Raw genomic sequence first — 45,464 nt, 5'->3', positions numbered from 1 at the left:
GCTGAGCTCCGATTACGTGCATATCTGAGTGTCACTGCCCTGCCGGAACCCAGTGGGATCAGAGTAACGGCTGTCAGAAAACTTTGGTTTTACGTGTGGGATAAGCACACGCGTTCCAAGGTTCAAGATTAGCCGATTAACGCCCGCTTACCAAATACCCTCGGGCCCGTGTCGTCCACCGGCGTGTTTTCGCGGCCATCCGGGAATGAAACCGGGCGTCATCTGCTTAGACTCAGTGACATGACAATCCTGATTGATGATCCGATGTGGCCGAATCACGGCACCCTCTGGTCGCACCTCGTCAGCGATGAGTCCCTCGACGAGCTGCACACCTTCGCCGCCGAGAATGAGATTCCGCGCCGTGGGTTCGATCTTGACCACTATGACGTGCCGGCCCGCGTGTATCAGAGCCTGATCGCCGCCGGGGCCACGCCGGTCTCCCCCAAGACGCTCACCCGCCGCCTGATCGCTAGCGGCCTGCGCATCACCGAGCGCGAGCGCCGCCTGGCTCGCGCCTAACCCGGTTTCCCGGAGCACGCGCCCGCGCATGCGACAACCAAACCGTCACCAGCCGACAGCTGGGACGCGCAAAACCCGATGGAAGTGTACGTTGGCCAAAACCTCGGGTTTCAGGCAGGGAGCGCCCCATGAAGATCAGCTATTCCGCACTCGAAAACAGCGCCACCGCCGTGCGGAGCGCGGGCAATAACGCCGAGGATGAAGCCCAGCGCCTACTGGGTACACCGCTCGACTCGGGCGCCCCGCAACCCGACGCGATACACATCGCCGTTCACACCGCGCGGCAGCGCACGCTGATGGCCTTCGCCCGGCTCTTTCGCGCCCAGAGCGAGGCCGCCCTCGATACCGCGAACACCTTCCGGCTCCTGGACGCCCAGATCGCCGCGGGACTGCGCCCCTAGGCGCGGGCCGGGGTGGAAGCAATCCGGTGATGGAACGACCGGGAGACCGAGCACTGGCCGGATCGGTAGACGCCGTGCACCAGGCCAGCGGCTGGCCCGCACGTGGAGATGCGCTCGGCCGGATCACCCTCAGAATGCGCGCGGCGATTGATGCGCTCCCGGCCGAGGCCGACGATGCACTCTCCACCGTGCGCCTGCGCGCCTCCCTCAGCGTGCCCGGGTCGATGCTGCACAACATCGCCGTGCTGGATGAGGCCTGGAAAAACGCGCTTCGCAGCTATGCCTCGGCAATGAACGGCATCCAATACTATGCGGCAATCCACCGCTCTACCCAGGACGCCATCATCAGCGGTGAACGCGACGCGCAGCGGGCCCTCTCTCGCGAGGTTTCCGATGCCACCCGGTGGACGCTGGAGAACACCATACGCGAGGCTCCGGCACGGCTCTCCGCCGCCACCAGCTCACTCACCCGACTTGACGATGAACGCCGCGGGCAGGACTCCCGCACCTCGGCCCAGCTCGAGTCACTGATCTGGCAGTACATGGCCACGGGCACGGCCCTCCCTCCGCCGCCCCGGGTGAGCACCGGCGTGACGGTCACGGCCATCATCGACGGTGTTTCTCGCACGGTGAGTGCTACGGACATTGCCGGGCTTCTCGATCCCGGTATCATCGCCGAGGTCTGGGCGAGTCTCGACCCGGAGAGCCGCCAGCGTCTCCTGGGCGACAACCCGCTCCTTCTCGGCAACCTCGAGGGCATCGCCCTGCGCGATCGCAACACCGCGAACCGGATTACCGCGGGCGAGTATCGCAACCAACTGGAGCGAGAGCTGACCTACCTGACGAGCGCGAGCCCCGCCCACCCGGGTCAGTACGACGGCGAGATTGAACGACGCGAGACCGAGATCAGGACCCTCGACGCGATCCTCGGCGATCGCAATGAACGCTATGCCGGAGAGAGGGTGGGCGATGAGTCATTTGGCATCTTCAGGATCTTTGCCGAAGACGGCACACGAGTATCTCAAAACGGGCTTAGGCTCGTCTCATTCAACCCCCTGCTGGACGCGATCATTACCTATCAGGGCGCGTTGGATCCCATCACCGGTGATATCGCCCCCTGGGTGCAAAACGTGGGCACGTTCATCCCGGGCAGCAACAGCAGGCTCGGAGGATTCGAGGGCAACGCGGATCGCAGCCGCAACATGTACAACATCTCCGGCCCGGCCTCCGGCTACTTCACCTATCAGGGCTCGGCACTGCCCGATATCGACAACAGCGACGTCGGTTTTCTTGAGGCGGCCAAGCGCTCCTACGCCGAAGACGGCGCTCCGCGCATGCTGTCGTTCCTCAACGGTGTGCGCCTACCGCCGGGGGCCGCGCTCGTACCGATCGCACACAGCTACGGTGCGGTGGTCCTGGCCCGTGCCGAATCCCTGGGACTCCGCGCCGATCGCATCGTGTATGTCGCCCCCGCGGGGCTTGGCCACGATACCTCGCTTCGCGATGGTCTGGACGCGTTTCCCCACACCGGAGACAAACCACACTTCCTCCTCCAGGCCCGCAATGACCGTGTTGTCGGATTCACCCAGGGAGGGGTTTCAGGGTTCGGGCTGGGCCACGGCTTCAACAACCCGCTCGCCGTTCCCGGGATTACGAGGTTGGAGACGGGGTTTATCGACAAGCGCGACCCTGCCCTGGGATCGGTTGAGCGCGGAGGCGACGAATCGCATTCTGACGTGCTCGGTCCTTACAGCACCTCCCTCGAAAACATAGCAAACGTCGTCAGCGGCAAACCGGTATCCGTGTACCAGCCGGATGACTTCCTCGCTCCGAACTTGCTTACCCAGCCGGGACCATATTCTCCCCCCTCCGTGGCACCAGATACCGGCGTCAAGAAACCCCCGAAATTCATTTCTCCTCTCGATCTTGAGCCTCTGTCGCGAAAGCCACGGTCCCGATGAATCCCACACCGATACTCGTACGGATTTCCGCCGTCATCGGCGCGCTGGCATTGACACTCGTGTTGTCCGGTTGTCTAACCCTGCACCCACCGAAAACCGATCTCCCCGAGCTTCGCCCCGCCCGTGACGCACAGATCGCCGAACACTACGCCCGAGCCGAGGGCATCGGTGACGACATCCTCGCCCAGATCGCCCCCGAAGAAATCTCCAACCCACCCTCCGGCGGAGGCCGCTCGGAAAGCATGGACGCGTTCGATGTCAAAGGGTGGCCTCGGACCCTCACCTGGGAGAAAGACTTCGCACTCTACGCCGACGGACCCCGCACTCCACGCCAGGTCGCTGACGACCTCACCCCCTGGCTACTCGACCAGGGATGGGATCGCAGCACATCTGACTATCAACCCTCAGATCCGGCATACGCAGAAAACATATTTCTCCGAGACCAAGACCTCCTCGCAATCAGATACACCGTCAAACCCCCGCCCTACGGCCAAACAATGGTCCTCATGATCAGACTCCCCCGAGTGAAATGACGACGCCCGAGCCGAGGGCATCGGTGACGACATCCTCGCCCAGATCGCCCCCGAAGAAATCTCCAACCCACCCTCCGGCGGAGGCCGCTCGGAAAGCATGGACGCGTTCGATGTCAAAGGGTGGCCTCGGACCCTCACCTGGGAAAAGGACTTCGCACTCTACGCCGACGGACCCCGCACCCCACGCCAGGTTGCTGACGACCTCACCCCCTGGCTCCTCGAACAGGGATGGAAACCCCGCAAAATCGAAAGACCTCCTGCGGACGAGAACTACCTCAAGTACGTCTTCTTCAAAGACGAGGACACCCTGATCATCAGCTACATCGTTACACCCCCACCGTACGCACAAAACATGATCCTCAAAATCACCCTCCCCCGAGTTAAATGAGCGGCCGCGAACCATCTCCCAGGCCCCGATCCGATAGCGTTGACGCATGGACATCGAGAACGTTATCCCTGCCCATTACCTTCCCCTCACCACCGAGCGCCTCACCCTGCGGTTTTTCACCGCGGAGGATGCCGAGGCGCACCTCGCCTATCAGGGCCGCGCCGAGGTGGCCGAATATCTCTACCGCGCCCCGCTCAGCGCGCCCGAATCTTCGGAGGCCGTGAATCGTGCCGCGGCGGCGCGGCGCTGGGCCGAAAGCGGCGACAGCCTCACCCTTGCCATCCTGCACGACGGCCTCCTGATCGGTGAGGTGCCGCTCACCCTGACCGGTGCCCGCGCGCGTCAGGTCGAAATTGGCTGGGTGTTCTCCCCCGAGGTTCGGGGGCGGGGGTTTGCGGTGGAGGCCGCCCGTGCGGCGCTCGACCTTGCATTCACACGGCTCGGGGCCCACCGTGTCTTCGCCCGACTCGACACCCGAAACCTCGGATCGGTGCGGGTCTGTGAGCGTCTCGGCCTGCGCCGGGAGGCACACCTCATCGACAACGACCAGACCCCGGACGGTGCCTGGGGCAGCGAATACGTGTACGCACTCACCCGGCCCGAATACCCGACCCCGTAGCGGCTCGGGACGATACGGAAGCGGGGCGGCATCCGAATCGGATGCCGCCCCGCCGCCCGTGCATGAGGCTAGGCGCTGGCCTGCTCCACCGCGCTCACGAGGCCCTGGGCCTGCTCGGGCGAGAGAGCACCGAAGGCCACCATCTGCGACATCGGCATCTGCTCGGCCATCTTCCGCAGGTGCGGATCGTTCAGCATGCCGCCCACGGCCGGCGCCTCGGCGAGCACCTGCGCGAAAGCCGCATTCAGGATCGGCGCGCCCACCGGGTGCGCGAACCACTCACCCAGGGTTGAGTTGACGCTCAGCGGAATCGGCGAGGGATCGCCGGCCACCTGGATGTCCAGGTGCGCGCGGATGTCCCGCGAGGAGGCGGCGATCTCGATCACATACGTACCACCCTCGACGCTCCACACATCGGCGATGGTGGAGAAGTACGCGAGCCCGGCCACCGGGAAGCTCAGCTCGACCTCGCGGGTTTCGCCCGCGGGGATCTCAACCGAGGCGAAGGCGCGCAGCTCGTGCACGGGGCGCGAAACCTCGGCACCGGGCAACCCGCTGTAGACCTGCACGACCTCGCGGCCGTCGCGCGCACCGGTGTTGGTGACGTGCACGCTCACGCGCACGGTCTCCCCCTCGACCCGGGCCACCGGGTGGTCGTAGGCAAACGAGGTGTAGGAGAGCCCGAAACCGAACGGGTAGGTCACCGCGGCCTCGCGGGTGTCGTAGTGACGGTAACCCACGTACAGGCCCTCGGCATAGCGCACCGAACCATGCTCACCGGGGAAGCTCGTGAACGCCGGGACATCCTGCAGGCGCTCGGGAATCGACTCGGTCAGGCGGCCCGAGGGGTTCACCACGCCAAACAGTACGTCGGCGATCGCGCCGCCGCCCGCCTGGCCCAGCAGCCAGCCCTCAACCAGCGCGGGCACACGCTCGTTCCAGTCGGATACCCGCACCACGGCACCATTGCTCAGCACCACAATGATCCGCGGGTTGACCGCGAGCAGGCGCTCGAGCAGCGCGGTCTGGGCCGCGGGCAGCTCGATGTCGTCGCGGTCGAAGCCCTCGGATTCGGCGCTCGACGGCAGCCCCATAAAGTACAGGACGGTCTCGGCCGCAGAGGCCACCCGCACGGCCTCATCGGCGAGGGCGGCATCCTCGTCGCCCTCGAGGGTGAAGCCCGCGGCGTAGGGCACATCGGCACCGGCCTGCGCGCGAATCTCGTCGAGCGCGTTGTCGAGACGGGTCGGCACGATCTGCGAGCTTCCGGCACCCTGATAGCGCGGGGTGCGGGCAAACTCACCAATGACCGCGAGTGAACCCGCGCCCGGGGTCAACGGCAGGATGTCTCCCTCATTACGCAGCAGCACGATGCTGCGGCCGGCGATCTCGCGCGCCAAGGCGTGCTGGCCGGGGACGTCGAGCTCGGCGTCTGCCCACAGGCCATCACGGCCGTGCAGGGCGAGGTCGATCAGGCGGCGCGCGGCGGTGTCGACCACGGCGATGTCGAGCGAGCCATCGTTAACCGCGGCGACAACGTCCGCGTCGGTACGGCCATTGGTGCTCGGCATCTCGAGGTCGAGGCCCGCGGCCAGTGCGGGTACGCGGTCGCGCACGGCACCCCAGTCGGACACCACGACGCCCTCAAATCCCCACTCGTCACGCAGCACGGTGTTGAGCAGCCAGTTGTGCTCGGAGGCGTAGACGCCATTGACCCTGTTATACGAGCACATCACCGTCCACGGCTGGGTCTCGGTCACGACGCGGCGGAACGCCGGAAGGTAGAGCTCGCGCAGAGTACGGGTGTCGATCTCGGCGCTCACCCGCAGGCGATCAGTCTCCTGGTTGTTCGCCGCATAGTGCTTGAGCGAGGTGCCCACGCCCTGGGACTGCACGCCGCGCACAAACGCGCTACCGAGCACACCCGCGTGCAGCGGGTCCTCGGAGAGGTATTCGAAGTTTCGGCCACAGCGCGGATCGCGCTTGATGTTGATTCCCGGTCCCAGCAGAACGCTCACACGCTTGGCCTGAGCCTCGCGTCCCAGGGCCTCACCCACGCGCTCGACGAGGATCGGATCCCAGCTGGAGCCGAGCCCAACGGCGGGCGGGAAGCAGGTCGCGGGCTCACCATCGAGCAACCCGAGGTGGTCTCCCCCGGTGGATTGGCGACGCACACCGTGGGGGCCATCGGAGAGGATGATCGAGGGCACGCCGGCATCCTCGATGCCCTCGGTATCCCAGAAGGATGCGCCGCTCAGCAGCGAAGCCTTCTGCTCGAGGGTCAGGGTGGCAAGGATCGATTCGGTCTGCGGGTGGAGTGACATGGTGACCTTTCGGGGTTGAAAACGAGCTAGCGAACGGAACGAACGGGAATGACGGCGATTCCGCCCAGGATAACCAGGAGGATGCCGATGGGGAAGAGCATCACGTAGCCAAAGCTCAGCGCGATGACGCCGGCGAGTGCCGGGGCGAGGGTCTGCGGGAGGGTCGCGGCGATGTTAATGACGCCGAGGTCTTTCGCGAAGTCCGCCTTGCTGGGCAGCACCTCACTGATGAGGGCGGTATCGACCGCCTGGAACATACCGAAGCCCAGACCGGACACCAGCGAGAAGAGCCCCATGCCCACCTCGGTGGGCATCAGCAGCGGAATACAGAGGGCGCAGGCAAGCACGATGCTGGACGACACGATGAAGACCCGACGACGCTTGAGACGGTCCGAGAGCGGGCCGGAGATCAGAGTCGAAATCAACAGCGCGCCCATGCTCAGCATCGCGTACTGCGGGGTCAGCTGGACCGCGCGCTCGGCGGTGACGCCGATGTAGTCCTGCAGAATGTAGATGCTGTAGGTGCTGACCATGAGATAGCCCGCGTTCAGCAGCAGACGGCCGGTGAAGGTCCAGAAGAAGTCGGGGTGCTTGATCGGGTTGACCCAGAAGCCGCGCAGGAACGTGGTGACAACAAATCTCTCGCGCGGGCGGTGGCGGTTGTCCTTATCCGGGTTGATGACCACAAACAGGGTGAGGGCGACCAGGGCGATTCCGGCAAAAACCATGTATCCGGTGGGGATGTTTCGGGCGAACATCGCACCGACCATCTGCCCACCGACCATGCCGAGCATGACGCCCAGGCCGATGATCGCCGAGAAGCTGCCGCGCAGTCCGCTCGGGACGCGGTCCGGCAGGATCGCACTCAGCGGGCCCTGCGCGAAGTTGTAGGCGATCTGTACGGCGATCCAGGCGATCATGATCTGCCAGATCGTCGTGCCGAGCCCCATTCCGATGAGGGCGAGGCCACCCACGAGGCTGCCGCCCACGATCCAGGGGGCGCGCGGCCCAAACCGGCTGCGGGTACGATCCGAAACAACGCCGGCGAGGGGTTGCGCGATCATCGCACAGAGCGCACCCACGGTGAGGACCAGGGAGAGGTTGGCCTCCTTATTATCGGGATCGAGATCCTGAATCTGGAGCGAGAGCAGCAGCGAGGCGGTGGCACCCCACACCATGAACATGGCGATATTGGCCGGTAGCAGCGTGCCCAAGAGCACGCGGAGTGGCGGGGTAAACTCCGTGGGCGCGACATCCCCCTGGGGGACGTCGGTGGAACTCGGCGGTTGGGTCACGATTCTCCTTGAGGTCGGCGTTGACACTCAAAAGCATACAGTGAACGGTTTTGTTGCATACCGGTGCGGCTGATATACGATGGGCGGATGTCCGATCGGTCACCACTCTCCCCCAAGGGACAGCGCCAGCGCGAAAAAATCCTCACCACCGCACTCGAGGTCTTCGCGGACGAGGGCTATCGCGGCACCTCCCTGCGCACGGTCGCCGCGCGCTGCGAGCTGAGCCTCGCCGGGGTCATGCACTACTTCGAATCCCGCGAGGATCTCCTCGTCCAGATCCTGCGCCGACGCGACGAGGTGGATGAGGCCGCCATCTCCCCCGAGCATCCACTGCGCGACTTTCTTGCGGTCCTGGCGCGCAACACCACGCGGCCCGGACTGATCGAACTGTTCGTGACGATGTCGGCCGCGGCCAGCTCGCCCGAGCATCCAGCAGCACCGTATTTCCGCGAGCGCTACGCTCGCATGACGGCCGACTTCGCCGAACACCTGGAAACACTCGGTGATACCCGCCCCGAAGGGGAGCGCATCCGGGATGCTCGCGCACTGATCGCACTGGCGGACGGGCTCCAGCAGCAGTGGGTTACGGATCGCAGCATCAGCATCGCCGATGAGCTGCGGCGCGCGCTCGCCCAGCACCTCAATCCACTCCTGAGCCTCGACTAGTCCGGGGTAAAACAATCGCCGCCCCGTTTCCGGGGCGGCGATTGTTTTATGTGGCGCTATTCGGCGCTGGGCTGCGCATCTCCATCGTGGCGCACCGGGGTGCCGGTGAGTGCCTGGGTGCTGACGCGACGGTTGCGGTTGCGGCCCTTACCCGGCTGCTTCGGCTCAGGCAGCGCGTCGAGGACGGAACCGAGGAGATCCTCGGCCACCTTGACGTCCACCTTGTGGTTCTTACGCACGGCCTCGAGCGGAATGTCGAGCAGCGGCAGCGACTCGTGACCGCGACGACCCGAGCGCGAACGCGCGGGACGAGCAGGGCGCTCGTTCTGATCCGAACGCTCGGCCTGACGTTCCTGCTGGTTTTGACGTTCCTGCTGGTTCTGACGCTCTGATGAGTTCTGGCGCTCGGCGGCGGCCGGCGCACTCACCGAGGCTACCTCGACCTGCACGGACTCGACTGCCGGAGGCAGCAGGAGCGCGGCGGTCTCGGCGGCGGGCGACTCCGAGAGTTCCAGCTGCAGCTGGGCATCACGGCTCTTTCCACCCCGGCGACGCTTCTTGCGACCCTCGGCGGCGGTCGGTGCCGCGGCCTCCGCCTGAGCGGCGGCCTCGTGCTCGTGGGTACCGGCGATGGTGCTCGCGGCGATCTGAGCCAGCATGTTCTTGGCGTCATCGGTGATCGCGTGGGTCGCGGCCTTCGGTGCGTTGTTCACGGCCGGCTGCTGGGTGTTTCCACCGTTCTGCTGACCGGACTGACCGTTCTGGCCACCCTGGCCCTGGCCCGCGCCACCCTTACCGCGGCGACGCTGCTCGGGCTGCGGGGTCTGCTTGTGCTTGACGACCGGGTCGTGGTGCACAATAACGCCACGGCCGGCGCAGGTTTCACAGGGCTCGCTGAAGGATTCCAGCAGGCCGAGACCCAGCTTCTTGCGGGTCATCTGGACGAGACCCAGCGAGGTGACCTCGGCCACCTGGTGCTTGGTGCGGTCGCGGCTCAGGCACTCGATCACGCGGCGCAGCACGAGGTCACGGTTGGATTCCAGGACCATGTCGATGAAGTCGACCACGATGATGCCACCGATGTCGCGCAGACGCAGCTGGCGAACGATCTCTTCTGCGGCCTCCAGGTTGTTCTTGGTGACGGTCTCCTCGAGGTTTCCGCCGGAGCCCACGAACTTACCCGTGTTGACGTCGATCACGGTCATGGCTTCGGTGCGGTCGATCACGAGCGAACCACCCGAGGGCAGCCAGACCTTGCGGTCCAGTGCCTTCTCGATCTGCTCGGTGATGCGGTACTCGTCGAAGACGTCCTTGCTGCCCTCGTAGCGCTCGACGCGGTCAACGAGGTCCGGGGCGACCTGCTGGAGGTAGCTGGTGATGATCTCGCGGGCGTCGTCTCCGGCGATGACCATCGACTGGAAGTCCTCGTTGAAGACGTCACGGACGATCTTGACCAGCAGATCGGGCTCGCTGTGCAGCAGGGCCGGAGCGTTGGCCTTCTTGACCTGCTCGGAGATGTGCGCCCACTGCGAGGTGAGGCGGTTGACGTCGAGGGTCAGCTGCTCCTCGGTGGCACCCTCGGCCGCGGTGCGGACGATCACGCCGGTGTTCTCAGGGAGAACGGCCTTGAGGATCTTCTTCAGACGAGCACGCTCGGTGTCCGGCAGCTTGCGGGAGATACCCGACATGGAGCCGTTGGGCACGTACACGAGGTAGCGACCGGGCAGCGAAACCTGGCTGGTCAGGCGGGCACCCTTGTGGCCCACCGGGTCCTTGGTGACCTGGACGAGGATCTTGTCGCCGGGCTTCAGCGCGAGCTCGATCCGACGGGGCTGGTTACCGGTGGTGCCGGCGGCCTCCCAGTCGACCTCACCGGAGTAGAGGACGGCATTGCGGCCGCGCCCGATGTCGACAAACGCGGCCTCCATGCTGGGCAGCACGTTCTGCACGCGACCGAGGTACACGTTGCCGATCAGCGACGCCTCCTCGTTGCGGGCGACGTAGTGCTCAACCAGGACCTTGTCTTCGAGGACACCGATCTGGATCTTCTGGTTCTTCTCGCGCACGACCATGGTGCGGTCCACAGCCTCGCGGCGGGCGAGGAACTCGGCCTCGGTCACCACGGCGCGGCGACGACCGGCATCGCGGCCATCACGGCGACGCTGCTTCTTGGCTTCGAGACGGGTCGAGCCCTTGATCTTCTGCGGCTCGGTGATGAGCACGGCCTCGCGGGGCTCGCGCGCCGGACGGCCGTTGCCGCCATCGCGCGAGTTCTCACGACCGCCGTCGCGGTAGGAGTCACGGCCGCCGTCACGGTAGGAGTCACGACCACTCTCGCGCGGGGCGGGACGGTCGTCACGGGTGTTCTCGCGATCGCCGCCACGACGACGCGAACGACGACGGGTCGAGGAGTACTCCTCCTCGTCTTCGGTCTCGTGGTGCTCCGGGCGGGTGCTGCGCGGCGGCAGCGGCGGGAGATCCGGGGCGAGGAAGATCAGTGCGGTGGAGGGTGCGGAGACGAACGGCACCGGCAGCGGGCTCACCACAGCGGCGGGCACCTCGGCGGCGGGCACATTCGTGGCGGCTGCATCGGCGGCGGCGGCCGGTGCTGCGGAATCGGTTGCCGTGGTGTCGACGGCGGCCGGCGCTTCGGCGGCCGGCGCTTCGGCGGCGGGTGCTTCGGCGACGGGTGCTTCGGCGACGGCGGTCTCGGACACTGCGGTCTCGGCGGCCACAGTTTCGGCGACGACGGTCTCGCCCGCAACGGGCTTCTCAGCCTCGGGAACCGCACTCTCGGCCTCGGCCTTCGCCGCAGCGGCGGCCTGCTGCTCCGCCTTGGTCGGGCGGCCCCGACGGCGCTGACGCGGTGCGGCGACACTCTCACCCTCGGCCGTGGCCGACTCGACCGCGGGCGTCTCGGCTGCCCGCTCGTCGGTGGCCGATTCCGGCACGCTCTCGTTCGCTACGACCGGCGCGGCAGCGTCGCCCTCGTTGACCGTCGCGTCGCTCGGTGCGGTGGCCGCACCGGCGGAGGCACTGACGCGGCGAGAGCCGCGGGTGCGACGAGGCGCTCGCGCCTCCGTGCCGGGCACTGCCGAAACCGGGGCATCAACTGCCTGGGCATCGGTCGAAGCCTGGGGCTCCTGCGCACCCTCGGTGGTTGCGGATGTATTTTCGGCAGTTACTGCCTCGTTGTTCTTTTTATTCACCATTACTGGTGCACTCCTCATCCGATGAGTAGCCGCGCTACCGTCCGGGAATCTTGGGCGAATCTCTACGCCGAAGCGTTCAACTCACCAAATCCTATGCACTGCAGTGACCGGCCCCGTGGCTCAGATCACTTCGCGGGAGCGTTTCCCAACGCTCACTCGCACATCAGGCGCTATCTGTGCCCAATAAGCCTTCTTCGTCTTGGCCTCGCGCGGCGAAACCTCGACAAAATTCATTATCGCACGGGCGGGTCGCAGAATGCGCAAGGCATGACCTTTTTCCCAATCCGATATGCCATAATTCCAGTCATGACCAGCACCGAAACGACGCGTCCACCACGCCTGTTCGCCTCCTACCTGATCGTGGCGGGCATCCTGGGCTGGATCCCCGCATTCATCCTGACGATGGAGAAGATCGCCAACCTGGAAAACCCCAAGGCTGCGCTGAGCTGCGATTTCAGCCTGGTCGTGCAGTGTGGGGCAAACCTGAGTTCCTGGCAGGGTTCGGTATTTGGCTTTCCCAACCCCATCATCGGACTGGCCGCCTGGATTGCGCCGATTGTCGTGGGGGTTGCCCTGCTGGCCGGGGCGCGCTTCGCCCGCTGGTTCTGGATCCTCTTCAACGTGGGCATGCTCGGCGGAATCGTCTTTGTCATCTGGCTGATTTCGCAGTCGATCTTCGACCTCGGCACCCTCTGCGTGTACTGCATGTGGACGTGGGCGGTCATGATCCCCACGTTCCTCGTGGTGACACTGGTGAACCTCCGTGAGGGTCGTCTGGGCGGCGGAGAGTCCGTGCGACGCGTCGCGACCGGACTGCTCCAGTGGATCATTCCGATCGTCCTGGCCTGCTATATCATCGTGGCGCTGATCGCTCAATTCCGACTGGACGTCATCTCGTACCTCTAACCTCGGGCGTGTCGCCGAGTAGATAAAAAACACCGTGCCCCCAGAGCTGGGGGCACGGTGTTTTTCGTGTACGAACTACCGCGGCTCGTTCGAGTTCGATACTGAATCATGCGCCGTCGCCTCGCTCGTGACCGCATCGATCCCGGCGGTTTGCGCCTCGGAGAGCGCGGGGTGCGTCGCCGGGATCGCGCAGCCGTCAGGCCCGCAGGCCTCTGCCGCAGGGTCGCCAATCAGCGTGAACGGGGCGCTCATGCCCCGCGCTCCGCGCTGACCTGGGTGAGAACCTGCTCGAAGGCCTGGGCCTCCTGCGCTCCCGACACGCCATACTTGCCGTCGATTACGAAGAACGGCACGCCCTGGATGCCGTACCCCTGGGCCTGGGCCTGGTCGGCGCGCACATCGGCGAGGTAGCGGTCGGTCTCGAGGGCGGCGGTCAGCTCGGCGGCGTCGAGGCCGACGGTGGCACCCAGCTCGGCGAGATCGGCGATGTTGCCCACGTGCTTACCATCGGTGAAGTAGGCACGGAACAGCACCTCGGCGAGCTCGCGCTGCTTGCCGTGCGCCTTCGCGAAGTGCAGTGCCTGGTGCGCGAGCACGGTGTTGGTGTGGCGCAGCTTATCGAAGTTGAATTCGAGGCCGGTCTGGGCGGCGATGCCCGTCACGCGGCCAAGCATCTCGGTGATCTGTTCGGCGGGCATGCCCTTGTGATTCACGAGGAAGTCGAGCTCGCTGCCGTCGAAGTCGACGGGGGTATCGGGGGCCAGCTCGAACGAGTGGTACTCCACCTCGACCGGGGTGTCGGAGCCCGCGGCGAATGCGGCGACGCCGGCCTCGAACTTGCGCTTGCCGATGAAGCACCAGGGGCATGCGATATCGGACCAGATGTCTACCTTGATGGGTTCAGTCATACCCAGGGCAACCACGGAGTCCGGAAATTCATTCCCGAAAGAATTCGCACTCCACTGGTCCATTAGTCAACTAATGGACTAGAGTGGTGATGTGTTCACAGGTACCACTCCCCTCTTTCAGCAGCTCGCCACCCGGCTGGCCGACGACATCGTCTCCGGAACCTACCCGGAGGAGTCGGCGGTGCCCTCGGCGACCGACCTGGCCGTGTTTTTTGATCTGAACCCGGCCACCGCATCCAAGGGCGTCAACCTGCTGGTTGAGCAGGGAGCCCTCTATAAGAAGCGCGGAATCGGCATCTTCGTGGCCCCCGGGGCACGCGAGCTCCTGCTCGCACAGCGCCGGGAACGGCTGCGTGCCGACTTCGTTGAACCCCTGGTTCGCGAAGCCCGCCTCCTCGGTCTCGATCCCGTCGAGATTGAGCGCCTCGTCCGCGACACCATCGCAAAGGAACCATCATGACCGATCACATCGTCCTCGAGGGAGTGACGCGTCGCTTCGGCGCCCACACCGCCCTCGACAGCGTCTCGCTCCGTCTGCCCGCAGGCAGCATCTGCGGGCTCCTCGGCCGCAACGGCGCGGGCAAGACCACACTCCTCTCGCTCATTGCCGGGCAGGATCTCCCGTCCGAGGGCACCGTGCGCGTAAACGGCCACTCGCCGTTTGAGCACGCCGCCACGCTCGCCGGGATCAACCTGGTGCGCGATAACCAGCGCTACCCGGATGACTTCGACGTACGCAACGTGCTGTCGATTGCGCCGAGCTTCCTCCCGCACTGGGATGCCGAGCTTGCCGAGCAGCTGGTGGCAGGCTTCCGCGTCCCGCGTGGGCGCTCGATTAAGAAGTTCTCGCGCGGCCAGCTCTCCGCCGTCGCCATTATTCTGGGCGTGGCCTCGCGAGCGCCGCTCACACTGATGGACGAACCGTATCTGGGGCTCGACGTCAACGCACGCCGATACTTTCACGAGGTGCTCGTCCGCGATGTTGCGGAGCACCCGCGCACGGTCATCCTCTCCACGCACCACGTGGAGGAGTCTGAATCCCTGTTTGACCGCGTACTCATCGTCGACGAAGGGAGGGTCCTGCTCGATGCGGGCATTGAGGACATCCCGGACCTCGCCTTCGCGGTGAGCGGTCGCGATGACGTGATTCGTGACCTCACGGCGGATCTCGATGTGCTCCGTCTACAGACCGTCCCCGGGCTGGCCTCGGCAACGGTGCGCGGCCGGGCAGATACCGAGTTCATCGCCCGCGCCGAGGCGGCGGGTGCCCGTATTCTGCCGGTCAGCGTGGCCGACCTCGTGACCGCCTACGGCACTGAACGCACCCCCGAGGAGGCACGCGCATGACCTCCACGCTGCTCACCACGGCTCCGACGATCGCCCCCACGTCCACGCTTGGCACACACTCGAAGGGACTCACCATGAACCCCATCTTCGCGGTCACCCGCCTGCACCTCACCCGTCGAATCATGACCTTCGGGCTGCCGGTCATCTACGTGGGTGTCGTCGCGCTCCTGTCGATCATGATCTCGCTAATATCCTGGCGAGCCGGCAGTCAGCCGGGTTCCGAGGGCTGGATCGCGGGCTCGCAGGCAAACCCCGGCCTGGTGTGGGCCCTCGGCGGGTTCCTCGGCTACATGGGGGTCGCCTCCACCGCGACCACGTTCCGCTTCGCCATCACCCTCGGCTCAACCCGCCGCTCATTCACGCTCGGGACGCTGCTCTGGAACCTGATTGTCGCCACCTACCTCGCCGCGGTACTCACCGCGCTCACCGCAATCGAGCTGCTGACCGATCACTGGTTTATCGGGTTCTACATCTTCGATATTTTCATCCTGGGCTACGGCAACCTTCTCATCACCTTCGTGATCGTGCTGCTGGGTACACTCACCCTCCTCACTGTCGCCGGGGTGTTTGGTGCCGCGTGGATCCGATTCTCCAACCGCGGACCGATCCTGCTGGGCATCGGCATCGGGCTGGTTCTGATCGTGGCCATCCTGATCCTGATTCCCCAGGCCGCCGAGATCGCCGCAGCCTTCCGCCCCTGGTGGCTCGCCGTGGCCGCGGGCGTGATGATCATCCTCGCGAGCCTCGGCTCCTGGCGCATGCTGCGCCGAGCGATCATTCGTTAGGTGTTTACCCGGGCCCGCTCGACAGTCCGGGCGGGCCCCTCATTTGCTCAGGCGCTCAGCACACCCAACAGGGGTGCGTGCAGCGCGGGAGCAGCGACCAGGATGGATGCGGACTCCGGGGTCCACGGCACCCCGGCGAGATCGGTCACGACCGTCCCGGATTCGCGGGCGATCAGCGTTGCTCCCAGGAGGTTCGAGCGGTCATCACCGTGCTCCCAGAACGCATCGAGACGACCGGAGGCAACGTCCGCAATTTGCCAGGACGTCGGCCCGAGATTGCGCACCGCTCCCACCGAACCGAGCGCCCGGGAGAGCGAAGCTCCGGCCAGCGCGACGGCTTCGGGCTGGGCGGCGGCAAAGGGCGGTTGGCTCGTTGCCACCAGCGCGACACCGACATCCTCGGTGGCGGCCGGCGAAACTGGCCGCCCGTTGCGCCACGCGCCCGCGCCGAGCGCCGCGGCGTAGGTCTCACTGAGTACCGGGTTGTGGAGCACCGTCAGCACCGCCTCTCCGTCGCGCACCAGGGTCGCCGTCAGGCACCACTGAGGAAGCCCGCGCATGTACTGCACCGCGCCATCCACGGAGTCGACGAGCCAGGCATCCCCGGCCACCCGGGTCGGCGCGAGTTCGTCCAGCCAGGCGGCGTCGGGATTGAGCGCCGAGAGCGCTGGTCGCAGCATCGCCACAACCTCGTTCTCCATCGCGGAGAACTCCTGACGGAATGCGGACATATCGGGCATCGGTGCGATCGCCGGGCGGGCCAGGAGGTGCCGCCCCACCGCACGCAGGGCGATGTCAAGGGCGGCGAGTGTCTCCAGCGATTCCGAAGTGGTAAGTTCTGAGGTATTCATGCCTCAATGCTCGATCCTCATGAGCTCCGTGGCGTATTGCAGCATTGAAAGTAAGCGATATTGGCAAATATCATGTCCAATATGAGCGAAGTTGAACTTGACGGGACCGACCGGCGCATCATCGCGGCCCTGCAGTGCGACCCCCGCGCCACCGTTGAACACCTCGCTGGTGTGCTCACCCTCGGGACGAGGCCGCTCCGTCGGCGTCTCAATCACCTGCTCGACTCGGGGGCGGTTCGGGTGGTCGCGCGCACTCCGCAGCCCGCCCGGGTCGCGCTCATGCTGCGGATTCGGATACTCAGTGGCCGACTCGAACAGCTCTCCCGCGCACTCGCGAGACGCACCGACATCGCGTATATCGACGCGTCGATCGGCGGCGACGAACTGGCCGCCGTGCTCATCACGGAATCCGACACGGCGGGCAGGCTGATTACCCGGCAACTCCCGGAGACCGGGGCGATCGCCGCCGTCGAAGCCCATCCGATACTGCACGTGTTTTCCGAGGCAAAAGACTGGCGCCTCGACGCACTGAGTGATCACGAGAGGAGCGCGCTCACGCTCCCCCAGCATCCCCGAGTGGAGGGTCAACCGGTGGGTGAGCGTGACGCGGCGATTATCGACGCACTCACCCTGCAGCCACGCGCGAGTGCCACCTGGGTCGCCGACCGCGTTCAGGCCCCCGTTTCGACCGTTCGTCGGCGGCTCACAACGCTGCGAAACACGGGGCAACTCGCCTATGAGGTCAGCGTCGACCCGGCACGGCTCGGCCTCCCGATCGACGTGAACTTTTGGATCCGTCTGCCCCCGCAGCACCTCGACGACGTGGGGCGAGCACTCGCGACACATCCGGCCGTGCACGGAACCCTCGCCCTTGCCGGCACATTCTCGCTCAACGTCGCCGCCTGGTTCGCCGATCTGGGGGCGCTCTACCACTTTATGACCACGGTTCTTGCGGAGTACCCGATCGACCAGATCGAACCGATCATCGTGGGCTCAGCGATTAAGCGTCCCGGACGCCACGCGGTCTGAGGCCATACTCGGCTCTTCGTCCAACAAAAAAACGGCACCCCGCGGGGTGCCGTTTTTGTGTGTCGACTAGTCGAACCAGAGACCCAGCTCACGCTCGGCGGACTCCACGCTGTCCGAACCGTGGACGAGGTTCTGCTGCACGGCCAGACCCCAGTCGCGGCCGAAGTCACCACGGATGGTGCCGGGGGCGGCGAGGGTCGGGTCGGTGGTACCGGCGAGGACGCGGAAACCCTCGATCACGCGGTCTCCGGCCACGCGGATGGCTACAACCGGGCCCTCCAGCATGAACGCGACGAGGGGCTCGTAGAACGGCTTGCCCTGGTGCTCAGCGTAGTGCGCCTCGAGGCGCGAACGCTCCGGCTGCACCATACGCAGGTCAACAACCGAGTAGCCCTTGGCTTCGATCCGGCGGATGATCTCGCCACTGAGCTTCCGAGCGACGCCGTCCGGCTTCACGAGGACGAGGGTTTCTTCAACGGCCATGGGGACCTCCTAGGTCTAAAAAGGGGAGGGCGAAAGCCCACTGACACGATAACAAGCCGCGCCGGGTCACGGGGAACCACGGCGGCGCGGCGAACGATCCGGTGTCTGTTGTGTGCCCTAGCACGCAGGGGTGGGCGAGCTTTCTTCCACGTCACCCTCGTCGGCGTCGCGCAGCGGTGGAGCGGATGCGGGCGGCAGAATGCGTCGCAACGGTGAAATTAGGGCGAGGCCCAGCCCACCCCATGCCGGAGCGATGCCGATGCTCACCCAGAGCGGAATCGGCCCGTTACCGGTCACCCAGAGCGCCAGGAAGAAGCAGGCGACCCCCGCCAGAACGAGGGCGGTGAGGCGCAGCACAAACGCGTGCTCGGTTGGTGTCAGTCCCAAGAAATCCCCCGGTGGTTGAGGCGCCGCAGGGCGCACTCCCAGACTGGCAGACCCCGTGCATCCCGCCCGCACCGGCCACCGAAAACGCCCTCGAACTGGGGTAATCAGAGTGTTTCAGGCGGGTGTTGCGCCGTGCTCTGCGGGCGATACATTCTCACTAGCGGGACACGGGCACCGCACCAAGGGGGCAAAGACATGTCGGAAGCCGCACGGCCGGAGAGTTCCTGGACACACTTTTGGAACCGGGGCGGATGGTGGCGCGCCCTCGTGCTGGCGGCTGGATACATCGTGCTCTACAACGTGCTGTCCCTGGTATTTCTCCCGCTGGCCGGCGGCGTCGAGGAGGGCTCGGCCGCGGCGATTGTGGTGGGCTACATCCTCCCGCTCATCCTGGGCGGGGCGCTCCTCATCGGGTTTGCCTGGTCGGTGGGCTGGCTCGGCTCGCTGTTCCAGACCCAGACCGTGACCGGTCGGGGCTGGATGTGGATCGCGGTCATCGCGGTCCTGATGTTCAACGTCCTGCGCCTCTTCAGCATTGACTACGCGATCACGTGGCCCGGCGTGGTGGCCACGTGGCTACTGGCGGGACTCTTCATCGGTTTTGCCGAGGAGGTCCTCACCCGCGGGCTCGTGATCCGCCTGCTGCGACAGGCCGGGTACCGTGAGCTCACCGTGGCGCTGGTCTCCTCCGCGGTGTTTGCCGCCCTGCACGCGAGCAACCTGCTCGCCGGTCAGTCGCTGTTCGCGACCGTGATTCAGCTGGCCTACACCTTCGCATTTGGCCTCTGCATGTACCTCGCGCTGCGCGTCACCGGCAACCTGATCTGGCCAATCCTGCTGCACGCGTCCACCGACCCCACCATTTTCCTCGCGGCCGAGTTTCCCGCGGATTCACCGCTCACGGCAATCGCCGGCCTCGGCAACTTCGCGGTCATCGCGGCGGCGCTCGTCCTGGTCTGGTTCATTCGAGACCCGAAGCCCGCGGTACCCGGGCTCGCCTCGCGAGCGGCCACGATCTAGCGAAAAGCCCGGCTGAGTGCGCCGCCGATCTGGAAGAGATTCAGCCAGATCACCAGTCGGCGCGGGCCCGAGAGAAGGACGCCCACCAGGCGGCACCACCCCTGCGGGCGCGCCCAGAGCGCGGTGAGCCGCACCCGCGTTCCCCCGGCATCCTCGCGTAGGTCGCACACGATGTCCTGCGTTCCTGCCCGGGCAGCGTCGGGAAATTCGAAGCGCCAGCGCACGCTCTCCCCCGCGCGCGCCTCGATCATCTGCACCGTCCGGCGACGAAACTGTTCCCTGACGCGTATCGATTTCCCATCCGGGCGCGTGGTCGGGGCGAGCGCCCACCAGCGCCGCGAGCTTTCGTTATCTTCGAGTCCCTTATCCTCGGCCAGTCCAGACACGGTGCCGATAGCGGGAAACCACTCGGGAATCCGGAGTGGGTCCACCAGGAGCGCCCACACGTCGGCGGGCACAGCGGGCACAAACACCTCCGATGTTCCGGACACCCACCCCCGGGTTCCCGCAGCTCCGGCCACGTCAAGCTCCATGCGTGCGCGCGCTGAGGAAGCCGCGGGTATTTTCCCCGTATCTCCGGCGAGCGCGAGACGAACCTCGGCGGTCGATGTCCCACAGCGCGCGAGCACATCAGACACGCGCCCACTGGGCTCGACCAACAGGAGTGTCAGAACACGCTCGGTGTATCCCGCGCCCTCCGAATCGGAGCGGGCGCTCGCTGCCGACGAGAGCAGAGCCTCGGCGCGCCGGGTCCAGGCATAACCCGAGGTTTCGTGAAACACGATTCTCCCCGGCTCGGGCATCCGCACGCTCATTCCGAGCGCGGCCAGCTCCGCGGCTTCCTGGTCTCGAATCGCGCGGCGAACCGCGGAGAGTGAAACGCCACACGCTCGCAGAGCACTCCCCGCGGGGCGGTCGCTCAGCGCGAGTGCGAGCAGCAGGTGCTCGATATCGGTGTCGCGTTTCCCCTGGCGGGAGGCCTCCTCCATCGCCGCGAGCGAGAGGGTCTGGGCGGCTCCGGCCGCGCCGATGATCCCGCTCATGGGTTCCGCCTCGGTACGTGGATGGTGGGATCGATGCGCTTCGAGTACTTCTTGTGCACCGCCTGACGGCTCACCCCGAGAGCATCGGCGATGTCCTGCCAGTTCATGCCTGCGCGCAGCGCGGCCTCCACCTGTGCGAGTTCCAGGGTGTCGGCGAGGGTGCGCAGCGTCGTGACGGCACGCAGGCCGGCGCGCGGGTCAGTGGTATCGGCCGCGACGGATGCGAGGGGCTGTGGTTCCATACTGTCAACCTACGTTGCTCCAACTCAGTCCGTCAACCCCGGTTGCTTATTTTGTGGGCGTCGGGCCCGAGGGATCGGGTGACGGAGCATCCGAATGCCCGTTATCGATGTGCACCACCGTGATCCGGACGTCCGAAATCTCGATGCCCTGACCGAACAGCAGCGCGTACACCGCCGCATGTGCGGCCCGAGCGGTATCGGAGGCACTCGCCGATGCTCGAATCCCAATAGCCACGGCGACGACAACCCCCGCGGGCATCCGTTCGAGCACCACCGAGGCGGGCGCATCCTGCCGAATCCCCAGCAGCCTGGCCCCCGCCTCAACCACGCGTGAGGCCGTAGAACTCGCCGGAAAAACCGCGGAAACCCCGGGTACGGCGCGCACCGCGGCCTCGATCTGCGCCTCAATCTCAGCCGCGGACTCGATCCCTCCGACAGGCACGCCTTCGACAGGCACGCCTTCGACACCGGCCAGACCCTCGTGTGACACGCTCATCGCTCCCCCTCGGTTGCTGCGTCTGCATTTGATTCACGCAGCTGAACATCGTGAACGGCAATATCGATGCCGGTTATCACAAGATCGGTGTGAGCGCGCAGGCGCAGACCAATCTCCGCTCGCAGGCGCTCGACCATGGCCGGGATGGGCAGCCCATACGTCACGCCGACCTCCAACCGGATGAGCACCGGCGCACCGGGCTCGGTCACGTCACCGTCGAGGTGACAGCGCCCTACCAGAACACCCGGCACCACCGTTTCGGCCGCACGAATGAGGCCACGAACGGCCCCCTCGGTAATCGCCAGGTCTCCCCCAAGCCCCTCATCGGCAAGCGGAATGCGTCTGCCCGCACGGGCATCCAGCGCGATACCGGCGAGGATTCCCTGCACCCAGGTGTCGTCCGCGGCGAGTTCAGCCGCCTCATCGGAGGCGCGCAGGTCGGGTGTCATGCCGCGCAGGCGCTCGAGGGCGTCCAGTGCCAGGCGACAGCCGGCAGACTCCTCGATCGCCGGGTTGGGTGGCGTGCGATCGGCATCCAGGTAGTCCGCGAGATCCTCGATCGTAAAACCGTCGAGGTCTTCCGGTTCCACACCCAGGGTTTTCAGTTCCATGCTCTCGTCACCGGTCATCGCCACTGCTCCATCCGCACGAGGATGTATTTTCGCGCGCGGGCAAGGAGCCCACGAACGGTGGACAGCGGAAGATCCAGCTCCTCGGCGATCTCCTCGTATCCGTACTCGCCGAGCTCCCGCAGGACCCAGCACTCCCGCTGCGCATCCGGCAATTCTTGCAGTGCCGCACTCAGGGCCGCAACACCCGCACGGGCCTCGACCCGACGCGGCGGTGTCGCAAAGGGAGGCGCGACGGGCTCCAAAAGATCGATATCCGCGTGTGGCCGGGAGCTCCGCAGGCGATCCACCGCCTTACGGCTCGTGATCCGCATCAGCCAGCTCTTCACCCGCTCGGGGTTCTCCAGCTCGGGCAGTTGGCCCCAGGCGGTGATGAAGGTGTCCTGCACGACATCGTCAACCTCGGCGCTGCCGGGCAGGATGCGGCGAGCATAGGCGCGCATCATCGGCGTATACCGCCGCACCAGCACCGCGAAAGCGACGGTGTCACCGTCAGCGGCCCGGCCGGCGACGATGCGATCATCGGCGCTGTCCAAGGCCCCTGCGAAGCGTTCACCACTCATTCCCCGTCCCCCTCAGTCGATGAGTCTGCGGCGGCGAGATCCGCGCACCCGGTGCGCGGCCACAGCCTCCGTGGACCCATCCTCTCCCGCCCGCTCTCCCGAAACAAGAGAATCTTGTACAAATGTTATTTACGACCACGCGAACGGGGGCGAACCTTCCGGTTCGCCCCCACGTCGCTACTTCTTGAAGGCGTCCTTGACGTCCTCAACGGTGTCCTTCACGTCACCCTTGACCTGATCTGCCTTTCCCTCAGCAACCAGCTTGTCGTTGTCGGTTACGTTTCCGATAACCTCCTTGGCCTTGCCCACGACGGTGTCTGCGGCTGCCTTGATGCGGTTTTCTGCGCTCATTGTTCTACTCCCTTGAGGTGTTTGGTAGTGCTGGGGTCGCCGGACGGCGACCGAAGATTAGTTTCCGATGAGTGATTTGCGGGTCTTGTCGACCTGCTTCTGGGCGTTCTTGGCGATTCGGCGCCGCGCCTTTTTGGCGTCCGGGCTCGTCCAGAGTCGCTCAACCTGGTGGCGGAGGTCCTCGTAGTTTTTGCCGCGGTTCTTCGCGGACTGCACGCCCACAAAGTATGCGGCCCCCACGAGAATCGCGATGATGAGAAGATTCTTCGGCATAATGCTTCCTTTCTTGCGTTTTGGTCTTAGCGCACCCGCGTCGCGGAGCGCCACCGATCCAGCCATCCCCGGCCCTGCAGGTGCAGGACAACGGGAATCTCATGTCCCACGAGAGCGTCCCAGCGGGTGAGCGCACCATCGACGGAGTCGAGGACCCGGGGCAGCTGCGCGCCGCGGCGCAGCGTGAGGCTGATGCGAATGGCTGGCGCACGGCGCACCCGATACACGCCGGTGTGTGCGGAGAGCACGTCGGTGCTTTCGCGCAGCACAGCAGCAATCAGGTCATCGGCAAGCCGGGCGTCAATCTCGGTATTCCCGCGCTCGGTTTCACGTCGAGCCGCGGTGCCGGTGCGCCCTCCCCCGCGGGTAGCGAGGAAGATGATGAGCAGGACGAGCAGCACGATGGCCGCGACGAACCCGATCAGCAGACCTCCCGAGACCTCGCCGAGGCCAGGAATCTCGAACAGGAACGAACCTGCCCAGGCACCCACTGAATCACCCCATTCAGCCACGGCATCCGCGGCGGGATCGAGCCAGGGGAATCTTCCACTGGCGAGCAGCAGAAGCATGCCCACCGCGGCGAGGGCGAGGCCGGTCACGAGCAGGAGCGCCCGGTTCACGATGCGGTTTGTCGCGTTCATGACACCACTCCCCGGTCTGCGATCCGAACCCGCACGTTCGACTCGAATCCCACCGCCGCGAGGGTGCCGGTCGCGATGTCCGCCACCACGGCGGAGTCCAGCGGGACGCCACTGGTCGGGGTGACGTGCACGGACGACGCAGATCTGCCGATCAGGACCGACACGTTGCCGCGGTCGAGTCCGCAGCGCTCGGCGATGCGATCGGCCACAACGTCCGCGAGTACGCCGTTGTCGGCGAGTATCGCGAGCCGTGCGGTGGATCGCGAGCGTCGGTCGCGACGGCCGGGCACAATAGCGAGCCAGATCAGCACGATCGCGAGCAGGACCAGAATGATCCCGGCAGCGAGCGAGAGCGTGACGGCGTCGAGCGTCGTGTTTTCCCCGGCGAGGAATCCGGCGATCGAATCCCCCAGTTTGGCGTCAACGAGTGTCCAGATCCCGAGTACCAGGAGGCCCGCGAGTAGGAGGATCAGGATAGCGGCGGTCACCACCGCGGGTGCCGTGCGGGAGTCGTGACTCTCGCGCCGCAGGACGCGGGTGTATACGTCGGTGTTGTCGCTCATAGGACCCTCCTCTCGCGCACCTCTCGAATGCCGGAATATCGGATATCTACGGTGGAGACCGTGCGGCCGGCGAGGGTCTCCAACCCGCGGATCACCGCGTCGCGAAGCGCTTCGCCCCGAATGATCAGGGTTTCCCCGGGATGCGATCCGAGGGCGACCGGCACGGTCACCGCGGCCCTCAGGTTGCCGGCATCGTCGGAGAGGGTGACGGTGATGTCCTGTGCGGAGACTCGCGCGGCATCCCGCACCACTCCGATTGCGAGGTGCTGGAGCGCCCGGCCCGTGACGGTGGTCCGTCCGGTAAGCGAGCGCTCACCGGTTTCGGCACGGACGTCCGCGGTCATGACGATGAGCGCCGTCCGCGGAAGACGTCCGCGAGTGCGCGGACGTCCAGCCGTCCATCCGCGATCCGGCCGATCGCCGCACCGATGAGCATCGCGACGGCGACGAGCACGAAGGCCCAGAAGCCGAGCACGATCCAGGTCAGGGCGAGGACGGCCCCGGCAGCCGCCCCCACGGCCGACTTACTCACTGGACTCGTGCCTCCTGCGCAGCCGCGGGCTCCGCATCCTTGTGGTCATCTTCGGAGGGGATGTGTACGTCGTTGACGGTCACGTTGACCTCGGTAACCTCGAGTCCCACGAGGTCTTCGATTGCGCGATAGATTGCCGCGCGCACATCATCGGCGACCTTCTGAAGCGACACCGGGTATTCGGCAACGATGGTGACGTCGGCGGCGGCCTGCTTCTCGCCCACCTCGACACTGATGCCCTGGGTGAGGTCGGTGGTGTTCAGGGCGTCGCGAATGGCACCCACCACGCGGGCGGCACCGCCACCGAGGGCGTACACCCCGGGCACCTCGCGAGCGGCAATTCCGGCAATCTTGGCGACGACGCCGTCATCGATTGTGGTTTTGCCGCCGAGGGCTGCGGTGCCCGGGACGGTCTGCTCGATCTTGGGCTGAGGAATGCTGTTTCCCGTTACGTTGGCCATGATGAACTCCTTTACAATCCTGTCCGCACCCTGCGGTGCGGGTCGCGTGAAGCGGCGACACAACTAGGACGTATCGGGCGAAGCAAACGTCACAAAACAGTTGGAATCTTTTCCTAAGTCCCCGTTGTCACCCGCGGGAGCTCACGGAGGGATCGAATCGAAACCTCGCCTCGCAGGTGTCAGCGAACGCCTCATCATGGGTCGCAATAACCACGGTGGCCCCGGCAGCGGCCCGCGTGCGCAGAAGGGTAATGATGCGTTCGCGATTCTCCGCATCGAGTGAGGCCGTGGGTTCATCAGCCAAAATGACGCGGGCATCACGGTAGATGGCTCGGGCAATGGCAAGCCGCTGTTTTTCGCCACCGCTGAGACGGGCGGCGGGGTCGCGTTCGCGTCCGGCAAGGCCGACCTGGGCGAGCGCGTTTCTCAGGCGGTCGGGGTCACCCCGCTGTGTTCCTCCCAGCGGGCCCAGCGCCATAACGGTGTTCGCGGCGACGCTGCGGTCTTCGATGGTGCCGTAGTCCTGGAAGACGAACGCCGTGTGCTCCCGCCAAAACGCCCGGCGTTCACGCTCACTCGCACGGGCGGCTTCACGCCCATCGAGCAACAGGGAGCCGTGGGATACCGGAATCAGAAGACCTAGGGCATGCAGCAGCGTGGTCTTCCCGCTCCCACTCGGCCCGGAGATCGCCGTGATCTTTCCCGGCTCGCAGCGGACCGACACCCCCTGGATCAGGGTGTGGTCACCCAGGCGAACCTGGAGGTCTCGTGCATCGATGAGCATGTGTTCTCCTAGATGAGCCTGCGGCGCAGGATGATAAACGTACGCTGGCCCGCGATGAGGTGGGTCAGTGGGGAGAGGGCGAGCGCGGCGGCCCCCACGAGGACAACCAGCCAGGCACCGGGCTGAGCGGTTAGCACCACGAGTGTTCCCACAACGGCGATGACCACGACGCCCTGAACGCTCTCGCGTCGCACACGTGCAGCAACGACTCGAAGTGGTGAGACCCCGGCCACGCGCAGGGGATGATCGATGCGGGCGTTCACCTCGGCGTGGATTCTGGCGCCGATGGACGACGCCAGGAGAAGGCCCAGAATCAGTGCGGCGAGTGAGGCCGCGGTGAGCGCAGCAAAACCCGCGGCGAACTGCGCGTGCATCAGACCATTTTCGGCGATGTAGCGTGCACGTACCTCGCCGGTGAGCCCAAACTCCTGAATCAGCGCCTGAGCCGTGGCGAGGTCGCTCAGGACGATGTTTCCGGTGGTCGCAAGTGAGGCAAGAATGTCGCTCTTAAACGGCGCAAACGAATCGAAGACCGCGATGTGCACGCCGGGTCGTGCCTCGAGGGTGGCGTTACCGAGTCCCACACCCAGGACGTCGGCATCGAGAGGGGGAACGATGAAGATGAGGTTTGCGCTCAGCGTGGCCGCAGTCTGGGCATCCACCGCCCAGATTTCAAGTTCCTGCTGGTACCTCGCGGCCACGGAGGGTGACGGTTGCACACGCTCACCATCCGGGAGCCGGGCGTCAGGGAACCAGGTCGGTGTGGCAAACATGATCGAGGGCGGCGTCTCAGGCGTGATTCCGTACTCGTCAAGGCGCGAGCGGTCCCAGACCGTCGAGAGTGCCGCAACGCCGCGCTCATCGGCGGTGCGGAGGAGGTTCCCGAGACGCGGGCTGAGTTCTTGCCACTGCACCTCGGTGACGCCGGTCACCACGAGTTCCACTCGGTCCCCCAGGCTTTGCCACTGCGAGAGCTGGCGCGCGGACTCACCGGCACGGGCCTGCGTGGCCCACGCCGGCGAGATGGAGATGAGGACCATTGCCAGGAGCACGAGCCGTGCGATGGCCCCCGCACGGCCGAGGGAACGCATGGGCGGTACCCGTGAAACGAGCGATGCTGCCGTGGGGACGGATGCACGCAGGAGCACTGCACCGATCAGTACCGCCACGATCCAGGAGAGAGCGATGCCGATACCGACCACCAGGCCAAACCGCGGAGCAAACACCCATCCACGCGCCACGCCCACGGCCACCATTGTCGCCGCCACGAGCACACCGGACGTGCCGAGAAAAACACCGCTGAAGGTACGAAGATCCGAGAGCGCGCTCCGGCCCGGTTGGATGCCGGCAAACACGCTCAGCGCCCTGCCCCGCGAGCGAACGGTCAGCCACCCAATGAGCGCAACCGTGACGAGGCCCAGCACGGCGAACAACGCCGCGAGGAAGCTCGGTTGGCTCACCAGGAGGCGAGCCATTTCCAACGGAGAGTCCTGCTTCCATTCGATATCAATACCGGAGGATTCTGCCCATGCGGTAAACCCGACGCGATCGGGAGACTGCCCCGTCACGAGGTATTCCCCTGCCGTGGGACTCGCGTCGAGTCGCGCCGAACCATACAGCCGGGCATCGGGAAGCGTGCCAAATCTCGGCACCGGTTCGGTGGAGGAATCGGCCCGCTCCAGCAGAGCATAGACGGCACCGCTGCCCGCCTCGACCTCGGGAAGGGCACGAACGAGCCCCAGCCCAAACCGTGCACTCGCCTCGGCCAGCTCTGCCCGGAGTTGGGCATCGTCGTTCGATCCGGTCGGATACATCACGGTGATACTCGCACGTGCCCCCAGCGCCTCGGGCAGTGCGCGGTCCCGCAGATCCGTCATGAGGGCAGCGAGAACCACGGCCAGGAGACAGACCACCGCCGCAATTCCCGCCACCCCACGCTTACGCACTGATCGGAACTCTCTTGCTAATGGACGCGGTAATAGTACGCGTCATTATTTCCCCAATAGTTAAGAGCAAACTTCTCTGCAACCGATCTATAGTTCGGAGCCGTATCAATGCTTCTCACGACTTCGGTGCGGTTCAGCACAACCGTGCTCCCGTGAACGCGATTCACCGTGTAGTACGACCGAATCGCAGCGTTCCAGAAACCGTACTCCCAGACGCCTCCCACAGCCGGATACTGTCTCGTAACTCCATTGCTCAGCCACAGCGCGCTGGCTTCTCGTTGCGAATCAGCAACCGTGGATTCTACTTCCGTGGTGGCAACCGACGCCACGGCACTCGCGCCGACCGGCACGAGCAACGGTACTAGCAACGCCACGGCTGCAACTGCCGAGATTCCTAAACCTCGAACGTGTTTCATTTTACTTCCTTTCAATTGGCGGCCATCCGTACGATGCCCGTAGTGGCACGCTACGCAGACGAGAGACTGTGAGCCTGAGTTTTCTGAAATCTCCGGACCGCAATGATGCATCCCCCGCAGGATTCCGCGAGTTTCCAACTACATCTCGGAAAAAGTCTTCTAAGTCGCGGACAAAGCGGAGAACCCGGCCAAGACTCGGACACACCGTGGCTGGGCGAAAGGCATCAGAGACGCTCCTGGCGGGGTATACGCCGACGGAGACATCCGCAGCTCCCTGCGCTCCAACAAAAAGTCAGGAATTCGCGCAGATTCGCGGAACAATTTGCCTGACCATGCTTCTGGAGGCCCACCCCGTGGGACATGTTCAACGAAGGGCGAACAAGCATTACGCTGCGCAAACACTTGATTTCGCTCAGCCCGAGGAGCTTTCGAAAGCACCAGCCTCAGCGCACTTATCGATACGCGATATTCGCCGCCAACTTCTGTCCTGAACGTTGCACGCCACGCATCACGGATCGATCGGAGACAATGAAAAACCGCCGCGGTGCCCCTCCCGAAGGAGCGGCACCGCGGCGGCGGAAAGCGAGGCGCGGCGACTATTCGCCGGCGGCCTCCTGCGCCGCGCGGAACGCGGCGTTGCGGTCATCAAGCTGGGTGCCCTTGTAGACACCAAAAATCCAGAGCGCGAGGAACATCGCCGCGACCACCCAGATCTCGCCCACAAGGAAGCCCGCGGCAACCATGCAGAGCTGCACAAACCAGCCGAGGTATTCCCCCAGCGGGGAGCGCAGGGTACCCAGGGCGATCAGCATGATCACGACCACCACGCCACCGGCCACGAGGGCGTACCAGGGTTCGCCCGGTGAGGCCTTCAGGCCAAACACCAGGAGGGCAGCGAGGCCCACGATGATGATCTGGAAGCCGAGAATGATCGAGAGCAGCGACTCCTTGACACCACGCTGACGGCGCACACGCGTTGCCATGCCTATGCCTTCCACTCGCGGTCGGCGGCGATCTCGATCGCCTCGCCGCCCAGCACGATCGACCCGGTCACGACCACCATGCGGCGCGGCGCCTCATCGGCCCACTCGCGGGCGGCGATCAGGGCGTCAACGAGCTCCTCATAGGGGGCCACCAGGGTGTCCGGGAGCTCATGCTGGGCGATGCGAGCGAGGGCGTCCACATCGGTGGAACGCTCGGAGCTCGACCGGGTGATCAGTGCGGTGGTCACGATCGGGGCCAGCTCGCGGAAGATTCCCGCGGCGTCCTTATCCGAGAGGATTCCGGCGACCAGGGCCACCTCATCCACGTCGAAGTAGCGCTCAATGGCCGCGCGCAGCGAACGAGCGCCGTGCGGGTTGTGGGCGGCATCCACCAGGATGGTGGGGTCGGTGCCGATGAGCTGCAGACGGCCCGGGCTGGTGGCGAGGGCCAGGCCCTCGGTCAGCGGGTCCTCACCCAGCGGGCGCTCTCCGTCGCCGAGGAACGCCTCGACGGCGGTGATCGCCACCGACGCGTTCTGCGCCTGGTGGTCGCCGTAGAACGGCAGGTACAGCTCGCTATAGGTCGCCGCACGGCCACGCACGGTGATCTGCTGACCACCCACGGCCACGATGTCCTCGGTCAGTTCGAAGTCGCGGTCCTGCAGCACCACGGTCGCGCCAACCTCGGCCGCGCGGGCCTCGATCTGCGCGAGCGCCTCGGGCTTCTGCTTCGCCGACACCACGATCGCACCGGGCTTGATGATGCCCGCCTTGGTTGCGGCGATCTCGGCGATGTTGCGGCCCAGCTTGCCCACGTGGTCAAGATCCACGGGGGTCAGCACGGCAATCTGCGCGTTGGCGACGTTGGTGGAATCCCACGTACCGCCCATGCCCACCTCGACCACGGCCACGTCGACCGGGGCGTCGGCGAAGCACGCGAAACCGAGGATGGTGACGGCCTCAAAGAAGGTGATCCGGGGCTCGCCCTTGGCCTCCAGCTCGGCGTCCACCAGCTCCAGGAACGGCTCGATGTCATCCCAGTTGTCCGCCACGGTGGCGTGCGCGATCGGCTTGCCGTCGATGCAGATGCGCTCGGTGAAGTGCACCAGGTGCGGGCTCGTGAAGAGTCCGGTGCGCAGGCCGTGGGCCCGCAGCAGCGACTCGATCATGCGCGAGGTGCTGGTCTTGCCGTTGGTGCCGGTGATCTGGATCACGGGCACCTGGTGCTGTGGGTCGCCCAGCAGCTCCAGCACGCGGGCGGTGGCGTCGAGGCGCGGCTCGGGAGCCACCTCGCCGGTGCGCTCCATCAGCTTCGCAAACACGGCCGCGGCGCGGTCGGTGTCAAACTCGCTGTTCAGGATCTCCTCGTCCACATCGGCGTCGGCGTCATCCGCGATGTCCGACGGATCGGAGACGGGAAGACCCAGCGGTCCCGAAAGCGCGGCGAGTTCCGCCGCATCCTCGGCACCGGCGTCGGCCGGGAGTTCGGGTTCGTTGGAGGAGTGAGTCATTGCTGCCGATCCCTTCGATGTGCGATCCGGGCCGTGGGGTGGGCCCGGATCGCACTGCTGAGTGAGAAATTAGGGTGGGGATTAGTTATCTTCGGACGCGTCCGCGTCGGCCTCGGTGAGGCGGGAAACCGCCACGATGAAGCGTCCAGCGTTGGCGAACTTGGCGGCGGCGATCGACTGGGCAAACTCGGGGCTCTCGTCGAGGACGGAACCCACCCAGTCGGTGCCCTCGGCCGCCGCGTGGGCGGAACCCTCGGGCAGTGCCACCAGACCGAACTCGGTCGCGAGGGTCTCCCCCGCGATGTCCACGAGCTCGGTGGCGTCGGTCACGGCCTCGGCATCCGCGGCATCCGCGAACACGAGGTCGAGACGGATCCGGTCGGACACCTCGAACCCGGCGGCCTTCCGGGTGTCCTGCACGGCGCGGATCACGTCGCGTGCCAGACCCTCGGCCTCAAGCTCCGGGGTGGTCACGGTGTTCAGCAGCACAAAACCGCCGCCGGAAAGCAGTGCCAGGGCGTTGTCGGCCGAACCGCCATCGCCCACCTCGAGGGTCAGCTCATACTCGTGCGGCTCGAGGGCGATGCCACCGGCGGTGACCACGTCACCGTCCTGGCTCCAGTCACCGGCGCGGGCCGCCTTGATCACGGTCTGCACCTCCTTGCCCAGGCGCGGACCGGCCGCGCGGGCGTTGACCGCGAGCTTCGAGGTGATGCCGTAGCTCGCGGCGCTGTCCTCGGCGAGCTCCACGAACTCGACCGACTTCACGTTGAGCTCATCGCGCAGGGTCGACTCAAAGGCGGCGAGACCCGCGGTGTCGGCGGCCACAACGGTGAGGGTTGCGAGCGGCAGACGCACGCGCAGACCGGCCTTCTTACGCAGCGCGAGGCTGGTCGAGGCGATCTGACGGATCTGGTCCATCGAGGCCACCAGGGCGTCATCGGCGGGCAGCTCATCGGCGCTCGGGTAGTCGGTCAGGTGCACCGAACGGCCACCGGTCAGACCCTTCCAGATCTGCTCGGTCACGAGCGGCAGGAACGGTGCGGCCACCCGGGTGAGGGTTTCGAGCACGGTGTAGAGGGTGTCAAACGCCTCGCTGCCGTTGCCCTCGGCGTCCACGCCCGCCCAGAAGCGGTCGCGCGAACGACGCACGTACCAGTTGGTGAGCACGTCGGCGAAGTCGCGCAGCGCGGCGGCGGCCAGCGGGGTGTCAAACTTCTCCAGGTGATCGGTGATCTCCTCGACCAGCTGACGGGTCTTCGCGAGGATGTAGCGGTCGAGCACGTCGGTGGAGTCGGTGCGGCGCTTCGCGTCGTAGCCACCCTCGGTCGCGAGGTTTGCGTACATCGAGAAGAAGTACCAGGAGTTCCACAGCGGCAGCAGCACGGCGCGCACGCCCTCGCGGATACCCTCCTCGGTCACCACGAGGTTTCCGCCGCGGATCACCGAGCTGGAGAGCAGGAACCAGCGCATCGCGTCGGAGCCATCGCGGTCAAAGACCTCGCTGACATCCGGGTAGTTGCGCAGCGACTTGCTCATCTTCTGGCCGTCGTTGCCCAGCACGATGCCGTGGCTGATGACGTTCTTATACGCCGGACGATCGAACAGTGCGGTCGAGAGCACGTGCAGCACGTAGAACCAGCCGCGGGTCTGACCGATGTACTCCACGATGAAGTCCGCGGGGTTGTGGCTGTCGAACCACTCCTGGTTCTCAAATGGGTAGTGCACCTGGGCGAAGGGCATCGAACCGGAGTCGAACCAGACATCCAGCACGTCGGTGATGCGGCGCATGGTGGACTGACCGGTGGGGTCGTCTGGGTTGGGGCGGGTCAGCTCATCGATGAAGGGGCGGTGGAGGTCGGTCGGGCGCACGCCGAAGTCGGCCTCGAGCTCATCCAGCGAACCGTAGACGTCGATGCGCGGGTACTCGGGGTTGTCGCTCTTCCACACCGGGATGGGCGAACCCCAGTAGCGGTTGCGGCTGATCGACCAGTCGCGGGCACCGGCCACCCACTTACCGAACTGACCGTCCTTGACGTTCTCCGGCACCCAGTTGATGTCCTGGTTCAGGTCGCCCATGCGGCCCTTGAACTCGGGAACCTTGATGAACCAGCTCGAAACGGCCTTGTAGATCAGCGGGTTGCGGCAGCGCCAGCAGTGCGGGTAGGAGTGCACGTAGCTCGCCTGACGCAGCAGACGACCCTTTTCCTTGAGCAGGGCGGTGAGGGGCTTGTTGGCCTCGAACCACAGCTCACCGGCGACGTCGGTGACCTCGGGGAGGAAGCGTCCGCCCTCATCCACCGAGAGCACAACGGGGATGCCCGCGGCCTGGCAGATGCGCTGGTCGTCCTCACCGTAGGCGGGGGCCTGGTGCACGATTCCGGTTCCATCGGTGGTGCTCACGTAGTCGTCGGCGAGGATCTGCCACGCGTTCGACATGTCGAGGTCTTCGACGTTCTGGTAGTAGCCAAACACCGGGGTGTAGCGCACGCCCACGAGCTCGGCACCGGGGATGGTGCGGGTGATCGCGGCGGTGGCCTCGGCGGCGTCGGCGTAGCCGAGGTCCTTCGCGTAGCTGCCCACGAGGTCGGCGGCCAGGAGGTACTGCGAGCCGGCGTCGCCACCGTCGTGCGCGCCGGCCTCACCGGCGGGCAGAACGGCGTAGGAGATGGCCGGGCCCACCACGAGGGCCACGTTGGTGGGGAGGGTCCAGGGGGTGGTCGTCCAGGCGAGGGCCTTGACGCCCACGAGGTCGAGCTCTGCGGCGCGGTCCCCGGCGAAGGGGAAGGTCACGGTGACGGTCTGGTCCTGACGGTCCTTGTAGACGTCGTCATCCATGCGCAGCTCGTGGTTGGACAGCGGGGTCTGGTCGCGCCAGCAGTAGGGCAGCACGCGGTAGCCCTCATAGGCGAGGCCCTTGGTGTGCAGCTGCTTGAAGGCCCAGATCACGCTCTCCATGAACGTGATGTCGAGGGTCTTGTAGTCGTTTTCGAAGTCCACCCAGCGGGCCTGACGGGTAACGTAGCGCTCCCACTCGCGGGTGTACTTCAGGACGCCCTCACGCGCGGCGTTGTTGAACGCGGCGAGACCCATCTCCTCGATCTGGCTCTTATCGGTGATGCCCAGCTCACGCTCGGCCTCAAGCTCGGCCGGCAGACCGTGGGTGTCCCAACCGAAGCGGCGGTGCACCTGCTTGCCGCGCATGGTCTGGAAGCGCGGGAAGAGGTCCTTGGCGTAGCCGGTCAGGAGGTGACCGTAGTGCGGGAGACCATTGGCGAAGGGCGGGCCGTCGTAGAAGGTCCACTCGGGGGCACCCTCGCGGTTGTCAATCGAGGCCTGGAACGTGCCGTCGGTGCGCCAAAACTCGAGGATCTGCTCCTCGATCTCGGGGAAGCGGGGCGAGGCCTGGACGCCAAAAGCGGCGCCGGGCTGAGGTTCCGGGGTCTTCGGATATGACATGTGGTCTCCTGGCAGTGAGATGTTCTCCTGCGAGGACGACGTGAGCCGCGGTACCACCTCGCTTATCCGCTGATCCCCGGGCAGGGGGCGGATCGCTTCGTTGGGCTGTGACGGGCCGGACCCGTTCGGTTCTACCCGCGGCCGGGGCCGCGCTCTTCCGAAAGCTCCCCGGTGATGGCCGGATCAAAGCTGGTACGCAAAAGTGTACCCGCATTTGCGGGGCGGGGCGAGCCGCGCGGGGCGCGTTCGGCGAACGCACGGTGAAGCCCGGGAGAATAGTCGACAACCACCGTTCACCGCCCCGTTGTCTCCCCCGCAGGAAGGGTCCGCGCATTTTCGCTCACTCCCCCGTTTTCGCCTCGATTCCGCTCGCCGATAACATCGATCGGCTGCTGGGCCGCGGGGCCCCGGTGTTGCTTGAACCCTGGATCCTGCTGGCCATCATCGCGGCGGCCGTCGTGCTCAGCGTGCCGCGGATCACCTGGCGGTGGTTCGGGATGTTCACCACGCTCGTGCACGAGCTCGGGCACGCGTTTTCCGCGGGCGTGCTCGGCCGCCGCGTGCGTGCGATCCGGGTGGGCGCAAACCACGGCGGATCAACGCTCAGTTCGGGCGGCGCGTTCAGCGCGGTGGTCTCCGGGTTTTTCGGCTATCCGGCCCCGGCGATCGTTGGTGCCGCGCTGATCCTCTCCACGACGGCCGGGTACACCCGGGCGGCCCTGGTCGGTGGCGCGGTACTCGTGATCCTGTCGCTGATCTTCCTGCGCGGATGGGGCGCGATCCTCATCGCGCTGGCCTCCGTCGCGGGAAGCGCCGCGCTGTGGCTCTACGCCGACGCCGTGCTGCAAACCTACGCGCTCATCACCGTGGGCCTCGCGCTGCTCGTCGGTTCGATCCGCGGCCTCGGCAACGTCTTTGCCGCCCACGGCCGAAAGCACCGCAACCTTGCGTCCTCGGACGCCTACATCCTCGCGCGGCAGACCCACATTCCGTCGCCGGTCTGGCTGCTCGGCTTCACCGCAGCGATCGCCGCGTGCGTGTGGGCGAGCACCCTAGCACTGATGGGGGCGGTTTCGGCGGGCTAGTGACCCTCGTCGCCGTCCTCGTCGTGGTCGTGATCCGGATCCTCGGGGTCGCCGCAGGCATGACCCACCATGCGGAATCCGTGGAGGGCAGCGCTGGTCTCGGTGAGGCCAAACACGTTGATGCGGGTGATCGTGTACTCGGCTTCGGATCCGAAGGGATACGACCGGAAGATCTGACCCGGCTCGCCGGGGATGGTGCAGCTGCCCTGATCGGTGTCGCCGCCCGCGAAGGTGTCTTCCTTCCAGCCGAGCTGGTCACGCACCCAGGCCGCATCCTGACCGAGGGCGGTCTCCACGCGCAGACGCTTCTCCTCCGGAACCTCGATTTCGAGGCACTTCTGCCCACCGGTTTCGCCACTGTCGGTGCACGCGAGACGGTTGGTTGCCATGCACTCGGTGCCGCCGGCGGGCACCTGGCAGGAGCCCAGCACAAACGTCTCGTCGACGTGGGCGTTATTGAGGGTGGTTACGCGCAGCGTGGCGGTACTACCGATGCCCTGACTCAGGGCAAACAGTGTGCCGCCGGCCACCAGAATGAGCGCGAACAGAATACCGAGCGTGACGATCAGCCCACGCTTACGCCGCCGGGGCGGCTCGATGGGTTCAAAAACGGGTGCGGGCCAGGGCTCGGTCATGAGGGGTCTCCGGGGGTGTCGGTAAAACCGGCAAGAGCGGGGGCCAGGGCGGCGGCGACGTAGGCCTGCAGGGGGTCCCGGCGTACGCCCGCGGTGATCCAGGCGGCGACGCCGGCGGCGATGGCACCCACGGCGACGGAACCGATCGTGCGGGCGATGAACTCCGAAAACTCCGCACGCACAAAGCTCGCGATCGCCTCGGACAGCGCCAGGAGCCGGGCGGGGGCGGAGGCCTCGAGATCGGCACGGGTGCCCATCAGCTCGGCCTGGCTGAAGGCCCACGGAACGCGGGATGCCGGATGCTCGGCGGCCACCGCGAGAATGAGCGCACGGAGGCGTTCCAGCGCGGTTCCCGACGGGGTGCCCACGGAGGCCTCGCCAGAGGTAGCGAGGGCACCAACGAGCGCGGCAATCGAGTGATCCAGATCGATCCAGAGGAGGTCGGCCTTCGCGCCAAAGTAGTTAAAGAAGGTGTTGCGGCTCACACCCGCACGCTGGGTGATCTGCTCGATTGAGGTGGCGGGATAGCCCTGCTCGAGGAACAGCTCTGCCGCCGCATCCTCCAGCATTTGCCGGGAAGAACGGCGTGGACGGCCCACGCGGGCGGCGGGCGAGGCTTCGGTCACCGGGGTCCTCTCAATCGGAATGCCCCCAGCATATCCGGGGCCACGTCGACACCCGTCGACACACGTTTGGAATCGCGCGCGTGTCGGGCTAGGCTGGGTTCTTGCACCCGGTCCAAAAACCTTGAGCCGGCTAGGAAGGTCTTCGTGAACACCCACCGTCGTTTCCCCCGAATCGCCGTGCCCGCGGCACTGCTCCTGGGCTCCGCGCTCGCCCTCAGCGCCTGCGCGGCCACCACCCCGGGCACCTCCACGGCCCCCACCAACGACACCCTTGTATATGCGAGCGGCGATGCTGAACCCACCTGCCTCGACCCGCACGTGGGCGGAAATTACCCGCAGTCGCTCCTCGCCAGCCAGTTCCTCGAGCAGCTCGTCAGCCAGGACAAGAACGGCGACATCAAGCCCTGGCTCGCGAAGGCCTGGACCACCTCGCCGGATGGCCTCACCTGGACCTTCACGGTTGCCGACAACGTCAAGTTCAGCGACGGCACCCCGCTCGACGCGGCCGCCGTGGTGCGCAACATCGAACACGTGAAGGACCCCGAAACCAAGTCCTCCACCGGATACCTGGCCCTCGCCAAAGTGGAAAAAGCCACCGCGACCGACACCAACACGGTCACCCTGAACCTCAGCCAGCCGGACAGCGCGCTGCTGGAATCGCTCAGCCAGCCGTGGCTCGCGATCGAATCCCCCGCCGGGCTCGCCCGCAGCCAGGACGAAAACTGCCAGGCCCCCATCGGCACCGGCGCGTTTGTGGTCGACTCCTGGAAGCGGCAGGACAGCGTGCAGCTGAGCCGCAACCCGCACTACACCACCGGCAACGGTGAGGCGGCGCTGGCAAAGATCAGCTGGCGCTTCATCCCCGACTCCGCTACCCGCATCGCCGCCCTCCGCTCGGGCGACGTCCAAATCATCGACAACGCCCAGCCGGACACCATCGCCTCGAGCGCCGCCTCGGACGACATCAAGCACCTCGACGCCCCGCGCCCCGGCTCGGTCAACCGCATCGAGTTCAACTCCTCCCGCGGCCCGCTCGCCGATGAGCGCGTGCGCGAGGCACTCGTGCGCGGCGTCGATGTCAACGCCGGCATCAAGACCCTATTCTTTGGCACCGCGACGCGCTCCTACTCGCCGCTGTCGAGCGTCGAAAAGCTCGGCTACTCCGAGCCGAAGCTGTTTGACACCGATGTGGCGGCCGCCAAAAAGCTGCTCGATGACGCGGGCTGGGTTCCCGGCACCGACGGCATCCGCGAAAAAGACGGCCAGAAGCTGACCCTCGCCTTCCCGGTGAGCACAAACCAGTCGATCCCGGCCGAGCAGTCGCTGTTTGAGCAGATCCAGCAGCAGGCGAAGGGGCTGGGCATCGCGATCACCATCACGCCGCTTGACCTCTCCTCCTGGTACGAGGCCCTCGGCAAGAACGAGTACGACCTGGTGAGCGCTCCCTACACCAAGGTCGGGCCGGATGTGCTGCGCATTCTCTACCACTCCGCCGGCATCACCCCCGCGCCGAGTGGCTACTTCGCCAACCACGCGCAGGTCAACCTGCCCGCGCTCGATGACCTCCTGACCCGTGCCGCCGAGACCGGCGACCAGACCGAGCGCGCGAGCCTCTACGAGCAGGCGCAGAAAACCATTCTCGAGGGCTACTACATCCTGCCGCTGTACGACCAGCAGAACCACTTCCTGTACTCGGGCAAGCTGAAGGGTGTCGGCGAGGTCAACTCGGTCGGCAACCCGCTGCTGCGCGGGGTTTCGTTTGCCGGATAGCTCCACCCGGCCACGCGCCGAATCGCCCGCCCGCACCGCCCTGGTGTGGGCGGGCGCTCGTCGTGTCGCCCTCCGTATCGGCGGTGCGATCCTCGTGCTCTGGGCCGCAGCCACGGTCACGTTTTTCGCCGTGCGGCTGATTCCCGGTGACCCCGCGCAGGCCTTTCTGGGCGGGCCCGGATCGCAGGCGTCGGCCGAGGCGCTCGCCCGGGTGCGCGCCGAGAACGGCTTCGATCTGCCGCTCTGGCAGCAGTACCTGGGCTACCTCGGTCGGCTGCTGCGCGGAGATCTCGGCACCTCCTACTCGCTGCACGCTCCGGTGGCCGACGTCGTGGGCGAACAGCTCCTGGGCACGCTCGAGCTCGCCCTGTGGTCGCTCGTGATCGCCTGGATTATCGCCCTCGGTCTCGCCCTGTGGTCGGTGGCCGGGGGCCGGGTCGCCGCCCACGTCGCCGCGGGAATCGAAATGACCGCCGCGGTGCTCCCCCACTTCTGGCTGGGCAGCGTGCTCATTCTGCTGTTTGCCACCGGTCTGGGCTGGTTCCCGGCCATCGCGACCCCGGATGCCCGCGGCATCATCCTGCCCGCGCTGACCCTGGCAATCCCGCTGGCCGGGTTCCTCGCACAGCTGCTGCGCGAGGCACTGCAGGAGGCCGCCGCGCAGCCGTTCGTGCTCACCGCCCGCGCACGTGGGGAGTCTCGAGTCGGGGTCTTTGCGCGGCACACGTTGCGGCATGCCGCGGGCCCGGCAATCGGGCTCACCGGCTGGGCGTTCGGCTCCCTGATGAGCGGTGCCGTGGTGGTCGAGACGATCTTTGCCCGACCGGGACTGGGCCGCACCCTGGTGTCGGCCGTGCAGGTGCGCGATGTGCCGCTCGTGATCGGGCTCACCCTCGTCGCGGCGGCCGCCTATCTCGTGGTGAGCGTGCTGTCTGACCTCGCCGAGCGCGCGCTGAATCCCGCGCTGCGGGTTTCGCGGGACGCCCTCGTCGAGCGCGCCCTGGAGGCTGAGACACCCGCGGCTCCCGGCACGTTCTCGACGCCCGGAGCGTTCGGGACGTCCGGAACATCCGAGCCGTCTGGAATATTCGAGCAGCCCGAGACCTCCGGAACGGAGCCCCGCGCATGAGTTCCCTCCGCCGCAGCGCACGCCATATCCCCCAGGCTCTCGCCGCCCTCGTTCTCCTGCTGCTCGTCATCGCGGCCGTTTTCCCCGGGCTGTTTGCGCCCGGCGACCCGCTGGCGATCAACCCGGCCGATGGCTTCCAGCCGCCGAACACCACGCATCCCTTTGGCACCGATGGCTCGGGCCGCGACCTCTATACCCGCGTAATTCACGGCACCGGCCCGTCGCTGCTGATCGGTCTCGGCGCCACCGCGCTGGGCATCGGGCTCGCCACCGTCCTCGGCTTCGTGGCCGGTCTCGGCCCACGCTGGCTCGATTTCGGCACCTCGCGAGTGATCGAGGTAATGCTCGCATTCCCGGGCCTCGTGCTCGCGCTGCTGGTCATGGTCATTTCGGGGCCCGGAGCGTTTGGCGCAACGGTTGCCGTGGGCCTCGCGACTGCCCCCGGCTATGCCCGGATTATCCGCGGGCGGGTGCGGGAGATCGCCGGATCCGGATTCGTGGAGGCGGCGCGCGTGCAGGGGCGCGGGCGTATGCGCATCCTGACGCGGCACATCCTGCCCGGCACCGCCCGTTCGCTCGCCTCGCTGGCCACCCTGGGGCTGGGACAGGCGATCGTCTGGGTGTGTGCGCTGAGCTTCCTCGGGCTCGGCGTCGCGCCGCCCGCAGCGGAATGGGGCGCGCTGCTCAATGACGGCCGCCAGTTCATCGCGACCTTCTGGTGGCTTACCTTCTTCCCCGGCCTGTTCATCGTGCTGACCGCCGTATCCGCCACGGTGCTTGGCCGCGGCCTCGCAAAAACCACTCGGAGCGTTTCATGACTCGGCCCCTCCTCGACATCCGCGGCCTGCGCGTGCGCTTCGGCGACGCGGTCGCGGTGGACGGCATCGATCTGCGGATCGCGCCCGGCGAGTGCGTGGCCCTCGTGGGCGAATCCGGTTCGGGTAAGAGCGTGAGCGCGCGGGCCGTGCTCGGGCTCGCCGGCCCGGGTGCTCGCGTGAGCGCCGACGCGCTGCGCGTGGTCGATACCGACGTGCTGCGCCTCGGCGAGCGCGGACTGCGTGCGCTGCGCGGCGGACGCGTGGGCCTCATTCCCCAGGACGCCCTGGCAGCTCTGGATCCCCTGCACACGATCGGGCGGGAGATCGACCGCACGCTCCAGCTGCACACAAAACTCGGGGCCATCGCTCGGCACGAACGCGCGCTAGAGCTGCTGCGGGAGGTGGGCATTCCGAATCCGGAGGAGCGCATCCGGCAGCGTCCCGGCCAGCTATCCGGCGGGCTGCGGCAGCGCGCGCTGATCGCGAGCGTGCTCGCCGGAAACCCCGCGCTCCTCATCGCCGATGAGCCAACCACCGCGCTCGATGCCCGCGTGCGCCGCGGCATCCTCACCCTGCTCGCGGAGCTCCGTGATCGCGGCACCGGGCTCCTCCTCGTCAGTCACGATCTCGACGCCGTCCGCGGAATCGCCGATACCGTGGCGGTGATGTCCGGCGGGCGCATCGTCGAGAGCGGCCCGGCCGCCGATGTGCTCGGCAATCCCGCCGAGGAGTACACTCGTACCCTGCTCGCGGCCTCGCCGGTGGGGGTTCCCCGACACACTCCGCTGCTGAGCGCCTCTCCGGTGGGGGTTCCACGACACACTCCGCTGTTGAGCGCCTCGGCGAGAACGACCCCGCTCACGACCGAGCGACACACTTCGGCGCTCACTGGCACCGCAGGTACCGAGGAGTCTCCCGCGCCCATTCTGGTGGCCCGCGACCTCACCAAAACCTTCTCGTCGCGCGGGTTCAGCGTCCCCGCGGTACGGCAGGCCTCGCTCGCCCTCTTCCCCGGGCAAACGCTCGGCCTGATCGGCGAGTCCGGCTCGGGCAAGAGCACGCTCGCACGGCTGATCCTGGGGCTGGAATCGCCCGACTCCGGCACGGTGGATCTGCAGGGCTCGCGCTGGGTTCCGGCGCCCGAATCCACGCGTCGCCCGAACCGCCACCGGCTGGCCGCGATCTTCCAGGATCCGCTGTCGACCTTTGATCCACGACTCAGCGCCGCGCAGATTCTGGCCGAGGCCCACTCGGGCGGGCGCAGTATTCACGCCGCGGCATTTGCGTCCGAGATCTCGGCGTCTCTCGACGCCGTGGGTCTCCCGCAGAGCGTGCGTTCCCGCCGTCCGCTAGAACTCTCCGGCGGCCAGCGTCAGCGTCTCTCGATCGCCCGCGCGCTCGCGCAGAATCCGGATATCCTGGTGTGCGATGAGCCCGTGTCCGCGCTGGATCTCACCGTCCAGGCGCGCGTCCTCGATTTGCTCGATGGCCTTCAGCGTGAGCGCAGGCTCTCACTCCTCTTCATCTCGCACGACCTCGACGTCATCCGTCACGTCTCCGACACCGTCGCGGTGATGCGCGATGGTGTGATCCGCGAGGCCGGTCCCACCGAACGGGTGTTCGACAGCCCGGAGGACGAGTACACGCGAGCGCTGCTCGCGGACACCGCGGCGCGCGGCTAGCGCGCCCTACTCCCCGACCACGCCGTCCAGCGCCTCACGAATGATGTCCGCATGGCCGTTGTGCCGTGCGGTCTCCTCGATCAGGTGTGCGATGATGCCACGCAGATTCCAGTGCGTGCCGTGCTGATCCGGAACCTCGGCGAGCGCGCTCAGATCCGCAGAGCAGAGCAAATCGCGTGAGCGCTCGATCGCGGCGAGGTAGTCTCCGCGGAGGCGCTCCGCGGTGAAGCCCGCCGCCGAGGTGAGTTCCCAGTCGGGGTCATCGCTCCAGGGTGCGCTGGCCCAGGGTTCGGGCACCCTCAGCCCGCGAAAGCGCCGGATGAACCAGATGTCCTCCACGAAGGTGAGATGGCGCAGCAACCCACCGAGTGTGAGGGTGGACACCGTGGAGGCCGTGCCCAGCTGGGCCGCGCTCAACCCAGCGGTCTTGTCGAGAATGGTGGCTCGGTGAAAGTCCAGCAGGCTCACCAGAATCTCGCGCTCATCGCCGGTCGGGTGGGGGTCTTCTCGCTGCATATTTCAATGCTAACAATCCCGCTTGACACCAAAAACTAATAGCATTAGTTTTAAGTCATCGAAAGGATTTGAGATGACCACCAACAGCATCACGTACCTCACCCGCCCCGAGGGCCGCGTCGCCTATGAGCGCACCGGCGAGGGCCCCCTCATCGTCTGCATTCCCGGAATGGGCGATCTCCGCACGTCCTACCGCCACACGACCCCCGCACTGGTCGCCGCCGGGTTCTCGGTCATCACGATGGACCTCCGTGGCCACGGAGAGAGCGACAAAACCTTCAGCGAGTACGGGGATGCCGCGACGTCCACCGACATCGTCGCCCTGCTCTCCGACCTGAACGAGGATGCCATCCTGGTGGGCAACTCGATGGCCGCCGGTGCCGCCGTCTTGGCCGCCCGCGCCTCCACTCACGTGCGCGGCAACGTGCTGGTGGGGCCGTTTGTGCGCAATCCGAAGGGCAACCTCGGTTGGATTCTCAACATCCTGCTGCAGCCACTCTGGGGCCGGGCCGTCTGGATGGGCTACCTCCCGAACCTCTACGCCGGCACCACCCCGGCCGATCAGGCCGCCTACCTCGCGAGCGTGCGTGCCGCACTGCGCCCGAGCGACGCATTCCGGGCGTTCCGAATGACCACCCGCGCCGATCACGCACCCGCCGAAGCCGCGCTGAACACCGCTACTCCTACACTGGTGGTCATGGGCGAAAAGGATCCTGACTTCAAAAACGCACGCGCCGAAGCCGAGTGGATCGCCGCGCAGACCGGCGGCCGCGCCCTCATCGTGCCCGAGGCCGGGCACTACCCGCAGTCTCAGCGCCCCGAAATCGTGGCCCCCGCGATCATCGAGTTTGCGCGGGCGCAGCGTGGCTAGGGCGGGCCTGACCCCCGACCGCGTGCGCGACGCCGCGATCGAACTGGTGCGGAGCGTGGGCTTCGAGGAGCTCTCGCTCGGCACCCTGGCCCGGGAGCTCGGCGTGCGGGTCCCGAGCCTCTACAACCACGTCGATAACCTCGACACCCTGCGCGCCGCGGTCTCCGCCTCGGCCACCAATACGCTGGATGAGGCGCTCGCTCCGGCACAAACCCTCGAGGAGATCGCGCACGCCTACCTCGCGTTCGCCCGCGCCGAACCGGGCCTGTATCGCGCGTCCCTGCGCGCTCCGAGCGTCGACAACATCGCGCACGAGGCCGCGGCGCTGCGCGTGCTGGAGCGCATCGAGTCGGCCCTGGCGGAGTTTCCCCTGAGCGTGGATGCCCGCATCGACGCGATCCGCGGACTACGCGCCCTCCTGCACGGTTTCGTTGAGCTCACCCTCGCGGGGGCGTTCGAGATGGAGCGACCCGTTGAGGCCTCCTTCGACGGAATGCTACAGAACTTTCGACTCGGACTTGAACGCGCAAAACCGATCACATAAATCGGGACGTCACCGACCCGACCGCAACACTTGGTCACACGACATCATCTAGCGACACAGCGAATTGACGGCACCGTTTCCACACGGTTGTATGGCTCTACTGACCCGTTCAGGCGGCGTCCAGATTCACGCTCGTTCAACCGTTTGAGGTCACCATGTCACGCTCGCACTCGCTGCCCACGCCGCCGACGCGACGCGTGGTGCGTGCCACGGCACCCTCCGGTTTCTCAGGCTCGCTGATCACCCCCGCCCGCCAGTGTGACGGCGTCGTGCGTACCGGGTGTGACGCGATCATCCCGCGGTTCTGGTAACCGCGGGCTCGTGTCCGGTCGGTGTCTGGTTGGGGATCCCGACACCGATCGGACACCCATTCGTTCCGGACCACCCCGCACGACACTCGCATGCCCGCGTGGACAGCACCGTATGCCTGCTCTCGGCTAAACTGATCGTTAGTCACCCATTAGGCACGTACACACCGTGCCGCCCATAACGAAACCGGAGCATGCGATGAGCACCCCCGTCCCCGACAAGCCCGCCCTCGAAGGCCTCGAAGCCAAGTGGGGCTCGGTCTGGGAAAACGCCGGCACCTACCGCTTCAACCGTGCCGCCGCCCTCGAGGCCGGTCACGACTGCGTGTACTCGATCGACACCCCGCCGCCCACCGCCTCCGGTTCGCTGCACATCGGTCACGTCTTCAGCTACACCCACACCGACGTGGTCGCCCGCTTCCAGCGGATGAACGGCAAGCAGGTCTTCTACCCGATGGGTTGGGATGACAACGGTCTGCCCACCGAGCGTCGCGTACAGAACTACTATGGCGTGCGCTGCGACCCGACCCTGCCCTACGTGGCCGACTTTGTGCCGCCGCACGAGGGTGGCGACGGCAAGTCGAGCAAGGCCGCCGATCAGCTGCCCATCTCGCGCCGCAACTTCATCGAGCTGTGCGAGAAGCTGACCGTCGAGGACGAGAAGCAATTCGAGTCGCTGTGGCGCGACCTCGGCCTCTCGGTCGACTGGGACCAGAGCTACCGCACCATCTCCCCCGAGGCGATCCGCACCAGCCAGCTGGCGTTCCTGCGCAACCTCGAGCGTGGCGAGGCCTACCAGGCCCTCGCCCCCACCCTGTGGGACGTCACCTTCCGCACCGCCGTGGCCCAGGCCGAGCTGGAGGACAAGGACCAGCCCGGTGCCTACCACCGCCTGTCCTTCGCCAAGGCCGATGGCGGCACCATCGAGATCGAGACCACCCGTCCCGAGCTGC

The 45,464-nt window shown here is 66.4% G+C and carries 51 protein-coding genes; 22 read left to right on the top strand and 29 right to left on the bottom strand.

Annotated features, from left to right (window positions below; all coding sequences use genetic code 11):
• Window positions 1-240 precede the first annotated feature (240 nt).
• From D9V32_RS15205 to D9V32_RS15180, 6 genes are all read left to right on the top strand, one after another.
• Window positions 241-519 (top strand): DUF4031 domain-containing protein, encoded by a 279-nt coding sequence (locus tag D9V32_RS15205; protein WP_121649764.1) that lies wholly within the window; start codon window positions 241-243, stop codon window positions 517-519.
• A 128-nt stretch (window positions 520-647) separates the two neighbouring features.
• Window positions 648-920, top strand: coding sequence for a hypothetical protein (locus D9V32_RS15200; protein ID WP_121649763.1), 273 nt, complete (start codon window positions 648-650; stop codon window positions 918-920).
• 29 nt (window positions 921-949) lie between these two features.
• Window positions 950-2,881 carry an alpha/beta hydrolase family protein gene (locus D9V32_RS15195; RefSeq protein WP_121649762.1) on the top strand — a complete coding sequence of 644 codons (1,932 nt, stop codon included), beginning with the start codon at window positions 950-952 and terminating at the stop codon, window positions 2,879-2,881.
• Window positions 2,878-3,414: a hypothetical protein gene (locus D9V32_RS15190; protein ID WP_121649761.1), complete on the top strand. Its 537-nt coding sequence runs from the start codon at window positions 2,878-2,880 to the stop codon at window positions 3,412-3,414. The genes D9V32_RS15195 and D9V32_RS15190 overlap by 4 nt, the downstream gene beginning before the upstream one ends.
• Window positions 3,415-3,511: 97 nt before the next feature.
• Window positions 3,512-3,802: a hypothetical protein gene (locus D9V32_RS15185; protein WP_121649760.1), complete on the top strand. Its 291-nt coding sequence runs from the start codon at window positions 3,512-3,514 to the stop codon at window positions 3,800-3,802.
• Between the two features lie 46 nt (window positions 3,803-3,848).
• Complete coding sequence (locus D9V32_RS15180) at window positions 3,849-4,421, top strand: GNAT family N-acetyltransferase (RefSeq protein WP_121649759.1); 573 nt, start codon at window positions 3,849-3,851, stop codon at window positions 4,419-4,421.
• A gap of 68 nt (window positions 4,422-4,489) precedes the next feature.
• Here the strand turns inward: D9V32_RS15180 and D9V32_RS15175 are convergent, their stop codons facing one another.
• Window positions 4,490-6,745, bottom strand: a complete 2,256-nt coding sequence (locus D9V32_RS15175) for a glycoside hydrolase family 3 C-terminal domain-containing protein (RefSeq protein ID WP_121649758.1) — start codon at window positions 6,743-6,745, stop codon at window positions 4,490-4,492.
• A gap of 26 nt (window positions 6,746-6,771) precedes the next feature.
• Window positions 6,772-8,040, bottom strand: a complete 1,269-nt coding sequence (locus tag D9V32_RS15170) for an MFS transporter (RefSeq protein WP_121649757.1) — start codon at window positions 8,038-8,040, stop codon at window positions 6,772-6,774.
• 87 nt (window positions 8,041-8,127) lie between these two features.
• On the opposite strand from D9V32_RS15170, the gene D9V32_RS15165 reads away from it, so the two are divergent.
• Complete coding sequence (locus D9V32_RS15165; protein WP_121649756.1) at window positions 8,128-8,706, top strand: TetR/AcrR family transcriptional regulator; 579 nt, start codon at window positions 8,128-8,130, stop codon at window positions 8,704-8,706.
• 56 nt (window positions 8,707-8,762) lie between these two features.
• Here D9V32_RS15165 and D9V32_RS15160 read toward each other — a convergent pair whose 3' ends face one another.
• A complete protein-coding gene (locus tag D9V32_RS15160) occupies window positions 8,763-11,918 on the bottom strand; it encodes an Rne/Rng family ribonuclease (RefSeq protein ID WP_245982363.1) in 3,156 nt (1,051 codons plus the stop codon).
• Between the two features lie 306 nt (window positions 11,919-12,224).
• Between D9V32_RS15160 and D9V32_RS15155 the strand changes: the two genes are divergently transcribed.
• A complete protein-coding gene (locus D9V32_RS15155; protein WP_121649755.1) occupies window positions 12,225-12,824 on the top strand; it encodes a vitamin K epoxide reductase family protein in 600 nt (199 codons plus the stop codon).
• Between the two features lie 75 nt (window positions 12,825-12,899).
• Here the strand turns inward: D9V32_RS15155 and D9V32_RS16310 are convergent, their stop codons facing one another.
• Together D9V32_RS16310 and D9V32_RS15150 are read right to left on the bottom strand one after the other, a co-directional pair.
• Window positions 12,900-13,076, bottom strand: coding sequence for a hypothetical protein (locus D9V32_RS16310; protein ID WP_183086350.1), 177 nt, complete (start codon window positions 13,074-13,076; stop codon window positions 12,900-12,902).
• Window positions 13,073-13,732, bottom strand: a complete 660-nt coding sequence (locus tag D9V32_RS15150) for a DsbA family oxidoreductase (RefSeq protein ID WP_121649770.1) — start codon at window positions 13,730-13,732, stop codon at window positions 13,073-13,075. Before D9V32_RS15150 ends, D9V32_RS16310 begins: the two co-directional genes overlap by 4 nt.
• Window positions 13,733-13,823: 91 nt before the next feature.
• Between D9V32_RS15150 and D9V32_RS15145 the strand changes: the two genes are divergently transcribed.
• The 3 genes from D9V32_RS15145 to D9V32_RS16305 are packed head-to-tail and all read left to right on the top strand — an operon-like array spanning window position 13,824 to window position 15,864.
• Complete coding sequence (locus D9V32_RS15145) at window positions 13,824-14,192, top strand: GntR family transcriptional regulator (protein ID WP_121649754.1); 369 nt, start codon at window positions 13,824-13,826, stop codon at window positions 14,190-14,192.
• On the top strand, window positions 14,189-15,079 hold the full coding sequence (locus tag D9V32_RS15140) for an ABC transporter ATP-binding protein (protein WP_121649753.1): 891 nt from the start codon (window positions 14,189-14,191) through the stop codon (window positions 15,077-15,079). Before D9V32_RS15145 ends, D9V32_RS15140 begins: the two co-directional genes overlap by 4 nt.
• Window positions 15,076-15,864 carry a hypothetical protein gene (locus D9V32_RS16305; RefSeq protein WP_245982362.1) on the top strand — a complete coding sequence of 263 codons (789 nt, stop codon included), beginning with the start codon at window positions 15,076-15,078 and terminating at the stop codon, window positions 15,862-15,864. The genes D9V32_RS15140 and D9V32_RS16305 overlap by 4 nt, the downstream gene beginning before the upstream one ends.
• A 47-nt stretch (window positions 15,865-15,911) precedes the next feature.
• Here the strand turns inward: D9V32_RS16305 and D9V32_RS15130 are convergent, their stop codons facing one another.
• On the bottom strand, window positions 15,912-16,715 hold the full coding sequence (locus D9V32_RS15130; protein WP_220700722.1) for an inositol monophosphatase family protein: 804 nt from the start codon (window positions 16,713-16,715) through the stop codon (window positions 15,912-15,914).
• Between the two features lie 81 nt (window positions 16,716-16,796).
• Here D9V32_RS15130 and D9V32_RS15125 point away from each other — a divergent pair, with 81 nt between their 5' ends.
• On the top strand, window positions 16,797-17,744 hold the full coding sequence (locus D9V32_RS15125) for an Lrp/AsnC family transcriptional regulator (RefSeq protein WP_183086349.1): 948 nt from the start codon (window positions 16,797-16,799) through the stop codon (window positions 17,742-17,744).
• A 66-nt stretch (window positions 17,745-17,810) separates the two neighbouring features.
• Here the strand turns inward: D9V32_RS15125 and ndk are convergent, their stop codons facing one another.
• Together ndk and D9V32_RS15115 are read right to left on the bottom strand one after the other, a co-directional pair.
• On the bottom strand, window positions 17,811-18,227 hold the full coding sequence (gene ndk / locus D9V32_RS15120; RefSeq protein WP_121649751.1) for a nucleoside-diphosphate kinase: 417 nt from the start codon (window positions 18,225-18,227) through the stop codon (window positions 17,811-17,813).
• Window positions 18,228-18,344: 117 nt separating this feature from the next.
• Window positions 18,345-18,614: a DUF4175 domain-containing protein gene (locus D9V32_RS15115; protein ID WP_147440504.1), complete on the bottom strand. Its 270-nt coding sequence runs from the start codon at window positions 18,612-18,614 to the stop codon at window positions 18,345-18,347.
• Window positions 18,615-18,809: 195 nt separating this feature from the next.
• Here D9V32_RS15115 and D9V32_RS15110 point away from each other — a divergent pair, with 195 nt between their 5' ends.
• Window positions 18,810-19,634 carry a CPBP family intramembrane glutamic endopeptidase gene (locus D9V32_RS15110; protein WP_121649749.1) on the top strand — a complete coding sequence of 275 codons (825 nt, stop codon included), beginning with the start codon at window positions 18,810-18,812 and terminating at the stop codon, window positions 19,632-19,634.
• Here the strand turns inward: D9V32_RS15110 and D9V32_RS15105 are convergent.
• The 18 genes from D9V32_RS15105 to ileS form a co-directional block, all read right to left on the bottom strand.
• A complete protein-coding gene (locus D9V32_RS15105) occupies window positions 19,631-20,677 on the bottom strand; it encodes a Clp protease N-terminal domain-containing protein (protein WP_121649748.1) in 1,047 nt (348 codons plus the stop codon). The two genes, D9V32_RS15110 and D9V32_RS15105, sit on opposite strands and share 4 nt — an antisense overlap.
• Complete coding sequence (locus D9V32_RS15100; protein WP_121649747.1) at window positions 20,674-20,919, bottom strand: helix-turn-helix domain-containing protein; 246 nt, start codon at window positions 20,917-20,919, stop codon at window positions 20,674-20,676. Before D9V32_RS15100 ends, D9V32_RS15105 begins: the two co-directional genes overlap by 4 nt.
• 46 nt (window positions 20,920-20,965) lie before the next feature.
• Window positions 20,966-21,415, bottom strand: a complete 450-nt coding sequence (locus D9V32_RS15095) for a hypothetical protein (protein WP_121649746.1) — start codon at window positions 21,413-21,415, stop codon at window positions 20,966-20,968.
• Window positions 21,412-22,044, bottom strand: coding sequence for an Asp23/Gls24 family envelope stress response protein (locus tag D9V32_RS15090; protein WP_121649767.1), 633 nt, complete (start codon window positions 22,042-22,044; stop codon window positions 21,412-21,414). The genes D9V32_RS15095 and D9V32_RS15090 overlap by 4 nt, the downstream gene beginning before the upstream one ends.
• The gene (locus D9V32_RS15085; RefSeq protein ID WP_121649745.1) at window positions 22,041-22,607 is read right to left on the bottom strand and encodes an RNA polymerase sigma factor; all 567 of its coding nucleotides are present in this window, start codon (window positions 22,605-22,607) and stop codon (window positions 22,041-22,043) included. Before D9V32_RS15085 ends, D9V32_RS15090 begins: the two co-directional genes overlap by 4 nt.
• A gap of 177 nt (window positions 22,608-22,784) precedes the next feature.
• Entirely contained in the window at window positions 22,785-22,958 is a 174-nt protein-coding gene (locus D9V32_RS15080; protein WP_121649744.1) for a CsbD family protein, read from the bottom strand.
• 57 nt (window positions 22,959-23,015) lie between these two features.
• Window positions 23,016-23,231: a hypothetical protein gene (locus D9V32_RS15075; RefSeq protein ID WP_121649743.1), complete on the bottom strand. Its 216-nt coding sequence runs from the start codon at window positions 23,229-23,231 to the stop codon at window positions 23,016-23,018.
• Window positions 23,232-23,257: 26 nt separating this feature from the next.
• Window positions 23,258-23,872 (bottom strand): hypothetical protein, encoded by a 615-nt coding sequence (locus tag D9V32_RS15070; protein WP_121649742.1) that lies wholly within the window; start codon window positions 23,870-23,872, stop codon window positions 23,258-23,260.
• Window positions 23,869-24,435 carry a hypothetical protein gene (locus D9V32_RS15065; RefSeq protein ID WP_121649741.1) on the bottom strand — a complete coding sequence of 189 codons (567 nt, stop codon included), beginning with the start codon at window positions 24,433-24,435 and terminating at the stop codon, window positions 23,869-23,871. The genes D9V32_RS15070 and D9V32_RS15065 overlap by 4 nt, the downstream gene beginning before the upstream one ends.
• Window positions 24,432-24,779, bottom strand: coding sequence for a hypothetical protein (locus D9V32_RS15060; RefSeq protein ID WP_121649740.1), 348 nt, complete (start codon window positions 24,777-24,779; stop codon window positions 24,432-24,434). The genes D9V32_RS15065 and D9V32_RS15060 overlap by 4 nt, the downstream gene beginning before the upstream one ends.
• Window positions 24,776-24,967 carry a DUF2273 domain-containing protein gene (locus D9V32_RS15055; RefSeq protein WP_121649739.1) on the bottom strand — a complete coding sequence of 64 codons (192 nt, stop codon included), beginning with the start codon at window positions 24,965-24,967 and terminating at the stop codon, window positions 24,776-24,778. Before D9V32_RS15055 ends, D9V32_RS15060 begins: the two co-directional genes overlap by 4 nt.
• Window positions 24,964-25,428: an Asp23/Gls24 family envelope stress response protein gene (locus tag D9V32_RS15050; RefSeq protein ID WP_121649738.1), complete on the bottom strand. Its 465-nt coding sequence runs from the start codon at window positions 25,426-25,428 to the stop codon at window positions 24,964-24,966. The genes D9V32_RS15055 and D9V32_RS15050 overlap by 4 nt, the downstream gene beginning before the upstream one ends.
• Before the next feature lie 127 nt (window positions 25,429-25,555).
• Window positions 25,556-26,212, bottom strand: coding sequence for an ABC transporter ATP-binding protein (locus D9V32_RS15045; protein WP_121649737.1), 657 nt, complete (start codon window positions 26,210-26,212; stop codon window positions 25,556-25,558).
• A gap of 8 nt (window positions 26,213-26,220) precedes the next feature.
• Entirely contained in the window at window positions 26,221-28,158 is a 1,938-nt protein-coding gene (locus D9V32_RS15040) for a hypothetical protein (RefSeq protein ID WP_147440503.1), read from the bottom strand.
• A 17-nt stretch (window positions 28,159-28,175) separates the two neighbouring features.
• Window positions 28,176-28,574 carry a lactococcin 972 family bacteriocin gene (locus tag D9V32_RS15035; protein WP_121649735.1) on the bottom strand — a complete coding sequence of 133 codons (399 nt, stop codon included), beginning with the start codon at window positions 28,572-28,574 and terminating at the stop codon, window positions 28,176-28,178.
• Window positions 28,575-29,170: 596 nt separating this feature from the next.
• A complete protein-coding gene (locus D9V32_RS15030) occupies window positions 29,171-29,557 on the bottom strand; it encodes a DUF4233 domain-containing protein (RefSeq protein ID WP_121649734.1) in 387 nt (128 codons plus the stop codon).
• Between the two features lie 2 nt (window positions 29,558-29,559).
• The gene (locus D9V32_RS15025) at window positions 29,560-30,864 is read right to left on the bottom strand and encodes a bifunctional folylpolyglutamate synthase/dihydrofolate synthase (protein ID WP_245982364.1); all 1,305 of its coding nucleotides are present in this window, start codon (window positions 30,862-30,864) and stop codon (window positions 29,560-29,562) included.
• A 285-nt stretch (window positions 30,865-31,149) separates the two neighbouring features.
• Window positions 31,150-34,527: an isoleucine--tRNA ligase gene (ileS, locus tag D9V32_RS15020; protein ID WP_121649732.1), complete on the bottom strand. Its 3,378-nt coding sequence runs from the start codon at window positions 34,525-34,527 to the stop codon at window positions 31,150-31,152.
• 410 nt (window positions 34,528-34,937) lie between these two features.
• Between ileS and D9V32_RS15015 the strand changes: the two genes are divergently transcribed.
• Complete coding sequence (locus D9V32_RS15015) at window positions 34,938-35,612, top strand: M50 family metallopeptidase (protein WP_245982361.1); 675 nt, start codon at window positions 34,938-34,940, stop codon at window positions 35,610-35,612.
• Here the strand turns inward: D9V32_RS15015 and D9V32_RS15010 are convergent.
• Window positions 35,609-36,247, bottom strand: coding sequence for a hypothetical protein (locus D9V32_RS15010; RefSeq protein ID WP_121649731.1), 639 nt, complete (start codon window positions 36,245-36,247; stop codon window positions 35,609-35,611). The genes D9V32_RS15015 and D9V32_RS15010 overlap by 4 nt on opposite strands.
• On the bottom strand, window positions 36,244-36,873 hold the full coding sequence (locus tag D9V32_RS15005) for a TetR/AcrR family transcriptional regulator (protein ID WP_183086348.1): 630 nt from the start codon (window positions 36,871-36,873) through the stop codon (window positions 36,244-36,246). Before D9V32_RS15005 ends, D9V32_RS15010 begins: the two co-directional genes overlap by 4 nt.
• Window positions 36,874-37,017: 144 nt before the next feature.
• Between D9V32_RS15005 and D9V32_RS15000 the strand changes: the two genes are divergently transcribed.
• From D9V32_RS15000 to D9V32_RS14985, 4 genes are read left to right on the top strand one after another with little or no spacing between them, the layout of a single operon-like run.
• Window positions 37,018-38,643: an ABC transporter substrate-binding protein gene (locus D9V32_RS15000; protein WP_245982360.1), complete on the top strand. Its 1,626-nt coding sequence runs from the start codon at window positions 37,018-37,020 to the stop codon at window positions 38,641-38,643.
• Complete coding sequence (locus D9V32_RS14995; RefSeq protein ID WP_245982359.1) at window positions 38,633-39,772, top strand: ABC transporter permease; 1,140 nt, start codon at window positions 38,633-38,635, stop codon at window positions 39,770-39,772. The genes D9V32_RS15000 and D9V32_RS14995 overlap by 11 nt, the downstream gene beginning before the upstream one ends.
• A complete protein-coding gene (locus D9V32_RS14990) occupies window positions 39,769-40,590 on the top strand; it encodes an ABC transporter permease (RefSeq protein WP_121649728.1) in 822 nt (273 codons plus the stop codon). The genes D9V32_RS14995 and D9V32_RS14990 overlap by 4 nt, the downstream gene beginning before the upstream one ends.
• Window positions 40,587-42,272 (top strand): ATP-binding cassette domain-containing protein, encoded by a 1,686-nt coding sequence (locus D9V32_RS14985; RefSeq protein WP_121649727.1) that lies wholly within the window; start codon window positions 40,587-40,589, stop codon window positions 42,270-42,272. The genes D9V32_RS14990 and D9V32_RS14985 overlap by 4 nt, the downstream gene beginning before the upstream one ends.
• Window positions 42,273-42,278: 6 nt before the next feature.
• Here D9V32_RS14985 and D9V32_RS14980 read toward each other — a convergent pair whose 3' ends face one another.
• Window positions 42,279-42,788, bottom strand: a complete 510-nt coding sequence (locus tag D9V32_RS14980; RefSeq protein ID WP_121649726.1) for a DinB family protein — start codon at window positions 42,786-42,788, stop codon at window positions 42,279-42,281.
• 73 nt (window positions 42,789-42,861) lie between these two features.
• Between D9V32_RS14980 and D9V32_RS14975 the strand changes: the two genes are divergently transcribed.
• The 4 genes from D9V32_RS14975 to D9V32_RS14965 form a co-directional block, all read left to right on the top strand.
• Window positions 42,862-43,659, top strand: coding sequence for an alpha/beta fold hydrolase (locus D9V32_RS14975; protein ID WP_121649725.1), 798 nt, complete (start codon window positions 42,862-42,864; stop codon window positions 43,657-43,659).
• Window positions 43,652-44,203: a TetR/AcrR family transcriptional regulator gene (locus D9V32_RS14970; RefSeq protein WP_183086347.1), complete on the top strand. Its 552-nt coding sequence runs from the start codon at window positions 43,652-43,654 to the stop codon at window positions 44,201-44,203. The genes D9V32_RS14975 and D9V32_RS14970 overlap by 8 nt, the downstream gene beginning before the upstream one ends.
• 155 nt (window positions 44,204-44,358) lie before the next feature.
• Window positions 44,359-44,514 carry a hypothetical protein gene (locus tag D9V32_RS16300; protein WP_183086346.1) on the top strand — a complete coding sequence of 52 codons (156 nt, stop codon included), beginning with the start codon at window positions 44,359-44,361 and terminating at the stop codon, window positions 44,512-44,514.
• Between the two features lie 196 nt (window positions 44,515-44,710).
• Window positions 44,711-45,464 (top strand): class I tRNA ligase family protein (locus D9V32_RS14965; RefSeq protein ID WP_147440502.1); only part of this gene is annotated, 754 nt, incomplete at its 3' end.

It is taken from the genome of Mycetocola tolaasinivorans, assembly GCF_003667565.1.
Taxonomy (GTDB): Bacteria; Actinomycetota; Actinomycetes; order Actinomycetales; family Microbacteriaceae; genus Mycetocola; species Mycetocola tolaasinivorans.
The sequence above is the reverse complement of the archived record's forward strand: the minus strand, read 5'-3'. Positions and strand labels throughout refer to the sequence as shown.

Bases quoted from the DNA above. Each gene is read 5' to 3' on its own strand.
- D9V32_RS14975 (WP_121649725.1), top strand. From the start codon at position 42,862: ATGACCACCAACAGCATCACGTACCTCACCCGCCCCGAGGGCCGCGTC.
- D9V32_RS15080 (WP_121649744.1), bottom strand. From the start codon at position 22,958: ATGAGCGCAGAAAACCGCATCAAGGCAGCCGCAGACACCGTCGTGGGC.
- D9V32_RS15155 (WP_121649755.1), top strand. From the start codon at position 12,225: ATGACCAGCACCGAAACGACGCGTCCACCACGCCTGTTCGCCTCCTAC.
- D9V32_RS15025 (WP_245982364.1), bottom strand. From the start codon at position 30,864: ATGGAGCGCACCGGCGAGGTGGCTCCCGAGCCGCGCCTCGACGCCACC.
- D9V32_RS15095 (WP_121649746.1), bottom strand. From the start codon at position 21,415: ATGAGCGTGTCACACGAGGGTCTGGCCGGTGTCGAAGGCGTGCCTGTC.
- D9V32_RS15165 (WP_121649756.1), top strand. From the start codon at position 8,128: ATGTCCGATCGGTCACCACTCTCCCCCAAGGGACAGCGCCAGCGCGAA.
- D9V32_RS15010 (WP_121649731.1), bottom strand. From the start codon at position 36,247: ATGACCGAGCCCTGGCCCGCACCCGTTTTTGAACCCATCGAGCCGCCC.
- D9V32_RS14985 (WP_121649727.1), top strand. From the start codon at position 40,587: ATGACTCGGCCCCTCCTCGACATCCGCGGCCTGCGCGTGCGCTTCGGC.
- D9V32_RS14990 (WP_121649728.1), top strand. From the start codon at position 39,769: ATGAGTTCCCTCCGCCGCAGCGCACGCCATATCCCCCAGGCTCTCGCC.
- D9V32_RS15195 (WP_121649762.1), top strand. From the start codon at position 950: ATGGAACGACCGGGAGACCGAGCACTGGCCGGATCGGTAGACGCCGTG.
- D9V32_RS15200 (WP_121649763.1), top strand. From the start codon at position 648: ATGAAGATCAGCTATTCCGCACTCGAAAACAGCGCCACCGCCGTGCGG.
- D9V32_RS15110 (WP_121649749.1), top strand. From the start codon at position 18,810: ATGTCGGAAGCCGCACGGCCGGAGAGTTCCTGGACACACTTTTGGAAC.
- D9V32_RS15065 (WP_121649741.1), bottom strand. From the start codon at position 24,435: ATGAGCGACAACACCGACGTATACACCCGCGTCCTGCGGCGCGAGAGT.
- D9V32_RS15160 (WP_245982363.1), bottom strand. From the start codon at position 11,918: ATGGTGAATAAAAAGAACAACGAGGCAGTAACTGCCGAAAATACATCC.
- D9V32_RS15175 (WP_121649758.1), bottom strand. From the start codon at position 6,745: ATGTCACTCCACCCGCAGACCGAATCGATCCTTGCCACCCTGACCCTC.
- D9V32_RS14980 (WP_121649726.1), bottom strand. From the start codon at position 42,788: ATGCAGCGAGAAGACCCCCACCCGACCGGCGATGAGCGCGAGATTCTG.
- D9V32_RS15090 (WP_121649767.1), bottom strand. From the start codon at position 22,044: ATGACCGGTGACGAGAGCATGGAACTGAAAACCCTGGGTGTGGAACCG.
- D9V32_RS15105 (WP_121649748.1), bottom strand. From the start codon at position 20,677: ATGAGCGGGATCATCGGCGCGGCCGGAGCCGCCCAGACCCTCTCGCTC.
- D9V32_RS15205 (WP_121649764.1), top strand. From the start codon at position 241: ATGACAATCCTGATTGATGATCCGATGTGGCCGAATCACGGCACCCTC.
- D9V32_RS15050 (WP_121649738.1), bottom strand. From the start codon at position 25,428: ATGGCCAACGTAACGGGAAACAGCATTCCTCAGCCCAAGATCGAGCAG.
- D9V32_RS15070 (WP_121649742.1), bottom strand. From the start codon at position 23,872: ATGAACGCGACAAACCGCATCGTGAACCGGGCGCTCCTGCTCGTGACC.
- D9V32_RS15035 (WP_121649735.1), bottom strand. From the start codon at position 28,574: ATGAAACACGTTCGAGGTTTAGGAATCTCGGCAGTTGCAGCCGTGGCG.
- D9V32_RS15075 (WP_121649743.1), bottom strand. From the start codon at position 23,231: ATGCCGAAGAATCTTCTCATCATCGCGATTCTCGTGGGGGCCGCATAC.
- D9V32_RS15180 (WP_121649759.1), top strand. From the start codon at position 3,849: ATGGACATCGAGAACGTTATCCCTGCCCATTACCTTCCCCTCACCACC.
- D9V32_RS15100 (WP_121649747.1), bottom strand. From the start codon at position 20,919: ATGGAACCACAGCCCCTCGCATCCGTCGCGGCCGATACCACTGACCCG.
- D9V32_RS15045 (WP_121649737.1), bottom strand. From the start codon at position 26,212: ATGCTCATCGATGCACGAGACCTCCAGGTTCGCCTGGGTGACCACACC.
- D9V32_RS16305 (WP_245982362.1), top strand. From the start codon at position 15,076: ATGACCTCCACGCTGCTCACCACGGCTCCGACGATCGCCCCCACGTCC.
- D9V32_RS15030 (WP_121649734.1), bottom strand. From the start codon at position 29,557: ATGGCAACGCGTGTGCGCCGTCAGCGTGGTGTCAAGGAGTCGCTGCTC.
- D9V32_RS15125 (WP_183086349.1), top strand. From the start codon at position 16,797: ATGAGCGAAGTTGAACTTGACGGGACCGACCGGCGCATCATCGCGGCC.
- D9V32_RS16310 (WP_183086350.1), bottom strand. From the start codon at position 13,076: ATGAGCGCCCCGTTCACGCTGATTGGCGACCCTGCGGCAGAGGCCTGC.
- D9V32_RS16300 (WP_183086346.1), top strand. From the start codon at position 44,359: ATGTCACGCTCGCACTCGCTGCCCACGCCGCCGACGCGACGCGTGGTG.
- D9V32_RS15190 (WP_121649761.1), top strand. From the start codon at position 2,878: ATGAATCCCACACCGATACTCGTACGGATTTCCGCCGTCATCGGCGCG.
- D9V32_RS15085 (WP_121649745.1), bottom strand. From the start codon at position 22,607: ATGAGTGGTGAACGCTTCGCAGGGGCCTTGGACAGCGCCGATGATCGC.
- D9V32_RS15150 (WP_121649770.1), bottom strand. From the start codon at position 13,732: ATGACTGAACCCATCAAGGTAGACATCTGGTCCGATATCGCATGCCCC.
- D9V32_RS15140 (WP_121649753.1), top strand. From the start codon at position 14,189: ATGACCGATCACATCGTCCTCGAGGGAGTGACGCGTCGCTTCGGCGCC.
- ileS (WP_121649732.1), bottom strand. From the start codon at position 34,527: ATGTCATATCCGAAGACCCCGGAACCTCAGCCCGGCGCCGCTTTTGGC.
- D9V32_RS15185 (WP_121649760.1), top strand. From the start codon at position 3,512: ATGGACGCGTTCGATGTCAAAGGGTGGCCTCGGACCCTCACCTGGGAA.
- D9V32_RS15060 (WP_121649740.1), bottom strand. From the start codon at position 24,779: ATGACCGCGGACGTCCGTGCCGAAACCGGTGAGCGCTCGCTTACCGGA.
- ndk (WP_121649751.1), bottom strand. From the start codon at position 18,227: ATGGCCGTTGAAGAAACCCTCGTCCTCGTGAAGCCGGACGGCGTCGCT.
- D9V32_RS15130 (WP_220700722.1), bottom strand. From the start codon at position 16,715: ATGAATACCTCAGAACTTACCACTTCGGAATCGCTGGAGACACTCGCC.